The sequence below is a fragment of the Luteimonas sp. MJ250 genome, from assembly GCF_039548455.1.
In the GTDB taxonomy this organism is placed as follows: Bacteria; Pseudomonadota; Gammaproteobacteria; order Xanthomonadales; family Xanthomonadaceae; genus Luteimonas.
The window spans coordinates 227,544-285,214 of the sequence record NZ_JBCLVB010000012.1 but is presented as its reverse complement, the minus strand read 5'-3'; the positions used below and the strand labels follow the sequence as shown (position 1 = coordinate 285,214).

49 protein-coding genes (2 of these 49 cut by a window edge) are annotated in these 57,671 nt (G+C 64.2%); 16 read left to right on the top strand and 33 right to left on the bottom strand.

The features are described 5' to 3' along the window. From WCE37_RS10985 to hemN, 13 genes are all read right to left on the bottom strand, one after another. Positions 1-1,176, bottom strand: partial view of a heavy metal translocating P-type ATPase gene (locus WCE37_RS10985; protein WP_343279395.1) — the 5' portion only. 1,242 nt of this gene lie to the left of the window's left edge; 1,176 of the gene's 2,418 nt are visible here — the first part of the coding sequence; it begins with the start codon at positions 1,174-1,176; the stop codon falls past the left edge of the window. A 1-nt stretch (position 1,177) separates the two neighbouring features. Continuing rightward, positions 1,178-1,687: a FixH family protein gene (locus WCE37_RS10980; protein ID WP_343279394.1), complete on the bottom strand. Its 510-nt coding sequence runs from the start codon at positions 1,685-1,687 to the stop codon at positions 1,178-1,180. Continuing rightward, a complete protein-coding gene (locus WCE37_RS10975) occupies positions 1,684-3,240 on the bottom strand; it encodes a 4Fe-4S dicluster domain-containing protein (RefSeq protein ID WP_343279393.1) in 1,557 nt (518 codons plus the stop codon). The genes WCE37_RS10980 and WCE37_RS10975 overlap by 4 nt, the downstream gene beginning before the upstream one ends. Continuing rightward, positions 3,237-3,491 (bottom strand): hypothetical protein, encoded by a 255-nt coding sequence (locus tag WCE37_RS10970; RefSeq protein ID WP_343279440.1) that lies wholly within the window; start codon positions 3,489-3,491, stop codon positions 3,237-3,239. Before WCE37_RS10970 ends, WCE37_RS10975 begins: the two co-directional genes overlap by 4 nt. A gap of 41 nt (positions 3,492-3,532) precedes the next feature. Further along, positions 3,533-4,468 carry a cytochrome-c oxidase, cbb3-type subunit III gene (gene ccoP, locus WCE37_RS10965; protein WP_343253934.1) on the bottom strand — a complete coding sequence of 312 codons (936 nt, stop codon included), beginning with the start codon at positions 4,466-4,468 and terminating at the stop codon, positions 3,533-3,535. After that, complete coding sequence (locus tag WCE37_RS10960; RefSeq protein ID WP_343253935.1) at positions 4,465-4,608, bottom strand: cbb3-type cytochrome c oxidase subunit 3; 144 nt, start codon at positions 4,606-4,608, stop codon at positions 4,465-4,467. Before WCE37_RS10960 ends, ccoP begins: the two co-directional genes overlap by 4 nt. Further along, on the bottom strand, positions 4,605-5,285 hold the full coding sequence (gene ccoO, locus WCE37_RS10955) for a cytochrome-c oxidase, cbb3-type subunit II (protein ID WP_343253936.1): 681 nt from the start codon (positions 5,283-5,285) through the stop codon (positions 4,605-4,607). Before ccoO ends, WCE37_RS10960 begins: the two co-directional genes overlap by 4 nt. 1 nt (position 5,286) lies before the next feature. Continuing rightward, positions 5,287-6,792, bottom strand: coding sequence for a cytochrome-c oxidase, cbb3-type subunit I (gene ccoN / locus WCE37_RS10950; RefSeq protein WP_343279392.1), 1,506 nt, complete (start codon positions 6,790-6,792; stop codon positions 5,287-5,289). A gap of 243 nt (positions 6,793-7,035) precedes the next feature. Then, positions 7,036-7,443 carry a SirB2 family protein gene (locus WCE37_RS10945; protein ID WP_343253938.1) on the bottom strand — a complete coding sequence of 136 codons (408 nt, stop codon included), beginning with the start codon at positions 7,441-7,443 and terminating at the stop codon, positions 7,036-7,038. 4 nt (positions 7,444-7,447) lie between these two features. Then, complete coding sequence (locus WCE37_RS10940) at positions 7,448-8,674, bottom strand: NnrS family protein (protein WP_343279391.1); 1,227 nt, start codon at positions 8,672-8,674, stop codon at positions 7,448-7,450. 150 nt (positions 8,675-8,824) lie between these two features. Continuing rightward, on the bottom strand, positions 8,825-11,107 hold the full coding sequence (locus WCE37_RS10935) for a nitric-oxide reductase large subunit (protein ID WP_343279390.1): 2,283 nt from the start codon (positions 11,105-11,107) through the stop codon (positions 8,825-8,827). 134 nt (positions 11,108-11,241) lie between these two features. After that, positions 11,242-11,997: a helix-turn-helix domain-containing protein gene (locus tag WCE37_RS10930; protein ID WP_343253941.1), complete on the bottom strand. Its 756-nt coding sequence runs from the start codon at positions 11,995-11,997 to the stop codon at positions 11,242-11,244. Positions 11,998-12,019: 22 nt separating this feature from the next. Further along, positions 12,020-13,426, bottom strand: coding sequence for an oxygen-independent coproporphyrinogen III oxidase (hemN, locus tag WCE37_RS10925; protein ID WP_343279389.1), 1,407 nt, complete (start codon positions 13,424-13,426; stop codon positions 12,020-12,022). A gap of 173 nt (positions 13,427-13,599) precedes the next feature. On the opposite strand from hemN, the gene WCE37_RS10920 reads away from it, so the two are divergent. The 5 genes from WCE37_RS10920 (at position 13,600) to WCE37_RS10900 (ending at position 20,347) form a co-directional block, all read left to right on the top strand. Next, positions 13,600-14,199 carry a hypothetical protein gene (locus WCE37_RS10920; protein WP_343279388.1) on the top strand — a complete coding sequence of 200 codons (600 nt, stop codon included), beginning with the start codon at positions 13,600-13,602 and terminating at the stop codon, positions 14,197-14,199. Positions 14,200-14,261: 62 nt separating this feature from the next. After that, a complete protein-coding gene (locus WCE37_RS10915; RefSeq protein ID WP_343279387.1) occupies positions 14,262-14,717 on the top strand; it encodes a hypothetical protein in 456 nt (151 codons plus the stop codon). A 92-nt stretch (positions 14,718-14,809) separates the two neighbouring features. Beyond that, positions 14,810-17,230 (top strand): heavy metal translocating P-type ATPase, encoded by a 2,421-nt coding sequence (locus tag WCE37_RS10910; protein WP_343279386.1) that lies wholly within the window; start codon positions 14,810-14,812, stop codon positions 17,228-17,230. Further along, positions 17,220-17,666: a Cu(I)-responsive transcriptional regulator gene (cueR, locus tag WCE37_RS10905; RefSeq protein ID WP_343279385.1), complete on the top strand. Its 447-nt coding sequence runs from the start codon at positions 17,220-17,222 to the stop codon at positions 17,664-17,666. Before WCE37_RS10910 ends, cueR begins: the two co-directional genes overlap by 11 nt. Further along, entirely contained in the window at positions 17,666-20,347 is a 2,682-nt protein-coding gene (locus tag WCE37_RS10900) for an excinuclease ABC subunit UvrA (RefSeq protein ID WP_343279384.1), read from the top strand. The genes cueR and WCE37_RS10900 overlap by 1 nt, the downstream gene beginning before the upstream one ends. A 1,012-nt stretch (positions 20,348-21,359) precedes the next feature. On the opposite strand, the gene WCE37_RS10895 is transcribed toward WCE37_RS10900, so the two are convergent. Continuing rightward, on the bottom strand, positions 21,360-22,088 hold the full coding sequence (locus tag WCE37_RS10895; protein ID WP_343279383.1) for an enhanced serine sensitivity protein SseB C-terminal domain-containing protein: 729 nt from the start codon (positions 22,086-22,088) through the stop codon (positions 21,360-21,362). Between the two features lie 15 nt (positions 22,089-22,103). Continuing rightward, positions 22,104-23,063 (bottom strand): DNA-binding protein, encoded by a 960-nt coding sequence (locus WCE37_RS10890; protein ID WP_343279382.1) that lies wholly within the window; start codon positions 23,061-23,063, stop codon positions 22,104-22,106. A gap of 150 nt (positions 23,064-23,213) precedes the next feature. Between WCE37_RS10890 and WCE37_RS10885 the strand changes: the two genes are divergently transcribed. Then, positions 23,214-24,251 carry a tyrosine-type recombinase/integrase gene (locus WCE37_RS10885; RefSeq protein ID WP_343279381.1) on the top strand — a complete coding sequence of 346 codons (1,038 nt, stop codon included), beginning with the start codon at positions 23,214-23,216 and terminating at the stop codon, positions 24,249-24,251. Between the two features lie 118 nt (positions 24,252-24,369). Next, positions 24,370-25,605: a VRR-NUC domain-containing protein gene (locus WCE37_RS10880; RefSeq protein WP_343279380.1), complete on the top strand. Its 1,236-nt coding sequence runs from the start codon at positions 24,370-24,372 to the stop codon at positions 25,603-25,605. 46 nt (positions 25,606-25,651) lie between these two features. Here WCE37_RS10880 and WCE37_RS10875 read toward each other — a convergent pair whose 3' ends face one another. The 5 genes from WCE37_RS10875 to WCE37_RS10855 all read right to left on the bottom strand — a co-directional run bounded on the left by WCE37_RS10875 (position 25,652) and on the right by WCE37_RS10855 (position 31,085). Further along, positions 25,652-26,044, bottom strand: coding sequence for a hypothetical protein (locus tag WCE37_RS10875; RefSeq protein ID WP_343279379.1), 393 nt, complete (start codon positions 26,042-26,044; stop codon positions 25,652-25,654). A 348-nt stretch (positions 26,045-26,392) separates the two neighbouring features. Further along, positions 26,393-27,334 carry a TIR domain-containing protein gene (locus WCE37_RS10870; protein WP_343279378.1) on the bottom strand — a complete coding sequence of 314 codons (942 nt, stop codon included), beginning with the start codon at positions 27,332-27,334 and terminating at the stop codon, positions 26,393-26,395. 10 nt (positions 27,335-27,344) lie between these two features. Continuing rightward, complete coding sequence (locus WCE37_RS10865; protein WP_343279377.1) at positions 27,345-27,857, bottom strand: Mov34/MPN/PAD-1 family protein; 513 nt, start codon at positions 27,855-27,857, stop codon at positions 27,345-27,347. Continuing rightward, positions 27,832-29,532: a ThiF family adenylyltransferase gene (locus WCE37_RS10860; RefSeq protein WP_343279376.1), complete on the bottom strand. Its 1,701-nt coding sequence runs from the start codon at positions 29,530-29,532 to the stop codon at positions 27,832-27,834. Before WCE37_RS10860 ends, WCE37_RS10865 begins: the two co-directional genes overlap by 26 nt. Beyond that, on the bottom strand, positions 29,529-31,085 hold the full coding sequence (locus WCE37_RS10855; protein ID WP_343279375.1) for an adenylate/guanylate cyclase domain-containing protein: 1,557 nt from the start codon (positions 31,083-31,085) through the stop codon (positions 29,529-29,531). Before WCE37_RS10855 ends, WCE37_RS10860 begins: the two co-directional genes overlap by 4 nt. A gap of 204 nt (positions 31,086-31,289) precedes the next feature. On the opposite strand from WCE37_RS10855, the gene WCE37_RS10850 reads away from it, so the two are divergent. From WCE37_RS10850 to WCE37_RS10840, 3 genes are read left to right on the top strand one after another with little or no spacing between them, the layout of a single operon-like run. Next, positions 31,290-31,622 carry a helix-turn-helix transcriptional regulator gene (locus tag WCE37_RS10850; RefSeq protein WP_343279374.1) on the top strand — a complete coding sequence of 111 codons (333 nt, stop codon included), beginning with the start codon at positions 31,290-31,292 and terminating at the stop codon, positions 31,620-31,622. After that, positions 31,615-32,472, top strand: a complete 858-nt coding sequence (locus tag WCE37_RS10845) for an ImmA/IrrE family metallo-endopeptidase (RefSeq protein ID WP_343279373.1) — start codon at positions 31,615-31,617, stop codon at positions 32,470-32,472. Before WCE37_RS10850 ends, WCE37_RS10845 begins: the two co-directional genes overlap by 8 nt. Beyond that, entirely contained in the window at positions 32,441-33,841 is a 1,401-nt protein-coding gene (locus WCE37_RS10840; protein ID WP_343279372.1) for a hypothetical protein, read from the top strand. Before WCE37_RS10845 ends, WCE37_RS10840 begins: the two co-directional genes overlap by 32 nt. A 181-nt stretch (positions 33,842-34,022) precedes the next feature. Here WCE37_RS10840 and WCE37_RS10835 read toward each other — a convergent pair whose 3' ends face one another. The 9 genes from WCE37_RS10835 to WCE37_RS10795 form a co-directional block, all read right to left on the bottom strand. After that, entirely contained in the window at positions 34,023-35,468 is a 1,446-nt protein-coding gene (locus tag WCE37_RS10835; protein ID WP_343279371.1) for a protein kinase, read from the bottom strand. A gap of 277 nt (positions 35,469-35,745) precedes the next feature. Next, the gene (locus tag WCE37_RS10830) at positions 35,746-36,630 is read right to left on the bottom strand and encodes a restriction endonuclease (RefSeq protein WP_343279370.1); all 885 of its coding nucleotides are present in this window, start codon (positions 36,628-36,630) and stop codon (positions 35,746-35,748) included. Between the two features lie 6 nt (positions 36,631-36,636). After that, the gene (locus WCE37_RS10825; protein WP_343279369.1) at positions 36,637-37,350 is read right to left on the bottom strand and encodes a phospholipase D family protein; all 714 of its coding nucleotides are present in this window, start codon (positions 37,348-37,350) and stop codon (positions 36,637-36,639) included. A gap of 119 nt (positions 37,351-37,469) precedes the next feature. After that, on the bottom strand, positions 37,470-40,940 hold the full coding sequence (locus tag WCE37_RS10820) for a DEAD/DEAH box helicase family protein (protein WP_343279368.1): 3,471 nt from the start codon (positions 40,938-40,940) through the stop codon (positions 37,470-37,472). Between the two features lie 9 nt (positions 40,941-40,949). After that, a complete protein-coding gene (locus WCE37_RS10815; protein ID WP_343279367.1) occupies positions 40,950-41,219 on the bottom strand; it encodes a winged helix-turn-helix transcriptional regulator in 270 nt (89 codons plus the stop codon). Positions 41,220-41,311: 92 nt separating this feature from the next. Beyond that, the gene (locus WCE37_RS10810; RefSeq protein WP_343279366.1) at positions 41,312-43,222 is read right to left on the bottom strand and encodes an N-6 DNA methylase; all 1,911 of its coding nucleotides are present in this window, start codon (positions 43,220-43,222) and stop codon (positions 41,312-41,314) included. After that, a complete protein-coding gene (locus WCE37_RS10805; protein WP_343279365.1) occupies positions 43,219-45,918 on the bottom strand; it encodes a helicase-related protein in 2,700 nt (899 codons plus the stop codon). Before WCE37_RS10805 ends, WCE37_RS10810 begins: the two co-directional genes overlap by 4 nt. A gap of 149 nt (positions 45,919-46,067) precedes the next feature. After that, entirely contained in the window at positions 46,068-47,261 is a 1,194-nt protein-coding gene (locus WCE37_RS10800) for a hypothetical protein (RefSeq protein WP_343279364.1), read from the bottom strand. Next, positions 47,249-47,548, bottom strand: coding sequence for a hypothetical protein (locus WCE37_RS10795; protein WP_343279363.1), 300 nt, complete (start codon positions 47,546-47,548; stop codon positions 47,249-47,251). Before WCE37_RS10795 ends, WCE37_RS10800 begins: the two co-directional genes overlap by 13 nt. Before the next feature lie 622 nt (positions 47,549-48,170). Here WCE37_RS10795 and WCE37_RS10790 point away from each other — a divergent pair. After that, positions 48,171-48,422, top strand: a complete 252-nt coding sequence (locus WCE37_RS10790; RefSeq protein WP_343279362.1) for a hypothetical protein — start codon at positions 48,171-48,173, stop codon at positions 48,420-48,422. 622 nt (positions 48,423-49,044) lie between these two features. On the opposite strand, the gene WCE37_RS10785 is transcribed toward WCE37_RS10790, so the two are convergent. From WCE37_RS10785 to WCE37_RS10770, 4 genes are all read right to left on the bottom strand, one after another. Continuing rightward, positions 49,045-49,317: a hypothetical protein gene (locus WCE37_RS10785; protein WP_343279361.1), complete on the bottom strand. Its 273-nt coding sequence runs from the start codon at positions 49,315-49,317 to the stop codon at positions 49,045-49,047. Positions 49,318-49,334: 17 nt separating this feature from the next. After that, positions 49,335-50,672 (bottom strand): S8 family serine peptidase, encoded by a 1,338-nt coding sequence (locus tag WCE37_RS10780; RefSeq protein ID WP_343279360.1) that lies wholly within the window; start codon positions 50,670-50,672, stop codon positions 49,335-49,337. Positions 50,673-50,686: 14 nt separating this feature from the next. Next, positions 50,687-52,330 (bottom strand): S8/S53 family peptidase, encoded by a 1,644-nt coding sequence (locus WCE37_RS10775; protein ID WP_343279359.1) that lies wholly within the window; start codon positions 52,328-52,330, stop codon positions 50,687-50,689. 73 nt (positions 52,331-52,403) lie between these two features. After that, on the bottom strand, positions 52,404-52,817 hold the full coding sequence (locus tag WCE37_RS10770) for a hypothetical protein (RefSeq protein WP_343279358.1): 414 nt from the start codon (positions 52,815-52,817) through the stop codon (positions 52,404-52,406). Positions 52,818-53,214: 397 nt separating this feature from the next. Here WCE37_RS10770 and WCE37_RS10765 point away from each other — a divergent pair, with 397 nt between their 5' ends. From WCE37_RS10765 to WCE37_RS10745, 5 genes are all read left to right on the top strand, one after another. Further along, entirely contained in the window at positions 53,215-53,412 is a 198-nt protein-coding gene (locus tag WCE37_RS10765; protein ID WP_343279439.1) for a DUF4113 domain-containing protein, read from the top strand. Positions 53,413-54,076: 664 nt separating this feature from the next. After that, positions 54,077-54,400, top strand: a complete 324-nt coding sequence (locus WCE37_RS10760; protein WP_343279357.1) for a PepSY domain-containing protein — start codon at positions 54,077-54,079, stop codon at positions 54,398-54,400. A gap of 54 nt (positions 54,401-54,454) precedes the next feature. Continuing rightward, entirely contained in the window at positions 54,455-54,925 is a 471-nt protein-coding gene (locus WCE37_RS10755; protein WP_343279356.1) for a DUF2271 domain-containing protein, read from the top strand. Positions 54,926-54,956: 31 nt separating this feature from the next. Beyond that, positions 54,957-57,182, top strand: a complete 2,226-nt coding sequence (locus WCE37_RS10750; RefSeq protein ID WP_343279355.1) for a PepSY domain-containing protein — start codon at positions 54,957-54,959, stop codon at positions 57,180-57,182. Positions 57,183-57,237: 55 nt separating this feature from the next. After that, a protein-coding gene (locus tag WCE37_RS10745; RefSeq protein ID WP_343279354.1) for an FAD:protein FMN transferase crosses the window boundary here: on the top strand, positions 57,238-57,671 show its beginning. Its footprint extends 475 nt past the window's final position; the window shows 434 of its 909 coding nt (coding positions 1-434); its start codon is at positions 57,238-57,240; its stop codon lies off the right edge, out of view.

The following is a 57,671-nucleotide window of genomic DNA, read 5'->3' as shown; positions in this document are numbered from 1 at the left end:
GGCGAAAATGGTGTCGCCCGGCACGTGCAGCACGGGATGCGCTTCGCCGGTCAGCAGCGCTTCTTCAAAGCGCGCCGGGGCGTCAAGCAGGACGCCGTCGGCCGGCACGGTGTCCCCGGCGGCGATGCATGCAATGTCGCCGGCCGCCAGGGCCGCGGTGGGCACGACCTCGCGGCTGCCGTCGGCCAGCTCGCGCGTGGCCAGCTCCGGCCTTGCCCGCGCCAGGGTGTCCACCTGGGCCACGGCGGTGCGCCGGGCACGCTGCTCCAGCATCCGCGCGCCAAGCAGCAGGAAGACGAACATCACCGCTGCGTCGTACCAGACGTGGGTTCCGCCGCGCAGTGTTTCGAACACGCTGGCGAAGTAGGCCAGCAGCGTGGAGCTGGCGATCAGCGTGTCCATGCCCAGCTGGCGGTTGCGCAGCTCGCGCAGCATGCCGGCGATGAACGGCCAGCCGCACCAGAACACCACCGGCGTCGACAGCAGCAGCGTGACCCAGCGGAAGAAGTCGCGCGTGGCCAAGGGCATTTGCTGGTAGATGTCGAGGTACAGGGCCTCGGCGAACATCATCGCCTGGATCGACACCAGGCCTGCGATGCCGATGCGCACCAGGTCGCGGTTGCGCTGGGCGCGGCGTTCGCGTTCGAGCCTCGTGCCGGAGGCGAGGTAGGGCACGTAGCCCAGGCCTGCCAGGCGCCGCAGCGGGCCGGAAATCGCGGTGCGCGCCGGGTCCCAGGCAATGCGGATCCGACCGGTGACGGCGTTGGCCACGACCTCGGACACGCCGGGTTCGCGCCCGACCGCACGGTCGACCAGCCAGGCGCATGCCGCGCAGCGCATGCCGTCGGTGAGCACGGTGATCTCGCGGCCGCCTTCCACCTCGCGCACGTGGCCGGCCTGGACGTCATCGCGGTCGAAGGCGGCCAGCTGGGCCTCGAGATCGATGGCGGCGCGTCCGCCCGGTTCGGTGCGCAGGCGGTAGTAGTCGACCAGGTTGGCGTCGCGGATCCACTGCGCGGCAGCCGCGCAGCCATCGCAGCAGAACCGGCGCGACTCGCCGTCGATGTTGGCCCTGGCCGGGTCCACGGGAAGGTCCTGGCTGCAGTGGAAGCAGCCTTCGCCAGCACCCTGCGCGTCGCGCACGGCGCCCGCCGTGGCGAGCGCGTCCGCGTTCACCTCACTCCTGCTCGCCGGAGAGGGCCGGCTTCACGTGGGCCGCCCGCTGTCCCTTGGGCATCCGGCCCTGCAGGCGCCAGAGCCTGCCCTCGGGCATCAGTTCGAGCTTCCAGTCGTTGTCCAGGCCGACCGTGGCGTCCGCGCGCCAGCCGTTGTCGCTGGGCTCGGCGCGAAGCTCGATATCGGAGGCGGCCAGGGCCGGATGGCGCAGCACCACGCGCAGCGGCTCATCGCGCGCGAAGTCGCCGGTCACCGGCAGTACTTCGATATAGCCCTCGTCGATGCGGATGATCGCGCTAAGGCGCAGGTCGCGGGCGCGGGCGTCCGGGCCCAGGTCGGCGACCTGCATCCGCGCGGTCCGCTGGACCACGTCGCCCACGGCGTCGCTGGAGTCGCGCGCCGCGAGGCCCAGCAGGATGAAGCCGGCGATCACCGAAGCCAGCGGCAGGCCGATCACCAGCCACATCATCGGTTCGCGCCAGAAGGGGCGCTTGTTGTTTTCGTCTGTCATTGGATGGGCCCGAAGAAGCTGCTGTCGACCGTCTCGCTGGTCCCGCCATCGACGGTCTCGACCCGGAACTGCAGCGGCTGGCGGCCGGTAAGGGAGTCCGGGGCGGTCACCACCACCGGCACGCTGATCACCTGTTGCGCCGCGGCCGGCACGCTGTCCAGGCCGCCGCCGCGGAGCTCGATGCCGGGCGCGGCGCCGTCGATCGTGATGCGATAGGTCGCGGCATCGTCGCTCTTGTTGACGACCTTCAGGGTGTAGTCGTTCTCGACCTGGCCGCCGCCGACCACCCGATAGAGCGCATTGCGGTCGCGCAATACTTCCACGATCAGCGGGCTGCGGGTGTTCACGCCCACCACCCAGGCGATGACCAGCGCCACCAGCACGACGCCGTAGATCAGCACCCGTGCGCGCAGCACGCGCGTAGGCTTGCTGTCGATGGCGTTCTGCGTGCTGTAGCGGATGAGCCCGCGTTCGAAGCCCATCTTGTCCATCACCGAGTCGCAGGCATCGATGCAGGCGCCGCAGGCGATGCACTCGTACTGCAGGCCGTTGCGGATGTCGATGCCGGTCGGGCAGACCTGCACGCACATGGTGCAGTCGATGCAGTCGCCCAACTCGTCGGGCGCGAACTTCGGCAGCGGCTCGGCGACCTGGCCGGCTTCGCCCAGGGTGATCGTGCCGGCCGCCTGTACGCGGTTGTCGGCCGCTGTCGGGTGCAGCGCGGAACGGAACACGTAGTCGTAGGCGGTGATCTGGTCGAGCAGGGCGCGGCCGCGCGCGGCGATGCTGCCCAGGCCGCGCTTGCGCGGGCCGCGCGGCTCGCCGCGCATCGGGTCATAGGCGATGATCAGGGTGTTGCGGTCGAACATCGCGCTCTGGAAGCGCGCGTAGGGGCACATGTACTTGCAGACCTGCTCGCGCAGGAAGCCGGCGTTGCCCCAGGTGGCGAGCGCGTAGAACAGCACCCAGAAGGTTTCCCAGCCGCCCCATTCAAGCCGCGGCAGGCGTGCGGCAAGGTCGCCGATGGGCGTGAAGAAGCCCACGAAGGTGAAGCCCGTCCACAGCGCGAACACGAGCCACAGCGCGTGCTTGGCACCCTTGCGCAGCACCTTCTCGCTGTTCCACGGGCCGGCGTCGAGCTTCATGCGCTTGTTGCGGTCGCCCTCGGTCCACTGCTCCATCCACAGGAAGACCTCGGTCCACACCGTTTGTGGACAGGCATAGCCGCAGAACAGGCGCCCGGCCAGCGCGGTGAAGAAGAACAGCGCCAGCGCCGCGATGATCAGCAGCAGCGCCAGGAACAGGAAGTCCTGCGGCCAGAAGGTCAGGCTGAAGACGTGGAACTTGCGCGCGGGCAGGTCGAACAGCACCGCCTGGCGATCATCCCAACGCAGCCAGGGGAACACGTAGAACATGCCCAGCAGCCAGAACACGGCCGCCACGCGCAGGGTGTTCAGGCGTCCGGACACCTCGCGCGGATACACCTTGCGCTCGCTGACGTACATCGAGCCGCCGTTGTCCTCGGCAAGCTCCAGGGGAATGCGACGGCTCATTTATCTCGGGGTAGCGCTCTGTTGAACCGGCTTGCCGGCCGCAGCAGGATCCAGGTGAACAGGCTGGACGCCGCGGTGGCGACCCAGAACATGAAGAAGGCGATCGAATAGCCCAGGCTGCGGCTGATCTCGACGCCGGGGAAGGTGATGTCGCGCAGGACCAGCGGGTCGACGAAGGCGAAGAACACCATCGTCGCCACGCCGGCCGCGAAGAAGCTGGGCCACAGGATCGCGCCCACCCGCTGCGCCATGGGGCGCGGCGGGTGGTCGAAGGCGGGGGTGGGAGTGTGGCTCACTGGTTCTCCGCCTGCGGCTCCCCGGTCGCGGCATTGTTCGACAGCGACCAGACGTACGAACCCACCAGGCGGGCGCGGGTCTCGCCGAGCAGTTCGCGGTGCGCCGGCATGACGCCGTGGCGACCCTGGTTGATGGTTTCCATGATCGATTCCACCGAGCTGCCGTACATGGCGTAGTCGTCGGTCAGGTCCGGCGCGCCGAGGGCCTGGTTGCCGGTTCCGTCGATGCCGTGGCAGGCGACGCAGACGCCCTCGTACAGGCCCTTGCCCTGCGCGGCGAAGAAGTCGCTGGCGGGGACTTCGCCTGCAAGCGAGCGTGCATAGGTGGCGACCGACAGCACCGCGTTGTCACCGCCCATGCCGGTGAGCACCGTGCCCCACTCGGGCATCACGCCCTGGCGCCCGTCGAGGATGCTGGTGAGGATCTCGTCCTCCGAACCGCCCCAGTGCCAGATGTCGTCGGACAGGTTCGGATAGCCCACCGCGCCCTGCGCCGAGGATCCGTGGCAGGTCGCACAGGTGTTGGCGAAGATCGCCCGCCCGAGTTCAACCGCCCGCGGATCGGCGGCCAGCGTGGCGATCGACTTGCCGTCGTAGGGGCGGAAGGTGACGGCAAGGATCGCGTCCTGCTTGGCCTTGTCGGCGTCGTGTTCGCCCGCCGAAGTCCAGCCGCCAAAGCCCTTGAAGTTGCCGAAGCCCGGGTACCACAGCAGGTAGCCGACCGCGAATACCATGGTCAGGTAGAAGCCGATGATCCACCAGCGCGGCAGCGGCTTGTTGTATTCGGTGATGTCGCCGTCCCAGACGTGGCTGGTTTCCTCGGGCTTGGGGTCGCCCGGGCGGCGGCGGCTTGTCCAGGCCAGCAGGTACCAGAGGCCGCCGATGTTCAGCAGCACAAGTGCGATGACGTAAATGCTCCAACCTGTGCTCATTGCCGGGGCTCCAGGAAATCGTCCTCAAGGGGCAGCTGCGCGGCTGCGTCGAACTCGGCCTTGTGCGAAGGCCGCCAGACCCAGATCCAGCCGCCCACGAACAGCAGCAGCAGGGACAGCGTGACCAGCCCGCCGATCATTGCGCTCCCTCCACGTCCGCCGCGGTCGGCGTTGCAGCCGATGTGACCGCGGGTGCGTGCAGGCCGAGGCCCTGCAGGTAGGCCACCACGGCGTCGAGCTCGGTCTTGCCGGCGACCACCGCCGCGGCGCCGTCGATGTCCTCGTCGCTGTAGGGATCGCCGATGCGGCGCAGGTTGCGCATGTTGCGGGTGACTTTTTCGCCGCTGACCGGCGTGGTGGCCAGCCACGGGAAGGACGGCATGTTCGATTCCGGCACCACCGCGCGCGGATCGACCAGGTGCACGCGGTGCCAGTCGTCGGAATAACGGCCGCCGACGCGCGCAAGGTCGGGCCCGGTGCGCTTGGAGCCCCACTGGTGCGGGCGGTCGTAGACGGATTCGCCGGCCAGCGAATAGTGGCCGTAGCGTTCGGTCTCGAAGCGCAGGGTGCGGATCATCTGCGTATGGCAGTTGTAGCAGCCCTCGCGGACGTAGACGTCACGGCCGGCGAGCTCCAGCGCGGGGTAGGGCTCGACGCCCTCGAGCGGCTCGATGGCCTCGGCCTGGTACATCAGCGGCACGATTTCGGTCAGGCCGCCGAAGGACACGGCGACGGCGATCAGGCCGATCATGAGGCCGATGTTCTTCTCGATCTTCTGGTGGCCGTTGGACGGCGCCGGGGTCTTTTTATCCGTCATGTCAGGCTGCCTGGGTCGAAGCGCGGGCGTCGGAGGGGTCTGGCGGCAGCACCGGCTGCGGCACCGGGTCCTTGGCCGCCTGGAAGGTCTTCCATGTATTGACCGCCATCAGGCCCATGCCGGCAAGGATCAGCAGGCCGCCGCCGAAGCGCACGAGGTAGTAGGGATAGGTGGCGTTGAGCGACTCGACGAAGCTGTAGGTCAGCGTGCCGTCGGCGTTGGTGGCGCGCCACATCAGGCCCTGCATCACGCCGGCGATCCACATCGAGGCGATGTACAGCACCACGCCGACGGTGTGCAGCCAGAAGTGCGTGTCGATCCACTTGACCGAATGCATCTCCTTCAGGCCGAGCACGCGCGGCATCAGCGAGTAGATCGAGCCGATGGTGATCATCGCCACCCAGCCGAGGGCGCCGGCGTGCACGTGGCCCACCGTCCAGTCGGTGTAGTGCGACAGCGAGTTGACCGTCTTGATCGAGAGCATCGGGCCCTCGAAGGTGGCGATCATGTAGAACGACAGCGCCACGATCAGGAACTTCAGGATCGGGTCGGTGCGCAGTTTGTACCAGACTCCGGAGAGCGTCATGATCCCGTTGATAGCGCCGCCCCAGCTGGGGGCCAGCAGGATCAGCGAGAACACCATGCCCACCGACTGCACCCAGTCGGGCAGGGAGGTGTAGAGCAGGTGGTGCGGGCCGGCCCACATGTAGACCGCGATCAGCGCCCAGAAGTGGACGATCGAAAGGCGGTAGGAGTAGATCGGGCGCCCGGCCTGCTTTGGCACGAAGTAATACATCATGCCGAGGAAGGCGGTGGTGAGCAGGAAGCCGACCGCGTTGTGCCCGTACCACCACTGCACCATGGCATCGACCGTGCCGCTGTAGACCGGATACGACTTGTCCCAGCCGGACGGGATGGCGATGTTGTTGACGATGTGGAGCAGGGCGATGGTGATGATGTACGCGCCGAAGAACCAGTTGGCGACATAGATGTGCTGCACGCGGCGCTTCATGATGGTGCCGAAATACAGCACCGCGTACGACACCCAGACCACCGCGATGGCCCAGTCGATGGGCCACTCGAGCTCGGCGTATTCCTTGCTCTGGGTGATGCCCAGCGGCAGGGTGATGACCGCGGCCACCAGGATCGCCTGCCAGCCCCAGAACACGAAGGAGGCCAACTTGTCCGAGATCAGGCGGACGTGGCAGGTGCGCTGCACCACGTGCAGGCTGGTCGCGAACAGCGCGCTGACGCCGAAGGCGAAGATCACGCCGTTGGTGTGCAGCGGGCGCAGGCGGCCGTAGCTGAGCCACGGAATGCCTTCACCAAGGGTCGGCCAGTACAGCTGGGCGGCGATGAACACGCCGACCGCCATGCCGACGATGCCCCAGACCACGGTGGCGATGGTGAACTGGCGCACCACCTTGTCGTTGTAGAAGCCGGACCTGGCTGCGTCGGAACCGCTGATGTCGGCCAGGGCCGTCGCGGTGGCTGGGGTCGAGGACATGGGCACGTGACCTTGGTTTGCTGGTTGTCTATTTTCCGGTGTCCGCCCACGCCTGGACTTGATCACAGTCAATGCCGGGGGCTGTTTCGACTGACACCGCGAAGCGTTGCGCGCATGGGCCGGACGGAACCGCGCACCGGCGGATGCTGCATCCGCACATTATAGGCTCCCGCATCGAGAAAGGGGCGCGGCCTGCCGTGGATGCAGTATCCCGCGATGGTGCGCCCGGGCCGATGACACGGGTCAAGCGGCAAGCAGCATCCAGACGATTCCACCCGGGTGATGCGTGCGGGCGATCGAATAGATGAAGCCGAACACCGCCAGCGCGGCCAGGTAGCTGGCGATGCGTGCACGCGGCGTCCGTCCGCGCCGGAGGGCGAACACGCCCAGGACAACGTAGACCACCAGCAATACGAGCTTCATGGCCAGCCAGCCATTGCCGAACATCGCGCCGGGCAGGATGGTGAGCAGCATCAGCGCGGCGGTGAGCAGCGTGGTGTCGATGGCGTAGCTGGTGTAGCGCACGGGAGCCGCCAACGCCCAGCGCTGCATGCCCGCCTGCACCAGCAGGCCACGGAGCGCGAACAGCAGGCCGCTTGCGATCACCGTGGATACATGGACCATCTTGATCTGCGGATAGAACTCGATCATCGATTCACCCCGGGCGTCCGTCCCTGCGCGGCGAGAGGTAGATCCTGCCAAGCCTCAGCACCCACGGCCCCAGCGCCACCAGCCAGCCCGTCGCGGCAACGGCCCACCACGCACCGGGGTCGGCCGAGACGTCGGCCAGGATGCGCACGACAGTAACCGCCTGGATCGCCGCGAAGGCGAACCAGGCCACGGCCGGCATCTCGATCTTCCGGCCCGAATGGCCCTGCGTCACCCGGGTCACCATGGCCACCAGCACGCTGCCGAAAAAGCCCACGAACAAGGCGTGCGCCGGCGCACGACCGAGGATGAAGCCGTCGCCCGCGAAGTGGACCAGGCTCTGCACCGCATACAGCGCGAAGGTCACCGGCAGCCAGGCCAGGCCCAGGAACAGCACCGCCAGGATGCCGGGCTTGGGGCCGCGTGGCCACCAGCGCCAAAGCGCCAGCAGCGACAGCGCCAGCAGCGGCAGGTCGGCGAGCCACAGCCAGGCGTAGGCGTGCACCAGCTCCAGGCCGAGGTGCAGCAGGCAGAACGCCCAGAACGCGGCCAGCAGCCACAGCGGCCGCCATGGCGCATAGCCGGGCACCACGGTGGAGGCGAAGAACGGGAACATGCGGTGCGCCACCGTCAGGTAGACCGGCAGCAGCAGCCCGAAGGTGCCGAGCTTGATGCTCGCGAAAATCCACTGCGGCGAGCCGGACAGCATTCCGCCCCCGAATGCGGCCAGCCCGAGCCAGCCCAGCAGCAGCGCGGCGAAGCACGAGCGCGCATGCCAGGTGCGGTTGCGGTCGCGCAGCACGAGGTCGCCGAGGAAGCACAGGCCGGCCGTCCAGCCCGCAAGCGTCATCGCCACGCCGACCTCGATGCCGGCGGGCGCGCCGAACGCACCCAGCAGCACCGCGAGCTGGCCGCCGAACATGCCGGCTCCCACCGGCAGGTAGTGCCAGCGGGCGGCATCAGGCAGCCCCATCCATTTGGGGAACGTGGTCAGCAGGAAGCCGAAGATGAAGCTCGGCAGCATCTGGTACTGCATGACGATGGCGTGCAGCCAGCCGGCATACGGATCGGGCTGCGGCATCCGCAGCAGGTCCGGCCAGCGCGCCGCGAGCAGCCACGCCGCCCACCAGGCCATCGCCAGCAGGACGTTGCCGGCGCCGACGAAGAACATCAGGCGATGCGGAGCGACGGCCAGTAGCCGCGGCGACATGTGCTGGTCGGGTCGTGTATCCATGGCGGCCAGTGTGGACCGCGTGCCGGCGTCACGGCCTTGATCCAGGTCAGCGCGAACGCGCATCCGGCGCGCATGGCGGGACATGCCGCTGCCAGAACGAAAAAGGGGCGGACATGCGTCCGCCCCCGGGTGCTGCTTCCACGAAGCTGCTCAGGCCTCGTTGTGCGCCTCGCCGCCGATCATGGCGGGCGTGCGGGCCCGGCCCGGCGCCAGCCACAGCGAAGCGACGAACATGGCCATCAGGACCCCGCCGATCGCGAACACGATGTCGCCCGGCGTGCGCAGCCAGACCAGCACGTCGATGATCGGACGCCCCATGAACTCGGCCGAACGGGCGTACCAGTAGCCACGCTCGATGTTGGCTTCCAACTGCAGGAGCCCCATCGGCAGCAGGGTCAGCACCGCCATCAGCGCAAGGCCGATGTTGAACGACCAGAATGCCGAGCGAATCAGGCCCTCGCGCCAGACCAGGTCGGGCTTCAGGCCGCGCAGGCAGTACAGCATCAGGCCCATGCCCAGCATGCCGTACACGCCGAACAGCGCGGTGTGGCCGTGGGCCGCGGTCAGGTTGGTGCCCTGCATGAAGTACAGCGCGATCGGGGTGTTGATCAGGAAGCCCAGCAGGCCGGCACCGATCAGGTTCCAGAAGCTGACCGCCAGAAAGAACATGATCGGCCACTTGTAGCGCTGCATCCACGGCGTGGCGCGGCCGGTCTTCCAGGTGTCGTACGCCTCCAGGCCGATCAGCGCCAGCGGCACCACTTCAAGCGCCGAGATACTTGCTCCCACGGCGATGATCGCGGTTGTCGTGCCGGCGAAGTACAGGTGGTGGAACATGCCCAGCACGCCGCCGGCCATGAACACGATGGTTGCGAACAGCACCGCGATCGTGGCCGACCTGCCGCGCACCAGCCCCAGCTTGACGAAGATGAAGCTGATCACCGCGACCGCGAACACCTCGAAGAAGCCTTCCACCCACAGGTGCACGATCCAGAAGCGCCAGTAGGTAATGATCGAGATGTGCGAGTGCTCGCGCCACATCAGGCCGGCCGCGTACAGCAGGCCGATGGCGACCACCGACAGGAACAGCAGGCCTGCGATCGAGGACATCTCGTCCTTGCGCTTGAGCGCCGGCCACAGGGCGCGACCCATCAGCACCAGCCACAGCATCAGCCCGATGAACAGGTAGATCTGCCAGAAGCGGCCGATGTCGGTGTACTCCCAGCCCTGGTGGCCGAACCAGAAGTTGCGGGCCAGGCCGAGCTTGTTCATCACCGCCATCCACTGGCCGGCGAAGGAGCCCACCACGATCAGGATCAGGCTGACGAACAGGAAGTTCACCCCCAGGCGCTGGAACTTCGGCTCATGCCCTGAAATCGCAGGCGCGAGATACAGGCCGGTGGCCAGCCAGGCCGTCGCGATCCACAGGATCGCCAGCTGGGTGTGCCAGGTGCGGGTCAGCGTGTAGGGCAGGATCTCGGCCAAGGGCAGGCCATAGGCCGCCTGGCCCTCCACCTGGTAGTGGGCGGTGGTCGCACCCAGCAGGATCTGCACCAGGAACAGGCCCATCACCAGCCAGAAGTACTTGCCCACCGCGCGCATCGAAGGAGTGATCCTGATGGACAGCGAGGGATCGGTAGCCGGCGGCACCAGCGGTGTCTCTTTGCCGTGCCAGACGGCGTAATGCCAGACCAGCAGCGCGATGCCGGCGATCATCAGCAGGATGCTGAACATCGACCACATGAAGCTGCTGGAGGTGGGCGTGTTGCCGACCATGGGGTCGTGCGGGAAGTTGTGGGTGTAGCTGATCTCGCTGCCGGGTCGCTCGGTCACCGTGGCCCAGGCGGCCCAGAAGAAGAAGCCCGACATCAGCCGGCGATGCTCTGCATCCGGGATCGGGTTCTCGCGCAGCGCGTAGGCCTCGCGCAGTCCGGCGCCTGCGGGATCGCCGGAGAACACGCTGTCGTAGTGCGCGGCGACCACGTCGATCGCCCGCGCGCGCTCGTCGGAGATCACGAGCGTGTCGGTGGCTTCGTCATAGGTGTTGCCGCGCAGGTCGGGGCGAAGCTGTGCCTCGAGCCTGGCCTGGTCATCCGCGGCAAGTGCGTCGTAGGTCATGCCGTACTGCGCCTGCGCGCGCATGTCCAGCATCGCCAGGGCTTCCTTGTGCAACCACTCGGCCGACCAGTCGGGCGCCATCAGCGCGCCGTGGCCCCAGATCGAACCGATCTGCTGGCCGCCGAAGCTCTGCCAGACCACGCGGCCGGTTTCGAGCTCCTCTTTGGTGAACACCGTCTGGCCGCTTTCGGTCACGATGGCCGTGGGCAGGGGGGGCGCCTGTTGATGGATCTCGCGCCCCATCCACAGCATGATCGCGAACGTCACTGTGAGCAGGGCACCCAGCCCCCACCACAACCGCTTGGTTGTATCCATTGGCACGTTTCTCCGCATGTGAAGGCGGCGTCATCGTGGTGGTTGGTGTGGGAAAAGAAACTGACCTGGGTCAAGCAGTGGAGCAGGGCCGGTGCATGCTCGGCCGCGCGGCCATCGAGTCGTCCCGCGAAGCCTTACTGCTTCCAGAGCACGGGCGTCGCCAGGGCGCCAAGGCGGGCCTGGTCGATGATCTCGAGTTCGCGTCGATCCACCCGCAGCAGGCCGTCGGCCTGGAAGCGCTTGAGCACGCGGCTGACGGTTTCCGGCGCCAGGCGCAGGTAGTTGGCGATGTCGGTGCGCGCCATGGTCAGCTGGAACCGGTCGGGCGAGAACCCGCGTGCCGCCAGCCGGCGCGACATCATCACCAGGAACGCGGCCAGGCGCTCGTCGGCCGTCCAGTCGCCGGCAAGCAGGGCGGCGCGGCCGATGTCGCGGCTGAGCAGCCGGAACAGGTGCTGCTGCAGGCCCGGCAGGCGGCCGGCCAGCACCGAGATCTTCGGGAACGAGAACCGGCACAGCATCACCGTGTCGAGCGCCACGGCGTTGCACGGATAGGTGTCGCCGTCGATGCCGTCGAGGCCGATCACCTCGCCCGGGAAATGGAAGCCGAGCACGTGCTCGCGGCCGCTGGGATCGATGACGTAGGTCTTGACCGTGCCCGCGCGAACCGCCGCGATGGCTTCGAAGGGATCGCCGACGCGGAACACGTGCTCGCCGGCGTGCAGCGGGCCGACGTGCTCGACCAGCATGTGCAGTTCGCCCAGCGATGCCTTGTCCATGCCCTGGGCCATGCAGGCCTGGGAGAACGCGCAGGTCGAGCAGAAATGGAATGCGTCGCCGTCGTCGGCCAGCACGCTGGGATCGACGCGCGGGAACGCGATCTTGTTCACCACGGACAGGCCTCCCGTGGCGTCAGATGGCGCGGGAGAAGCGGGGCCGGGTGTCGGATTCGGCGGCGGCGGCGGGGGCGAAATAGCGGTCGAAGCACATGGCAATGTTACGCAAGAGCAGCCGTCCGCGCGCGGTCACCTTGATCCTGCCCGGCTCCACGCGCACCAGTCCATCGGCTTCCAGCGGCGCGAGTTTCACCAGGCCATCGGAGAAATACTCCCTGAAATCAATGGCGTGTCGACGCTCGAGCGCCTCCATCGGCACCTCGGCCTGGCACATCAGCTGCTGGATCAGGTCGGCGCGGATCACGTCGTCCTCGTCCAGCTGCATGCCGCGAAAGACCGGCAGCCGGCCTTCGTCGACCGCGAACTGCCAGGAGGGCAGGTCGCGCGGGTTCTGGCTGAAGGTGTCGCCGATGTGGCTGATCGCGCTCACGCCCAGGCCGATCAGGTCACTGTCGGCGTGCGTGGTGTAGCCCATGAAGTTGCGGTGCAGGCTGCCGCGGGCCTGGGCCATGGACAGGTCGTCGTCGGGCAGCGCGAAGTGGTCCATGCCGATGTACTGGTAGCCGGCGGCGGACAGCCTGGTGATCGCCAGCTCCAGCAGGCCGAGCTTTTCCTCGGCGCCGGGCAGGTCCCCGGACCTGATCTGGTTCTGCGGGCGGAAGACTTCAGGCAAGTGCGCATAGCCGTAGACCGCAAGCCGGTCGGGGCGCATCTCGACCACCGTATCGAGCGTGCGCGCGAAACCCTCCGGGTTCTGCTTCGGCAGGCCGTAAATGAGGTCGACGTTGACCGAGCGGAAGCCGCTTGAGCGGCAGGCCTCGACCACCGCGCGGGTTTCCTCGACCGACTGGATGCGGTTGACCGCCTCCTGCACCGCCGGATCGAAGTCCTGCACGCCGAAGCTGGCGCGGTTGAAGCCGATCCGGCCGAGCTCGGCGACGTCGGCGGGCGACACGAAGCGCGGGTCGAGCTCGATCGAAATATCGCTTTCTTCCGGGCGCGCGAAGTGGAACTGCCGGCGCAGCGCATCGACCAGCTCGCCGATCTGGTCGGGGCCCATGAAGTTGGGCGTGCCGCCACCAAGATGCAGCTGGATCACTTCACGATCGCGATCGAACAGCGCGGCGGTCATGTCGATCTCGCGATACAGCCGCGTGAGGTAGGTCCCGGCGCGAGATTTGTCGCGGGTGATGATCCGGTTGCAGCCGCAGTAGAAGCAGGGGCTGACGCAGAACGGAACGTGCACGTACAGCGAAAGCCTGCGCGGGATGGGATCGCCATTGCTGGCGGCCGCGGCATCGCGCAGCTGCTCTTCGCCAAATGCGTTGCTGAACTGCGGCGCGGTGGGGTAGGAGGTATAGCGCGGGCCGGGCCGGTCGTAGCGGCGCAGGAGTTCGGCGCTGAAGGGAAGGGATGCGTCCATGGGATGGGATCGTGCAGCAGCCACGGAGTGCGCGCCTTGATTCGGATCAAGGGTTTGCGTGGCCCGCGATCGCGGGGAAGTCCGAACCTTCGCTTGACCGCGCTCAAGCACCGCGACGCTGGCAGCGGCTAGGATGCGCAACTCATCCGTTCATCCGCATCCTGGAGCCAAGCATGAACACCAAGCGCCTTGCCCACCTGATTCCCCTCGCCGCGGCGCTCGCGCTGGCTTCCGCCGCGATCGCCGGCGAACCGTCCGCGGAGGCCGGGCAGGCCTCCTCGCCCGAGGTCGAGACCATGGTGCAGGCCGAGGTCGCCGTACGCGGCAGCGTCACCGCCATCGACGTCGAGAAGCGTCTGGTGACCCTGGACACCGGCACCGGGACGCGCGTGCTGCCGGTCGATCCGCGCGTCACGGGAATCGATGAGCTTCGTGTCGGCGACGTGGTCGACGTGCGCTACCACCGGTCGGTGCTGTTCGACATCCAGCCCGGCGGCAGCGCCGAGCCGGGTGCCTACATCAACGAAGGCCTGCATCCGTCGAATGGTGGACAGGTGGGCGAACAGGAAGTGACCGTGCTGGCGGCGGTGGTCGAGGTCGATGCGGCATCGGGGGCGTTCACCGTGCAGGGCCCGACCGGCAACGTCCGCACGCTGCACGCCGAGACGCCCGAGCATCGCGAAGCCGTGGGCCGGATCAAAGTCGGCGACCTGCTGAGGGTGCGCTTCCGCGAAGGCCTGGCGGTGTCGGTGGCGCAGGCCGAACTGCATTAGCAAGGCCGGGCGCGTCCACGTGGCGCGCCCGAAGCGACGGGACCCGACCGGCAGGAGGCCACATGGGGCGTCATCGATCCACGGATGGATCCGGGCTGGCGGCAGTGCTGGCCATCGCGACAGCGCTGGCCGCAGCCGGGCCCACGCCGGCGCATGCGCAGACCGTTCAGAAATGCATCGACGCTGCCGGCCACGTCACCCTCACCAGCGCTGAATGCGGCGTCGGGCAGCGGCTTGCTGGGCGCTATGACGCCGTTCCCGAGCCCGCCACCGCGGCGCGACAGGTGGATGCTGCCCGGCAAGCCGGCCCGAATGTTGGCGCGGGCGTGCGTGCGGGCGCGCGCAAAGCGCGTCCCGCCCGGCCGCGGACACGCGGCAAACCGGCACCCGACCGCTGCCGGGCCGCACGCGAGCGCCGTGAGCAGACGCTGCGCCGCGTCGGCTTGAAGCGAACGTTCGACCTGTTGCGCCGACTTGATGACGAAGTCTGGGCCGCGTGCGCCCGGACTGGCGGCTGAGCGCTGCCTGCAACGCCTGGTCCCTGCGGCCGCTTGACCTTGCCATCTTGGGAAGGATTAGGCTGTGCGTATGAACCAGGAGCGACATGTCCATGACCACCGCCACAGTCAGCACCGGGCTGCGCCTCGCCGTTGAAGGAATGACCTGCGCGTCCTGCGCGGGCCGCGTCGAGCGGGCCGTGAAGCAGCTCCCGGGGGTGGAAGACGCCAGCGTGAACCTCGCCACCGAGGTCGTCGAAGTCCGCGGGCCGGCGCTGCCCGCCGCAGCGGACATCGCCGCTGCGATCGGGGCGGCGGGCTACAGCGTCGCCACGGACGACGTGGACCTGGCCATCGAAGGCATGACCTGCGCGTCCTGCGCGGGTCGGGTCGAGCGGGCGCTGACGAAGGTGCCTGCTGTGATCGAGGCATCGGTCAACCTCGCCACCGAGCGCGCCAGGGTGCGCACGGCCGGTGCAGTCGACGTGGCGAAGCTCGTGGCCGCCGTGGAGGCCGCGGGCTACGTCGCGCGGCCTCCGCAGGCAACGCCGGCTGCAGCCGAACATCCGGTCTCCGCAGCCGGCCGCCGGCCGCTTTCGAAGGAAGCCCGCCACCTGCTCATCGCCGCCATCCTGACCGCGCCGCTGGTGCTGCCGATGGCCGGGATGCTCTTCGGCCAGCACTGGATGCTGCCCGGCTGGCTGCAGTTCGCGCTGGCCACGCCGGTGCAGTTCTGGCTGGGCGCGCGCTTCTACCGCGCCGGCTGGCACGCCCTGCGCGCCGGCACCGGCAACATGGACCTGCTGGTGGCACTCGGTACTTCCGCCGGTTACGGCCTGAGCGTGCACAACCTGCTGCAGGGCTCCGCCGAGCTCTACTTCGAAGCCTCCGCCGCGATCATCACCCTGATCCTGCTCGGCAAGTTCCTCGAGGCGCGCGCCAAGCGCCAGACCACCGAAGCCATTCGCGCGCTGCAGGCGCTGAAGCCATCGACCGCACGCGTGCGCACCGCCGCCGGCGACGTGGACGTCGCAGTCGAGCAGGTGAGGGTAGGGGACCTGGTCGTCGTGCGCCCGGGCGAGCGCTTTCCCGTCGATGGCCAAGTGCGCGAAGGCCGCACCCACGCCGACGAGTCGCTGATCACCGGCGAGTCGCTTCCCGTCGCCAAGGACGCCGGCGACCGTGTCACCGGCGGCGCCGTCAACGGCGAAGGCGTCGTGGTGGTCGAAACCCTGGCCATCGGCAGCGAGACCGCGCTGGCCCGCATCATCCGCCTGGTGGAGGACGCACAGGCGAAGAAGGCCCCGATCCAGAAGGCGGTCGATCGCGTCAGCGCGATCTTCGTGCCGGTGGTGGTGGCCATCGCCGTGGTGACCCTGCTGGCCTGGGGCCTTGTGACGCAGGACTGGAACGCCGCGATCCTCAACGCCGTGGCGGTGCTGGTGATCGCCTGTCCCTGCGCGCTTGGCCTGGCCACGCCCACCGCGATCATGGCCGGGACCGGCGTTGCTGCACGCTCAGGGATCCTGATCAAGGACGCCGAAGCGCTCGAGCTTGCGCACAAGGTCGGGGTCGTGGCCTTCGACAAGACCGGCACCCTGACTGCAGGCGAGCCGCGCCTGGTCGAAGCGATCCCCGCCATCGGCGACCGCGAAGCGCTGCTTGCACTGGCCGCCGCGCTGCAGAGCGGCAGCGAACATCCACTGGCCCGGGCCGTGCTGCGCGAAGCGACGCCGGTGGCCGCCGCCTCCGATACCCGGGCCCTGCCGGGACGTGGCCTGAAGGGACGCGTCGACGGCCGCGAAACGTGGCTTGGCAACCTGGCGCTGATGCAAGAAATCAAGGCCGATGTCGGCGACCTCGGCACCCGCGCAAATGAGCTGGAGCGCAGCGGCCACACCTTGTCCTGGCTGGCCGCGGGAGAGGGCGATGCGGTGCGGGTGATCGGTCTGCTGGCCTTCCGCGACGAGCCCCGTGACGGCGCGCGCGCCGCCGTTTCGCGCCTGCACCGGCTCGGCATCCACACGGTCATGATCTCGGGCGACAACGAAGGTGCGGCGCGCAGCATTGCCGGCAGCCTCGGCATCGACGAGGTGCACGCCAACGTCCGTCCGGAACAGAAGGTTGAAGTGGTCCGCAAGCTCAAGGCACGCGGCGTGGTCGCCATGGTCGGCGACGGCATCAACGACGCCCCGGCGCTGGCGGCCAGCGACGTCGGCATCGCCATGGGCTCGGGCACCGACGTGGCCATGCACGCCGCCGCGGTCACCCTGATGCGCCCCTCGATCACCCTCGTGGCCGATGCCATCGATGTCTCCCGGCGCACCACGGCCAAGATCCACCAGAACCTGTTCTGGGCCTTCGCCTACAACGTGGTCGGCATCCCCTTGGCCGCGATCGGCCTGCTTGATCCGATCTTCGCCGGCGCGGCCATGGCGTTCTCTTCGCTGAGCGTGCTGGGCAATACGCTGCTGTTGAAGCGCTGGCGGCCGGCGCCGCCCGAGGCCGGCAAGGAGACAGGCCATGTCGCGTAAACCACCGCCGCCGGAGCTTGGCGAAGCACGCGAGCAGGGCTTCCACAACATCGGCGAGGCCGCCGGCCTGTCCGGAGTCACCGCCAAGATGATCCGCCACTACGAGAGCATCGGACTGATCCCCGAAGCAGCGCGCACCGCGGCCGGCTACCGCCTCTACAGCAGCCAGGATGTGCATCGGCTGCGCTTCGTCAAACGTGCGCGCGCACTGGGTTTTTCGATGAAGCAGATCAAAGTCCTGCTGGCATTGTGGTCGGACCGGTCCCGCGCCAGCGCCGAGGTCAAGTCGCTGGCGCTGGACCATGCCCGGGATCTGGGCGAGCGCATCGCCGAAATGCAGGCCATGCAGCGGACGCTTGAGGAACTCGCGCGGCGATGCCGCGGCAACCAGCGCCCGGACTGTCCGATCCTGGATGACCTGGGCGGGAGCGCCTGATGGCCACGTCGCGCGCTGCCGAATCCCGTGCCGCCGGCAGGTCGTCCGCCAGGGCTGCCGCTCCCGCCATCGCCCGTGACGACGGCTGCGTGCGCGTCCGCGGTGCCCGCGAACACAACCTGCGGGACGTCGACCTCGACGTACCGCGAGATCAACTGGTGGTGTTCTCCGGCGTGTCGGGATCGGGCAAGTCGTCGCTGGCGTTCGGCACCATCTATGCCGAGGCGCAGCGCCGGTACTTCGAATCGGTGGCGCCGTACGCGCGGCGCCTGATCGACCAGGCCGGGGTGCCGGACGTCGACTCCATCGAAGGCCTGCCGCCCGCGATCGCTCTGCAGCAGCAGCGCGGCGCCGGCAATGCGCGCTCCAGCGTCGGCAGCGTGACCACGCTGTCGAGCCTGGTGCGGATGATGTATTCCCGCGCCGGTGCGTACCCGGCCCGGCAGCCGATGCTGTACGCCGAGGACTTCTCGCCCAACACGCCACAGGGTGCGTGCCCGCGCTGCCACGGTCTCGGCCACGTGTACGAGGTGACCGAAGCGCTGATGGTGCCGGATCCGTCGCTGAGCATCCGCGAGAAAGCGATCGCTTCGTGGCCGCCGGCGTGGCACGGGCAGAACCTGCGCGACATCCTGGTGACGCTCGGCTACGACATCGACAGGCCCTGGAAAGAGCTGCCGAAGAAGGACCGCGACTGGATCCTGTTCACCGAGGAGACCCCGGCCGCGCCGGTGTATGCCGGGTTCACCCCGGCCGAGACCCGCGCCGCGCTCAAGCGCAAGGCCGAGCCCAGTTACATGGGCACCTACACCGGCGCGCGTCGCTACGTGCTGCACACGTTTGCCACCACCCAGAGCGCGCTGATGAAGAAGCGCGTGTCGCGCTTCCTGGAGGGCCGGTTGTGCCCGGAGTGCGACGGCAAGCGCCTCAAGCGCGAGGCGCTGTCGGTGACGTTTGCCGGGGTCGACATAGGCGAGTTTTCGCGCCTGTCGCTGGATCGGTTGGTGGAGTTGCTGCAGCCGATCGCGGAGGGCGACTTTCCCGTCGACGCCGGCGAGGGCAGCAGCAGAGCCAGCGCGACCGGGCGCGACCGGGCCAGGCGCGCCGCCGCGAAGCAGGCCACCCATGCCGCCGCGCCCGACGTGCGCCGCACCCCGGCGATGTCCGAGGAGAAACGGCTGGCCGCGCAGCGTCTTGCGCAAGGCGTCATCGGCCGCCTGCATACCCTGCAGGCGCTGGGGCTGGGCTACCTGTCGCTGGATCGCAGCACGCCGACGCTGTCGCCGGGCGAACTGCAGCGCCTGCGGCTGGCCACCCAGCTGCGCTCGCACCTGTTCGGCGTGGTTTACGTGCTTGACGAGCCGTCCGCCGGCCTGCACCCGGCCGACAGCCAGGCGCTGTACGGCGCGCTGGAGCAGCTGCGCGACGCCGGCAATTCGGTGTTCGTGGTGGAGCACGACCTCGAACTGATGCGCCGCGCGCAATGGCTGGTCGATGTCGGCCCCGATGCCGGCGAACGCGGCGGGGAAGTGCTGTACAGCGGACCGCCGGAAGGGCTGGCGGCGATCGAAGCGTCGCGCACGGCGCAGTACCTGTTCGGTACCACCCCGGCGCCGGACAGCCATGAGCGCGCCCCGTCCGGGTGGCTGGAGCTGCAGGGCCTGTACCGACACAACCTTCGCCGGCTGGACGCGCGCATACCGCTGGGCGTGCTGACTGCCGTCACCGGCATTTCCGGCTCTGGCAAGTCCAGCCTGATCGCACAGGCCCTGGCGGAACTGGTCCGCCTGCACCTGGGCCACGAGCCCGAGGACAGCGATGACGAGGCCCCCGATGCGCCGTCGGCGTTCGAGCGCACCCGCGGGCATCTGGCTGGCGACATCGATGCGGTGCAGCGCCTGGTGCAGGTCGACCAGAAGCCGATCGGCCGCACGCCGCGCTCCAACCTGGCGACCTACACGGGACTCTTCGACCACGTGCGCAAGCTGTTTGCCGCCACGCCCGAAGCCCGCCGACGCCGCTTTGACGCCGGGCGGTTTTCATTCAACGTCGCCAAGGGCCGCTGCGAGACCTGCGAAGGGGAGGGCGTGGTCAGCGTCGAGCTGCTGTTCATGCCCAGCGTCCACGCGCCGTGCCCCACCTGCCATGGTGCGCGGTACAACGAGGCCACGCTGCAGGTGCAATGGAATGGCCGCAACATCGCCGACGTGCTGGGCATGACGGTGGAGCAGGCCGGAGAGTTTTTCAGCGAACAGGGTGCCATCGCCCGCCCGCTGCACCTGCTGCGCGAGATCGGCCTGGGCTACCTGCGCCTCGGCCAGCCGGCCACCGAGCTGTCCGGAGGCGAGGCCCAGCGCATCAAGCTGGCCACCGAACTGCAGCGCAGCCAGCGTGGCCGCAGCCTGTACGTACTCGACGAGCCGACCACCGGCCTGCATGCCGCCGACGTCGACCGTCTGATGGTGCAGCTGCACCGGCTTGTGGAGGCGGGAAATACAGTGGTGGTGATCGAACACGAGATGCGCGTGGTGGCGCAGGCGGACTGGGTGATCGACATGGGCCCGGATGCGGGTGAACGCGGAGGTCTGATCGTCGCCGAGGGGCGGCCGCGGGATGTGGCCAAGGTGCGGGGCAGCCGGACGGCGGAGTACCTGGCGTCTGCGTTGGAGGGCTCCGCCTAGGGGCATGCCGCTGGCGTCCGCCCTAGTTTTTACATAATGTGCATTATGCGAAGTGCTGGGCGGAGGTGGAACAGAGCGATCCCGGCCGCACTCTGCCAACTGCTTGATTGCCGCGGAGGAAGTTGATTGACGCCGAGGAATTGCCCTGACGCTGACCAACAACCGCCCAGTTGTCGCCTAACAATCGCCCGCGTTTTGAATTGCCGCCAACAAGTCGCCCAACAGGATCAGAAAGTGCCGTCAACTAGCCCGGTTGTTGCTGGAGAGTCACAAGCAATCACGTGCTGTTGTACGCGTCGATGTCTCCCCAGTAGCCGCGCTAACCCTACCCATCGACGTCCCCCCGGTGGGCACCGCACTCTTTTAGGCTTCGCCACGGCACTCTTGGGGCACCTTACGAGCATGGTTGAGTGCACCTCGGTGACGGGCCGCATACACGGATGCACCGTAGGGCGGATCCCGCATCGTTAGAGGCACCGTTGTCCGGCTGTTTTGGGTGTCTGCCGCTGACAACTTTGAGCCTCCTGCACGGAAAGTCTGCACCATGTAGGCAGACCACTTTGGGCCGAAGCCGATATGCGAGGGACAACCCTGCATCAGTTTGTCGTCGGCGCGGAGAGCCCTGAGCGGGTTCGCGCCCGCGAAGTGCTCATACATGCACACGTCGCGACCTTCGGCGCGCCAACTGCCGCTCGATTAGCCCACATTGATGTCTCGCCCTAGACCAGTGCCGCGCCGATGGCATTTATGGCGTCCTTATCGCCCGGACCATAATTGGCTGCTACCCCAATGAGAGATGCGTCGCTAACTGATTGAATCCATGGAATTAGCTGAGTCCAGCTAAGATTAGCGAGCAATGGAGATCCTTGCTAATCCACTTGCACCGCGGGGTTGGTGTCGCTGTCCCCTATCCGTGTCATTTGCGAGGCTGGCCCGATGCAACCCTCAAGCGCCGTGACCGTGACGCGTTCCGATACCGGTGGGAGTTGTCTGGATGACTGGCAGCGAACGGCTATGACTTCCGTCGAAAGAACGGCTCTACGCCGCAACCCGCAACGAAGTCAGGAACACCTTGGGCCGGGTCGAACACCGTCAGATCAATCGCCAGCTCCGGCGGTGATCGTTGGATCTCCGGTTGCATGGACGTCAGGCACGCTCGCGCTGCGCCTTCTGCCTGGCCAGGCTCTACGCCAAGCACAATCAATAGCGAGACAACCTCCGGACTCTCTTCTGGCGCCGTTTGGATCAGATAAGCCGACGTCACGGAGCTTTGCTGGGCCAACGTACGCGTCAGCACCGGGACTAGCCAAGACGGCTGCCGTTCTGCGGAGCCAAACCAGGAGGGGCCACCCGACCAAGGGTCCTTCCTGACCTGAACGATCGTTCCTGTAGCCAGCAAGGATTCGATCTCTTCCGGGTACAGCACTGCGCCGCCATCATTCGGATTGAGCATCAAGATCGCTCCGCGCGTGATTTCGAGCAGCTCGCGACCTGTGAAGGTCACGATCCGCGCAGATTTGCCCGCGGCGACGGCCGCCTTGGACTCAGATGTGAAGAAGGGCAGCGTGTCGAAGCCATCAGGGTGCTTGAACTGAATCAGGCGGAACTTTGCACAGTCGTCCGAGATCGGAACATGGGCATACACCGTGGCCTCAAGCAGGTACTGGAAGAACTCCTGCTCTGCTTCGGGGTTTCCACGAGCCCGCTCTAGGCGCTCTTCGAGTTCGCTCTCACTGATCATTTGCTGGGTTGTTAGCTACTCGGCACCAGGCTCGGAGACTTTAACGCGATTTCTGGGACTACGACCGCCCTTCTTCGTCGCCGGCTTTCGCCGAGGAGACGAAGGACTATTTCTGCGTACTGCGGCCTCAAGAGCCGCGGGTAGATCCTGCAGCTTGGCCAGTTGTTTCTCCACCGCATCGGCCCGCGCCCGCTGGACCTCAGCCTGCCGCTGGGCGTCAATGGCCTTGGTGTTGCTTTGCTCCACAGCCCGGAGGTGGGACTTCTCTGCCGCTGCGTGCTCCTTTTGAAGGGCCGAAAGAAGGCTTTTGAGCTCCCTGCTCTCCTGACGCGCACGATCAACTTCTGCGTGGGCGCGATCCTCAGTCGCCCGCACATGGTTGGTCAGCGCCTCACGCTCAGATTGGCCGGCGTCCTGAAGGTCCTGCAGCCGCCTCTCGGCCGCTTGCCACGCGGATTCGGCGTCCGCAGCTCGCGACATCGCGGCGTCGCGCTGATGGGCGAGCTCGGTGAGCTGGCCCTCGAGCTGGTTGACCAGTCGCTTCAGTTCGGCCGCTTGGGCGGAAGCGAGGTGTTCGGAGTGGGTTGCGGCATCGACCTGGCTGCGTAGAGCCGAGGCCTCGAGAACGAAAGCCTCATGTTCAGCCTGGAGCGCGGCCTGTGCCTCCTGGAGGGCTGTGCGGTCCGCCGCCACCGCCTTTTGGGTGGTGTCACTGGCGCTCTTCAGCGCCAGCCGCCACAGATCCCCCGCCAGCGCGGCCACGGCGTCTGGTGCGGCCGGTACCGAGAGACGGACCTGCTGCGCCTGCAACCGTTGGCCGAGCCGCTGCCACCAGGTCTCGAGCCAACGCGTCACGGTGTTTGGGGATCCGGTGCCGAGGTGGGCACGGATGCGCTCCACGGTGGGTCGTTCGCCGGCGGCGACGATCTCGTCGGCCGCAGTGTGGACGTCGGATTCGGTGATACCACGTGCCATGTGTGCCTCCTACGCGCGCGCCCTGCCCCGCACTTGACGTACTGGTGATAAGTGATGATTATCGTGGCTATAAGGTTTTAAGCGTAGTAAATACTACATACTATGAAACATATTTCCACAAATCCGACCCTCGCTGCGACGGCGTCTGGCATGACGCTGCCCGTGCAATTGGCGCAGCAAGCAGCGGACGCCGTGCGCGAATTGCTCGCGGAAGCCGCGGCCGAGAACACGACACGCAGCTATTCCAGCGCCCTGCGCTACTGGGCGGGCTGGCACCAAGCGCGCTACGGCATCGAACTCACGCTGCCGGTCCCGGAGGCCGCCGTGCTGCAATTCGTGGTCGACCACGTGGTCCGCCGCAATGCCGATGGTGAGCTGGTTTGGGAGCTACCGCCGTCCGTCGACCAGGCGTTGGTCACCGCAGGCCTGAAAGCCAAGCTCGGTCCCTGGACGCTGTCGACTGTGCGACACCGGGTCGCGGTGCTGTCCACGGCGCATCGGCTCAAGCAGCTCCCAAATCCATGCGAACAACCGGCGATTCGCACGGTGCTGAGCCGCGCCGCTCGTGCGGCGGTCAAACGTGGCGAGCGGCCGCGCAAGAAAACCGCCATCACCCTGGCCGAGCTCGAAGCCATGCTGGCCACCTGTGACGACAGCCTCGAAGGCGTACGCGACCGTGCCCTGCTCTGCTTCGGCTTTGCCAGTGGCGGTCGTCGTCGCAGCGAGATCGCCGCCGCGGACATGAGGGATCTGCGCCGGATCAGCGACAAGGGCTACATCTACCGACTCGAGCACAGCAAGACCCAGCAGGCCGGCGTGACGGCGAACTCGACACCGGACAAGCCCGTCCTCGATCGGGCGGCGCGCGCACTGGAAGATTGGTTGGAGGCGTCCGGGATTGCCGAGGGGGCAATCTTTCGGCGGCTGTGGAAACGTCGCGTTGGCCCTGCCCTCTCCCCTGCCGCGGTGGGGGAGATCGTGCAACGGCGTGCACAGCAGGCAGGCTTAGAGGGGGATTTTGGCGGTCACAGCCTTCGCTCCGGGTTCGTGACCGAGGCGAGCCGCCAAGGCGTATCGCTGCCGGCGATCATGCAATTGACTGAGCATCGGGCAGTGTCGAGCGTAGTCGGATATTTCCAAGCCGGCGGAGCAACAGCCAACCCGGCTGCCCGTCTCCTCGAAGACTGATTAACGCATAAGCCCGAGGCGAGGTGATCACCATGCCATGTGGCCAGCTGCCCTTGCCCGCAAGCGGCAACTAAGCGTCTTTGAGACTCTTGCCTGCCCGACCAGAGAAGGATCACCTATGTCAGAGTGTCCCCATGCGCGCGTGTCTTGCCTCAATCAATACGAACTGATCCGAAAATATCGTTGTGATACATGCCAGCGAGTGATGATGTGCACCTGCGACGAGGATTTCGGTAGGCGCTTCCTCTCTCACCAGTTACAAATGGGGCGAGAGCTGGAACTCCAGATCGATGTTCCCGTTGATCTCGGATTTGTACCAGAGGCATGTCCTGAGTGCCGTGGGCTACCTCCGGTTCCAGCGCCGGCTGCGGAAAGCTTTGGACGGACATCCAAGATCAAGCGCTACTACTGGCGGGAACTGTACTTCCAGACAACACTACGTCGGGCAAAGTGGTCTGAGACACATCCCGATGCTTCACCAGATGATCTCAAGGCCGCTAGTGCGGCTATAGAAGCAGAGGTTCTGAACGAAATAAAAGCCAAGCATGCCGCCTCGCCGAAATATAACTTTTCAGAACCTTCGCAAGAAGACGTACTTAAACGTTACGATGTCGATGTCCATGCCGTTGACGCTGCCTATAGCGACCAGCCGACGAAGGGAAAATTGATCCGCCTTGGCGATGAGACCGTATCGCCAGAAGCCTACGTCACACATCTGTACCGAAGTCAGGGATGGTCTGTATTGCCGTTAGAGAGCATGCCGTTGCACGCACTCTTCGGAGTCATGATGTGGCTATTGATCCAGGATGGTAGCGACCCACGTGTCCGCATGGTGGGTTTCGGCGACCGCCACACCTATGAAGCGAGCGGCGAGAAAGAGCCTATCTGGACATTGCTGCCCGACGATTTCGGCGGCAGGGGCTACCCGAAACGGCGCAAGAAGCAGATTGCCAAACATTTCGAGCTCTTCCCCGAAGACCGTGAAGGCATGCTGTGGCTATTCGACTACTGGCGACCGATGAGCTCGGATCTCCGCCAATATCTTTGGGCCCATCGAGAGACGGATGTGGATCGGGCCCGCCGGATTGTCACGATGCTCGAACCCACCCACATTGTTTCGATTTTGCGCTATCTCGTCTCTGACTATTGGGGGCACTATCTTGGCTGGCCGGACCTCCTCCTTCAGCGTGACGATGAGGTCCTGTTCATTGAGGTCAAATCATCGAGTGATCGATTGAGCGGCGACCAGAAACGTTGGATCGCTGACAACCATGAGCACCTCAAGCTCCCCTTCCGACTGGTCAAACTGCACCGAAAACCACCCGGATCCCAAGTTGGTTCGGCAGGCAAATAATCGTCGTCCAGCAAGAAGCCGAATGGGGTTGGGTATCTGCACGAGTTCAATTTCCGATGTGGTGCCAGCCAAGTTCCTCTTGAAAGCGCTTGCGATACGCCGTAGCGATCTGCACCGGGGCTCGACGAACATACTCTTCGGCAAGCGCCCGTGTTTCTCCAGAGAGACCGGCTAGATAGGCTAACGCCTCTTCCAATGAAGCGACGGGAGCTTCTCTATCGAAAAACTTGGGCGGTAGGGCAGTCCATACAACTGCGGTAACACCATGCTCCCTCGCCCACGCTTCCAATCCCAGAATACACTCTGGCTCGGAAGTGCCCGGAATCCAGCTGCCGATATGGATTTCGCGATTCTTTCTAGGAATCTTCTCACGCAGCCCCAGATGCTCCCGCGCCGCTGCGAGATCCTCACCACTGAAGCGGGCCCATAACGAAGGCAATGGATCTGCCTCCGGAGTGAGGACCAACGTGAGACGTCGGTTACTGGATTGACGGACGAACTCCACTCTTACCCCTGGCCCATCGTCGCGCCAATCGTGCGTAAGCGGTAGGTCGCCCGGCTCCCATACCAATGAGCCCCAAGCCAGATACACAATCATTGCATAAGCCCTCTTTCGACGTCTAACCCTGGTCGGCGAACGGCTGATGCTGCGTCAACGGCCAAACAATACTTTCCTGTTCCAGCTTTCCGGGAATCCGCGTTATGCGATCACCCAGGGCATCCCAGCCTACTTTGATACACCACTCTTTCATAGTGGACGCCTGCGTAGGCGTCGCCTCATACAGCACTAGGTGGCCTCCACCAGCGATCGCCGCAGCCTTTTCTCCTGGATGACATGGGAAATCCGAGTCACCGTCGGGGCAAGCGATTTAGTGAGCTGGCTGGCCACTCCTTCGGCGACATAGGAGATGGGCGTCAGCCCCTTGAAGTCGGAGGGCATTTCCACGTCTTTGTTGCGCGGGAGGAGAAGCAAGGTGCGTCCGCGCCCCAGCCGAGACATGAAGAAGCCAAGTTCGAAGATAACGTTATCGCGCGGAACATGATGCTCTTTGTTACGCGAAAGCCGCAGATCATCCGGCTCGGCTAGCACGACCCCGAAGTCTGCCTTGGCCACCTCTGCTTCCAGCGATTCCAACGGGTACTGACCCGGCGCAAAGATCTCTTCGTCGCTCCAGAGAAGCACATCGCAATTGTCGTACTCCAGCCCCAGCTCCAGGCACTTAGCAATCGGCAAGGCCTCCTTCGAGCAGATGATGAAGACGCGCGGCTTGAGGTTAAGGCGATTGATCAACGCGTTGCGTTGCTCCAGGCGCCCACTGAGCACCACAGCCAACCGCTTCCAGATGTCCGTAAAACGAACTCCGATGTCAGCCAAGTGGCGGTGAGAGACTTTCCACGCCACCGTCGGTTCGGTGGCCTCCACGGTCGCCGAGCGCAGAATCGCGCCATTCATCGCGGACATCTCGCCCACGGTTTCGCCCGCGTTGCGGCCGTACCCCAGTCGGTAGCCATTGATGATCAACGTCGTCTTGCCGGCGAGCAGGAAGTACATGTCGCGATCTGCGGCGCCTTGTTCGATCAGCACCTGGCCATCGGTGTAGGAAACGAGTTCGCCGCCCTGGGCAAACGCCCGTGCCAGTTCGTCCGAGCCTTCCAGCAGGCGTTGCGCCTTGAGCGCATCGATCAGATCTTCACTGTTTTGAAAGCGGGACTTGATATCGGCTGACATGAGATTCTCGTCATTTGATGAAAGGTAGGCGCTGATACAGGCGAACAGCCCATGAGGCGCGAGGCGGGATGTGTAGCTCAATCAGCTGAGCAGGCTGCTGCGGTTGAAACAGATACGCCTGTCCGACGACTTGCCGTTGTCGGAGCTTGGCGATGATTAGGACCGCGAATTGCCGGTCTGCTCCTGGTTCTTCGACAATATCCTGCATGGAGCAAAGATCCGTGCTGCTGGGCGCGGTACTGAAAGAAGGATGGGAGTGCCATTCCCCCAGATAGTTGAACCTGGCGTAGTCGTAGCCGGTGCGCTCAAAGAATGAGCGAACAAAATCCGTGTGTTCATCAACGCCGCGGACAAAACACCCGGTATCACCGCCACTGGTTTGCACCGACAGATCGACGATTTGGAAATGGTTGTCCTGACAGTGCTCGCCCATCAGCAAGCCGCCGATCTCGCGATGGCCTGCTTCTCGCAAAGCGCCATAAAGGCGAGCGACCAACTCAGGTGCCAGACTCAGCTTGAGCATCTTCGGACTGCTGCAGTAGGGCGAGGAGGCGAGAGACGCCGGCTTCCACCAACTCCGTGGAATCACGTGCGGCCTCTTCCGGCGCGCCAAGGTCGATCGGCGTCGTGTCGAACGGTTGACTGAACACCCAGCCCGCCTTGAGGCCCACGGCATATGCCGAGTACGGAAACTGGCTGACCTCAGGAGCGACCATGTGATCGATGGCCATACGCGCCAGATGTGCGGCGATGACGCTGACATCGGCATCGTCTGCGATTTCCGGTCGTTCCCCATCTAGGCAGTACGGCGTTTTACTTCGTTCCGGTGGCTCCGCGTCCTGCAGCTCACACCAATGAAGCACGCGAGCGCGCGCCAGGTCCGGCGCCGGATCAAGCCCCGGACGAGAACGACATATCAGCCCACCCAAGCCACCGGCAAAGACTTCCGCCCAGAACACAGGACGGCCTTCTCCACGAGCCGCCGCGGCGACATAGCGAAATGCCGTCGCACTTGCGGTCGCATCGATGAGGAGGTCGCACTGGGAAAGCAAACGCACGACTGCTGCCGCACCCGAGGAGGACTCCTGTCCGCCCAGACGATGCGCCCGCGCCTGCGTCTTGGTGCCGGGTCGAATCAGACTCAAGCGCTGCGCCAGCGCGTGTGCCTTGCCCTCACCTACCCCGGTCCAATCCAGATCGTGTCGAACCAGATTCTCGGGTTGCAGGGTATCGTCATCCACCAATACGAAGTCTCGCGCACCCGCACGTGCGAGCATCGCGGCGACCTTGGAGCCCAACGACCCGCACCCCACCACACCAACCCGCTTGCTGGCCAGGACGCCGTAGCTTTCCGGAAGACGCTGCGCCGGATCCGGATCGATCAGCGCACCGCACTCCAACACCTTGTCCTGGTACAGGTAGAACATGCGTGCTTCATGCCCGCCTCCCAGCAGGATGACCGTCGTATCTTCGGCCACATCCGGATCAGGCCAGACATCGGGAAAGGCACGTCGAAACGCCGACGGCAAGCTCGTATCGATGACCTCGCCTCGATGGCGAATAAAGAAGCCCGACCTGGTATAGGTGTGCTCCTCTCCAGCCGTCGGAACATCCGGGTTGAGATGCATGTGCCCGTCCTGTTCCCAGGCCAACGCATACCAGACCCACGATTGCCCATGCAGGCGCATCGCAAACTGCCCCGGCGTGAAAACACCAAAAGCGTCCCAGTGCGCCATCAGCGCAGGCGTCCTGATGAACCGCATCATCTGGAATCGCAGCGCCTGCCCGCGCGTCAACTCATGTCGACTGGGCACCGGTATGGCAGGGGTATCGGGGGCGGCTGCCTCGCTCTCCAAGAGCCGATGGGCGCTGCGCAGCATATCGGCGCCCGTCAGCGTGCTGATCCAATTGTCCGGACCATGTTCCAGGCACAACTCGCCACCGGTGCCGTACTGATGCGCGGACCAGCGTTCCTTGACGCGTGGAATGACGGAAGGCGGCACATCCGGATAGCCTTCGTTGTAGCGCAGCGCTACCGGATAGGTACGAGCCGGGGTCGTGATCTCCGCCTCGCACTGCAAGTGCCCCTGATGGATCGACCAACCTTCGATCTCGAGCCAGGAGACCTCCTGTTGGAGTGCCTCCACAGCCCGGAATTCGGCCTCGTATCGCTCTGGTTCGCGGATGAACCAGATCACGCAAAGCCCTGCGGTTTGGTGGGTACGCCCGAATGTGCGGGGAACGCCAAGGACGCACTCGCGGCGGCGGCCGCACTTGCGGCAACCGGCCGTAGCAGGCTTGGCGCTGTTGCCGACTTGGCCAAGCCTTTTTCGGCCTGCGTGCGCCGCGCCACCACTTCCTCGTAGGTCACGCCGGCCTGACGCCGCGTCGTACCAAACCACGTCCGCGCCCATTCCGGCGCGTGCCCGTAGGCCACGGGCCCCAATGCCGTTTGGCGACCCGAACAGCGCAGTTGCTGCTTCTCGGATGCCAACACGCCCCTGCCGACGGCACAGCGAATGAGATCACCCTTGATGCCCAAGCGGGTGATCACCAGCGGGCCGTATTCGATGCCAATAGCCAGGCCCAAATCGCAAGCGATCCCCTGCTCGGCCAAGACGGACTTGGCCAACTCGAAGCTGCTGCGGAGCGCACCGGCACAGGCAATCGCATTGGAGGTGGTCAGCGGCGCATCGGTAGTTTGCGCTGTGCCCTCGACCAACGCGCCATGGATGCAGTCGCCGATGAAGCGAATCTTTGCGCCCTGGAAATCCGACGTCAGGACCGCGTCGAGTTCACTGCGCAGCACATGCAGGACACGCACGACATCTTCGGCGTCAGCATCGCTGTCGATATGGTCGGCTACGTACTGGGTGAAGCCGTCGATGTCGGCATAGAGGGACAACGCATCCTGCCGTCGTGCATGACTGGGCCCCAACGCGTCCAGGTCCAATGTGGCATAAGGCGGAGTGTGTGCGCTGAACTCAAAGCGGCCGATGGGATTCTTTTCCAGATCATCGACCCAGGCGTCCCAAATGTCGTCTGCAGTGACATCCAGGTCGGCTTCGACCTGGGATGCCTCGATCTGCACTGCGGTCAGCGCGGTGGCGTCCTCGTCTTCGACGGCATCCCAACCGAGCATCGCGCGGACATTGTCCGTGACATAGATTCCGGCTGCATTGCCGGCAGCACGCTTGGCGGCGAGATTGGCGGCTGGTCCAAGGAAGAGAGGTTCGCGAGCCCCCGGCCGACCGTTGTTTACCGCCAGCGCCTCGCCCGAATCGATACCTACCCGAATCTTCGCGGCAGGCAACGCGTCATCGCCCTGCTCCGCCTGGCGACCCAACACGTCGATGATCAACTGCGCCATGGCCACGGCGCGATGCAGACGTTCGACCTCATCGTCGTAGGGTTTAGCTACGACGGCATGCAGCCGCTGGTTATGAAAATCCACGTGGATGGCATCGACCTGCGCGAGGATGCGTGCCACTGCGCGGTACAACAGGTTGAGGAAGCGCAACGTGCGCTGGTGGGTCCGCGTGCCCTCCACGTCCGTGCTGGCCACGATGGACTCCATGTTCAGGATGTCCACATAGACGTGGACGCCGTCCACGCGATACGCCGTGTTCCTTGGGATCCGCTCCAGATCGGTCACCCGGACGTAGTCCTTGACGGTGAGATCTTTGACTTCCGCCAGCCGGGCCTCGATGCGGGCCTTCGCCGTCTGGGCATTCCACTTACGCTGGGTCATATGCACATTCCTGAATGGACGAATGAAAACTGAGCCCTGACACACAGTTTTCAAGCCCCCCGGCGCGTCCCAAGGCTATAGCCGCTATCCGGAGCCAGCCGGATGCTACGATTCCGACTAGTTTCACTTGACGGAATCGACAATAACGCCACTTGTCGACTCCGTCAAGTACGCTTACGCCCCGAACACTTTGGACGCCCCGCCATGAGCTCCGACTTTCCCTCCCGTCTCAAAGAATCCCGAGAACGGCGTGGTCTCACCCAAGCCGAGCTGGGCAAGGAAGCCGGCCTCCCCTCGACCACCCTTTCCCATTTCGAGAGCGGATCGAGAAAGCCTTCCTTCGACAACTTGCGTCGCCTGACCCGGGTTCTAGGCGTCAGCACGGACTATCTGATGGGGATCGTCGACACCCCTGAGGCCACAGGCGCTGCAAGCCGCATCGCCCGCCATTTGCAAAACGCCACCGAAGATGAGATCCAGATGCTCGAGGACGTGGCGAAATCCCTAGCCAATAGGAGACAGGGGGGCGATGGATAGCTATCGCAGACAGCAAATCCAGGCGCAGGCCTGGGCATTGCTGCAGGACGCCGGAGTGAGCGCATTGCCGGTGCGGCCATTGGAGATTGCCCAGCACCTGCAGATCCACGTCGAAGCCAAACCTGCCTCAATCGCGGGCGCTTCCGGATGGCTGATTCGCAATGGCGACGACTACGCGATCGTCTATGCCACACACATCGATAGCCTTGGCTTCCAGAACTTCAGCATTGCCCACGAACTTGGGCACTACAGCCTCGCCGGGCATCCCGAACATATCTTCCTGAGCGGAGACCAGCACGCTTCGCGCGCAGGCTTCAGCTCCCCCGATGCATTCGAACAGGAAGCGGATTACTTCGCCGCGTGCCTGCTGATGCCGAAGCCTCTATGCCTACCGTTGATACATCGCAACGTCGACGGCATGAGCGCCGTACGCGACTTGGCTGATTCCTGTCAGACCTCGCTGGTCGCATCCGCATTGCGCTACGCCGAAATCGGCCCCGTGCCTGCAGGGGTCATTCAGTGCCAACGAGGGCGCGTGGAGTTTTGCGCCACCTATCCGTTGCTTTCCCGCGTCGGCTGGGCCAAGGCACTGGCCCGCAACGCGAAAGTGCCCGATCACAGCGCAACCTGGCGGCTGGCAGAAGACCACGCGGCCGTCGTGGCCGGCGGAGAGGACAGCGACACGGCGCCTGCAAACGAATGGTTCTCCGGTGCCAGCGGGCGCTACGAACTCGTAGAGGAAGTCATCGGCTTGGGCACGTTCGGGCGAACACTGACGCTATTGACGGTCACGGAAGCCGACGAAGACAACGACGACGATGAAGAATGGAGCCCACCCAGGTTCCGGTAAATTATCCCGTATGGAGACGTTCCGAGTACAACCCATCAGCGAAAACGCCGTGGATGAAATCATGACGAGAGCGGGAGGCTCGCGTGCGCACCCAGACGCCGATCGCCGCGATAAACCGGGAGCCGACTACGTACTGGGCGATGCGCTGATCGAACTCAAGGCGCTAGACGACGAGGGAATGTCCAAACCGGAGCGACAGCGGAAGCTGGCCGATCTGTTTCGCAAATATGGAGACACACGCCCTGTTGTGGTCGTCGATCGGAACAGACTGCCCGAAGAAGGACAGCGCGAGTTCGACAGGATTCTGGACCGACCCATCAATGGGATCGTCAAGAAGGCGAGAAGCCAACTACTGCAGTCGCGTAGCGAGATCGAGCACACCGCATGCTCGATCCTGATGGTATTGAACAATGGTTACACGGCGCTTGATCACGATGCGCTTGTCGAACTTGTGGCTCATCGCGCCCGGCAAGACACCCGGGAGATCGATGGCGTCGTCGTGGGCGGGTGTTACCACCACGGCGACGGATTCGACAGCGTTTTCCTATGGCCGCTGGACTACATCCCGATCAACGCGAACTCACCATTCTGCTCGTTTGAAGCGTTGAAGCAAGCTTGGCATGGCCATGCCGAAAGGACCATGACCGCTCTCATCCGCGGGGAGACACCCGTGACCGCCGGGAAAGGACCTGTGGTTGATAGCCAGTTCGATGTCGATGGAATCACCTACGTGAAGCCAGCGCCGCCGATGGGCGCCAAATCCGAGTTTTACGTTCGAGGACGACCTCGCAAGGGTGGTTACGATGGCACGAACCTTCCTCCCGTTGCCCTCACCTTTCCCGATATGTCGGGAAGCGAATGGAGGAAATTCCACGAAGAATCTCCTTCAGACCCTGTGCTCTGCGGTAGCTATCGGGAGTGGAGGAAACATCGACAACATGGGATAGAGGCAGGCTCGCCGCTCAAGCCTTTTATCCCCATGCAGGTCACCAGGAACGGCTGGGCGCAATGGTGCGAAGACCATCAACTTCCGAGGAACGGCAGGACCGTCAGGCAGTATGCGAATGAACTGTTTTCCCAGCGCCTAAGAGCGCTGCTGCACGCCGCCAGGGAGCGCAAGTCGGATTCGGTAGTCCCGTCGCGCTACGTACTCCTGATCACCGAAGAGATTGGGCAAGACCAGACTAATGACCTAATACGAATCGGCCTGCTGCAGGCTGGGGTGCCAGATGACCTCGTTGTCAGAGAGCTCCTACTTTCCACCAGAACTTTTCACGAGCATGGAGTGGCGCTTGCAGGCGCCTATGCGCTGTCAGAAGGTATTGACTGCGTAATGTGGCAGAAAGACAAGCGTTATGCGTGGGCCTGATAGCGCGAATCTGGCCAGTCACTTCGGAAGGTTTATGCAGGCCGAATTAGGTCAATCACGCCTTTGTAGACATGAGGAACGGTTAAGGGACTTCCCTACCCTACCCCCGATAAATCGATCTAATCTCTGACAAGCACTGCGCGTGGTAGGGTCGCCACGCATCTCCATGGCGGAGTAGCGACTAGGTTATCGCCGCGAACTTCCTGGCCAACTCTTCGATGTATTCGCGAAACGATTCCTCATTCATTCTATTGTGTCTCGCGTCATAAGTGCCTGGATCCGCGTTGTAGAATGATCTGGTGCTAAAGAAAACAAAGGCTCCCTTCAGGAAGCGCGTAACGGGCCTTGCCATCGCCGGCAGCGGGGCATCCCGGTACTCCCCTGCATCCCAGTGCTCGTAAGGAACGTATTCACCGGGGGCAATCTCTGTCAGCGCCTCAGCTGCCCCATCGGAGTCAATTGCACGCGGGATCCCTGTTGGTTTTACTGGCGCAGCCTCAAGCCGAAAGTAGCTCCAGCGAGAGTCGGTGCCGAAGGACTCATAAGATAACTTCGCGGGCTTGAGAATCTCGGCGTTTTTATCCCCGATGTGCAGTTCGATCATGCCTTTTTCAGCAGCCCTCGATACGCCGGTGATGGTGTTGCCCCCTCCGGTTGGATAAAACATATGGTTAAGCGAGGGCACCTTCGCGACTTCACCGAGCACAAGGCAGATATCATCGATATCGGACCACGCGGCTCGAGTTGGCACGACCAGCGGAAACAGCTTGCGAGTGAGCTCGTTCCACTCCTTGAGATTACGGATGTGGAAATCGGCGATAGTTTCCAGCCACTCTTCCAATCGCTTGATAACCACGGCCATTGGCGGCCTGCGCATTGGATCACTATCAGTACACTCAACCAGGAGCTGGTCCAGAGTCGTTGTGTATGTCTCCGGCAGATGATTGTGCAACGAGAGGACGGAGGATGTGTTGTATTGGCCATCGAAACCGAGCTCTTGGCCCGACAGGACGATCCATAATGACTTGGCGAAGGAGTACACATCTGCAGGCAGGCCATCGGCGGCTGATGCATGACGTCGCATCTCCGGTGCCATGGTGAACTTGGCTCCCACATCCCTTTTTTCTGGCGTGAGATCTTGGCGCCCCGGATACTTGACAAGTCCGAAATCTGAAAGGCAAATCCGACTGTTGAGATATAGGAGGTTCGCGGGCTTGATGTCCCGATGAGAGATTCCCTGTCGATGCAGCCGATCAATCGTCTGCGCTAGCACTAGCAAATCGCGCACTCGGTCGACAGGATCCCTGGGAGCGTGGTCGCCGAAGGGAACAGCAAGAGGCATAACGAACCATGGCTTGTCCTTCTTCGGATCGTCAGGAAGGTGCTTCTCGATTATGGGGACAATGCCCTCCATGTCACCGAGCTTCTCCAAGGCCGCGATCTCAAACTTAAAACGGGTGTACGCTTCCGTCTCAATCTTCCTAAGAAGCTTGATGGCATAACATTCGCCATCGCTACCAGACGCCTTCCAAACATCGCCATTGCCGCCTCCTCCGATGCACTCCACGAGCGTCCACTCGCCAACTACTGCGCCCGGCACGAGGCTTGTCTTTCGGACCTCACTCACTCAAGCCCCCAATCGTCTGTAGGTGTTATATGGAAGAGTGGCATAGGAACTGCAGGTCTTCTTGCAGCACTTGGGTGAGTGTCACGGCCTGGCGCCCGCCGACGGGTGCAGCGCACCGTGGTCTAACACCGAACTTGAATCAAGCATCTGGGGTGCTCGATCTAAGTCAGCCTGAACGTTCTCGTCGGATTCGGCCTCGGATGGACAAGTTCCGTACCTTCGATAAACATCCCTGATCGCCACCTCTCAGAGAAGATCTCCGATTACATAGGCGGGTCTAATCCCGATACACCGCATGGGGGTCAGGGGGCAGATCCAGCTCAGGCGTCGTGGCCTCAAGTATCCGGATCGCCTCATCTGCCCGACGTCGCGACTCGGCTACCTCTTGGCGCGTTGGCTCCGTACGTCGCACTGGTGCCGCTTCCCGTGTCAAGTGTCGTGGAGCCCTCGCCATCGCGACTTCCCCAGAGTCGCTTCCTGTCGGCGCAGGAGGTGTCGAGACTGGAGGCGCATGGCTCACGGCCGGCTGCGTCGATTTGGAACGATAGCTGCATTGCCAAAGCACCAGGACGACAAGGAACGCAAGCGCGATAAGGCCCTTGGTGCCGTCCTGACTCCCACGGCGGGCGCTATCGGTACGCACGCTGGATGGCGCCGGGCGCGAAGGAGGTCCTGATAGTGGCCAGTCGGGCACCTGTCGGGCCAGCGAAGCGCCGCCGATCGCAGCTTCTGGTACCGCATATTCTGGAAGCATATCGCGCAGCTGGTCGCCATCGACAAGCTGCAGTCGCTCCTCTTTTCTCGCAGCTGCAATGGCATGGGGCGTGAACTCCCCGGAATTGACGACGATCGCTCGATCCGCCTTCTCGGTCAGCAGCAGACCAAGGAGCTCGTGGCACACGTTGTGCGTGACCTGCAGTGCGTTCTCGCGCTTGCACTGCACGATGGTGTATTCGCCATCGCGGTGCAGCTTCAGATCAATGCCGCCATCGAACCGGCTTCGTCCGCCGCCAGTACCGCAATGTTCGACAGCGAAGCCTTGGCCCCGGTAATAGTCGGCAACCACTCGTTCGAACTCCCGCCAATCCAGGTTCGCCAGGCGGTCGTTACGTCGATTGCGGACTGCGGGCCGACCCCAGCCGCGACCTCCAGGCTTGCTCATGACGCGTCAGGCCTCCAGCGAGTGCGGCCAGAGAAAGTACGGACCAAATCGCTGGCTCATCCTGAACTCGCCGCCGGTGGCCTTGCCGGCCTCCGTAAGGTAGTGCTTGTCGTCCTTGATCTCGAGGAGCCCCTTGGCGACCAGCTTGTCGAGCAGTTCGGCCGTTTTCATGCCGTACTTCTTGGCAAGCTTTGACGAAGTCAGCTTGCCCGCATCGCCTGCGTCCTCCTGCCCACCGTCTTGGTCCGCATCGCCCTGCTCTTCTGGCACGGTGACCCGCTCCATCGAGATCCGGACCTCATCGCTGATGCGGATGATGCGCTGCGCCTCCTCGTAGGCGTCGCGATAGAGCTCGGCGTCGTCCTGGCGGCGGATCAGGATGCCCATCTCGTTGTTGTTGACCTGGCTGAACTCGTAGAGGTTGAGGCTGGTGACGATGCACAGCTCCTCGTTGAGATAGCACTTGGCATGCAGGCTCTTGCAGAAGCTGGTGCGGATGTAGGTCTGCTCGCGAAGCCAGCTGATCTCCGCCGGCTGGAGCTCGCTCTTTCCGTAGACGATACGGACGTCGATCTTCAGACGATTCTTGTCCGCCAGGAGCTCCTTCACCCGGTCATTGAGCTTCAGGTATGGACTGATCAGGATCAGTCGGTCCTTGGCATCCTTGATCAGCTCTTCAAGGAAGTAGTTGGTCGCGCTGGTGTTGAGAAACTTGGCCAACGAAGTGGACTCCTTCTGTTTCAATAACGGATCGAATGGCTGGCACTATTCATTGAAGCAGTACCCTGCCCTTTGGTGATCGACACTCCAGCTCGGGCGTATCCGTAAAGCCCGAACGCCTATGCCGCCGCCCGGCGATTGATTTCCTCGACCACCCCCACGATCGCATCCGCATCTGCGTCACCGAATGCGCCATCCAGTCCCTGGTAGTGCAGTCCCGTAAACGGCGGCTCATACAGCTGCCCCGGTTCCATCACCCCGCCCTGCGTCAGCCGGTCGATGATCATCTCGACGAAGCGGATCTGCTGGCTTGTGTAGCGGTTCTCGTCCAGGAACTGGCCGAAGGCTTCCTTGGCCGCGTTGCGGTCCAGGCCGACCAGCGAGCGGATGAAGACGGTCAACGGCCTGTCGATGCCGAAGCTGTCCTCGAAGCGCTTGCGGCTTTCCACCACTTCGGATCCATAGACGAAGCGCTCCAGCTCCTGAAGATCCGTCGGGGTCAACGGCTTGTTGTGCTTCAGCTTGGCAATCGCGACGTGGCTCTCGCTGGCGCGGATGAAGGCCTCGACCTTGCGCTTGTACTGGGCCAGGTTGATGCCGGTGCTGAAGTCCTTCAGCCCGACGTCCTTCGACTCGCCCTTCTCGTCGGTGAGCACCGTGTAGACCGGCTTGACCGCCTTGCGCTCGATGAACTTCACCAGGTCGCGCAGGCCACGGCGCACCGATTCGATCATCGGCAGGGTGATGTCCTTCCAGAAGGCCTCGGTCTGCACATCCTGGATCAGCGCCAGGTTCGCCTTGACCGCGGGGATCGCATCCATGGCTTCCAGCGCGGTTGCCAGCTCGATGATCCTGTCACGATGGCCGATGAAGTCCTGGGTCATGTTGACCAGCGCCAGCTGCAGGTTGAGGCAGATCAGGTCGAACAGCTTCGCGGTGATGTGCTCGGCTTCGCGCTCGCTGGGCAGGCCGGCGACATGTTCACGCAGGTCGATCAATGCGGCCTCGTCGATGTCGTCCCAGGCTTCACGCCGGCTGAATCGGCCGACATGCTCGCCCTGCGGACGCACAATGAAGTTGTCCGGGTTCATCGCCGCGACCTCGCCGTGCAGCTCGTCGATGACCTCGGCGCGCAGCTCGGCCAGCGCGTCGTACGCGCCCCGCCCTTCGCTGGTGTTGCCCGCGGCGGGAGCCGCGGCCGGAAGCGCGCCCAGCAGCTCCAGTCGCCGTTTGAACAGGCGCTTGCCCAGAGGCTCGCTCAAGCTGCCGGCGGCGCCCGCCGGATGCTCCTCGAAATACTCGAAGTTGGCGCAGAAATCGAAGATGAAGAACTCGGTCTTGTCCTGCCCCGGGCCGAACAGGTCCGGGCACAGGCGCGTCCCGCGCCCGATCATCTGCAGGAACTTCACCTTCGAACGCACCGCCTTGAAGAACACCAGGTTGACGATCTCCGGCACGTCGATGCCCGTGTCCAGCATGTCCACCGAGATCGCGATCTGCGGCAGGTTGGCGGCGATGCTGAAGTCGTCGATCAGGGACTGGGCGTAATTCACCGCATGGGTGACCACGCGGGCGAAGCCGCCCTTGTAGTGCGGGTAGTGGTGGTCGAAGCGCCGGGCGATGAACTGCGCGTGCTGCTGGTTGACGGCGAAGATGATGGTCTTGCCCAGCTTGTCGCCGCCGTCCACCTTCAGTCCGTGCTCCATCAGGTGCTGCAGCATCAGGTCGACGGTGTGCTCGTTGAACAGCCGCTTGTTGACCTCGGAGGCGTGGATCTCGTCGGGCGGATCGCCCTCCCCGTCACGGTCGCCCCAGTCCAGCGATTCCCAGTGCTCGCGTTCCTCTGGCGGCAGCTCGTCGTAGCGGATGCCCTCGCGCACGAACTTCACCGGCACCGACTGCGCCCGCGGCGGCACCAGGTAGCCGTCGGCCACCGCCTCCTCCAGCCCGTAGGCATCGGTGGGCACGCCGGTTTCCAGCCCGAACAGGTGGTAGGTGTCGCGGTCCACCTCGTCGCGCGGGGTGGCGGTCAGGCCGACCAGGTAGCTGTCGAAATAGCGGAAGATCGCGCCGTACTTCTGGTACACGCTGCGGTGCGCCTCGTCGATGATGACCAGGTCGAAGTGGCCCACGCCGTACCTGCGGCGGTCCCCCTCCATGTCCTCGATCAGGCCCATCATCGTCGGGTAGGTGGACAGGAACACCCTCCCCTGCCCGTCCTTGTCGGTGACCAGGTTCACCGGGCTGGAATCGGGAAGATGTGACTTGAAGGCGTTGGTCGCCTGCCGGACCAGCGCCACCCGGTCGGCGAGGAACAGCACCCGCTTCACCCAGTTGGCGCGCATCAGCAGGTCCACCAGCGCGATCGCGGTGCGGGTCTTGCCGGTGCCGGTGGCCATGGTCAGCAGGCCGGCGCGGCGGCCGGACGCCAGCGCTTCGGCCATCGCCCGGATGGCACGGATCTGGTACGGGCGCCCGGCAATCGCGTGGTCGATCGTCAGGGTGCGCGGGTCCGTCTCCAACTCCCGGCGCTGGATCGCCAGCGCCAGTTCGTCACGGGTGTAGAAGCCCTGCACCTCGCGCGGCGGCGCGCGCCGGTCGTCCCAAAGCCAGGTGTGGTGGCCGTTGCTGTAGAAGATCAGCGGCCGCTGGCCCTTCATCTGCTCCAGGCAGTCGGCATACAGCTTGGCCTGCTGGCGGCCGACGTCCGGGTCCTTCAGGGTGCGCTTGGCCTCCACCACGGCCAGCGGCTGGCCGTCGGCGCCCCACAGCACGTAATCGACAAAGCCCTCGCCCTTCCCGTTGGGCATGCCGGTCACCGGCACCTCCACCGCGGCGTTGCCACCGACCTCCCAGCCGGCCTCGCGCAGCAGCACGTCGATCAGGAAGCGGCGGGTGTCGGCCTCGTGGTAGTCGTGGTTGTCCGGTACTGCGATGTTGGCGGCCTTGGCTTCAGCCAGCTCCGCACGTAGCGCGGCCAGTTCGGCATTGACCTGCGCCAGCACGGCCTCGCGCTCGGCCAGGCTCGCAGCGGTCTCGGCGATGCTGGCCTCGCGCGCCTCGATCTGCGCGTGCTGGGCGTCGATCTTCTGCCGGAACTTGTCTTCCTGCTTCTTCAGCTCGTCCCGGGTGAAGGTCACCGCCTCGTCGGCCCGCACCAGGTGCGGCACGCGCTTGTCGTCCCACTCGGCGACGATGCTTTTCGGATCGCTGGCACGGGTGTAGGTGCGCGCCAGCCAGAACAGCAGGTGGAACAGCTCGCGCACCAGGCGCAGCGCATCGCCGCTGCCGATACGCTGGTTGCCGTGTACGGCTTGGTTGCCCAGCTTCTGGATCAGCCGCGCCTTCTGGTGGATGTGCGGCGGCAGCAGTTGCTCGAATTCCGGCTGGGTCAGCAGCACGCCCAGGCCGTTGTCGTACGGCATCCGCAGGTCGCGGTCGTTGGCGTACAGCCAGTGCACCGCCTGCTCCAGCGCATGGCGGGTGCGCATGCAGCAGGCGCGCGGATCGGAGTGGACCAGCTGCTCCGCGCCCCTGGCCGGCTCGTAGAGCGGCCTGAACTCGGCCCGCAGAAACTCGAAGTTGCCCATCCCTGCCCCCTACAGGACGTCCCAGCGCCCGCCCTTCTTCGGGCCAATGTAGCGGAGTCTGTCCTCCGCCTTCAGCTTCGCGGCCGCCCGCTCCACTGTGCGCAGCGAACGGCCGATGGCCTGGGCGACTTCGTCCAACGTCAGTTCCGGCTGGCTGCGGAGCGTCGACAGGATCGCCTCAGGGGTCCGCTCCCGCTTTTCTACCGTCGTTTTTACCGGCATCTGTACCGGCGCGATCATGCGGTGGGTGAGCTGGAAGGGCAGCTGGTAGGCGGGCATGGGTTAGAGGCGCAGGTGAAAGAGGGATGCCATGAACACGACGACAGAGCACCCCGTCGAACCGAGTGAACAAAACCTTTTGCTGCTCACGCTCATACGGCAATACTCCGAAGCTTTTCTACGCTTTCGCTGTGCTGGGCCTTAATGAGCTTGAGGTCCATTTCCAACTTTTGAATTCTTTGCTTCTGATCCATGAGCTGCTTAATGGCCTTGCCTTCCAGGGACCTAGCATCCAGCAACGGTACTTCGAGCTCTTTGAGACGCTCGGTGTTCAATGACTTGTTTGTCGCACCGCGCATCAAGGGAACAAGAAGCTCATCCTTATGCGCCAAGAGATAATAATAAATCTCATTCACGGGAATCGTGCTGTTCTTGGGCGTCAGAACAGCAGTGATGGTTGCGGCATCAAATTTGCCTTCGGCCAGATGAATCCCCTTAATTGACGCATGTCCATGTCCAGTAGATGAAACAATAGGAATGCAAATGGCCGGGCCGGTATAGGGCGCCAAGCCTGATCGTTTGGGTACTACGGATGAAGTAAACAGAGGAAAGGGACCTTCATCGAGGGCAGCGGCAGCGGCCGAATTCCCCTTTGTGATGTCGAAGATGTCCCCAAGCCGAGCTGTGCTGACATTGACTGGGTATCTGTGGCCACTTAAATACAGCGGCGGACAAAGGTCGTAGCCGTTCTTTCGAATTTCATCAACAGAAACCATGCGATGTTTGCGCTGATCGACCGATTTCTCACGCTCTTTCGGCTTCTGCCATAGACGGAGAACTTCGGGGAGCTCGGATCCGCTGACGGACGTCTTTTGCGCATCATCCGCGAATCCATCATTCTCAACCCGATAGAACCAAACCTTGTCTGTTTTACCGCCTTTGGAGAACACAATTATCGATGTGTCCACGCTTGCGTATGGCTTGAAAACCCAATGCGGCAATTTCACAACGGCTTCTAGCTTAAGCTTTTCGACAAGCATTTCTCGGATCGTTGTCAATGACTTTTCATCGGATTCAAGCACGCCTGCCGGCACCACGACCGCCGCCCTCCCACCTTGCTTTAACAGGCGATAGAACAACGCCAAGAACAAAACCTCGGTCTTCTTCGTCTTGACAACACTCAGCAAATCCTTCGCACAGCTTTCGTAGTCAAGAGACCCAGAAAACGGCGGATTGGCAAGGATCAAAGTGAATTTGTCTTCGATGAGTGCGTGGTTTTCGGCCAAGGAATCACGATTCTCAATGGCCGGGTTTTCCACCCCGTGCAGCAGCATGTTCATCGACCCGACGCGCAGCATGGTGCTGTCGAAGTCGAAGCCGTGGAAGGTGTCGCGGTTGAAACGCCGGGCCGCCTTCTTGTCGGCGTAGATCTCCTGCTGGTGGTGCTGCTGCAGGTACTCGGCGGCGGCGACCAGGAAGCCGGCGGTGCCGCAGGCCGGGTCGCAGATGGTGTCGGATGGCTTGGGCGCCATCATCTCCACCATCAGCCTGATGATGTGCCGCGGGGTGCGGAACTGCCCGTTCTGCCCGGCCGAGGCGATCTTGCCGAGCATGTACTCGTACAGGTCACCCTTCGTGTCGCGGTCGTCCATGGGGATCGCGTCGAGCATGTCCACCACCTTGGCCAGCAGCGCCGGCGTGGGGATGGTGAAGCGCGCGTCCTTCATGTGGGTGGCGTAGGTGGAGTCGCCCTTGGCGCCGCCGAGGGTCTTGATGAAGGGAAAGACCTCGTCGGCCACCAGCGCATACATCGCCGCCGGGTCGCCCAGCGACTTGAACTTCGACCAGCGCAGCTTCTGCTGGCGGCTGTTGAAGATGAGATTTTCGACCGGCTTCTTCGTGCGGTTGGCCTTCTTCTCCTCGACCGTCTGCAGCTCGTCCAGCCGCTTGATGAACAGGAGGTAGGTCATCTGCTCGATGACCTCCATGGGGTTGGAGATGCCGCCGCTCCAGAACGCGTTCCAGATGTTGTCGACCTGGGTTTTGATGCTGCCTGTGATCATGGTGCTCCGGTACCCTTGCCCACCGCGGGCTCCCGGCACCATGCGGCGCCGAGCCACTCCCGGTTCTCCGGGTGCAGGTTCGCGTTGGATCTGCGGGCAAGCTGGTTGTCGATGGATCGCTCGATATTGTCGTGGACTTCTCGCGTCGCGTCACGGTCGACCTTCCAGTGGTCGGTCTCCATCGGCTCAAGGAAGCAGGACACCAGCCCCGGCGGGTTGGCGTGCAGCTGGCCCTCGCCATCCACGGCCACCGCCAAGAACTCCTGCCGCAGCCGCTGGCCACGCTCGTCCTGCCAGCACAGCATGGCGGTCACCACATGGCCGAACCCCGACAGCGTGGTTCCTGCGCTCAGCCCCTGGAAATCATAGCTCCGCGCACGGGCCAGCAGGTCCTGGACGAAGGGATGGTCCAGATCGAGCACCTCCGTCTCGGCTGCCTGGTGCCGCAGCTCCCGGGTGAAGGTGACCCGGCCCTCGCGGCCGAGCCTTGGGAGCCGGGCATCCGCCGGCACCTCGATCCGCCAGGCCACACCGGGGAAGCGTCGGCTCTCGTGGATCGCGCCCTTCAGCACGGCGACCATACCGAACACGAAGGCCTTGAGGTGCGGTGCGCCGACCCGGAAGCCCGCCCGCAGCTCGTCCGCGTCATAGCTGACCGCATGCTGGAACAGGTCGCGCTGCAGCTCCGCGGTTTCCCGGGCCCGCCGCATCGCTTCCTCGATGCTTTCCTCGGTGCGGCGCACGCCAGCGGTTGCCGCCTGCTCCAGGATATCCTCCACGTCCAGCAGGCTGGCCAGCTCACCGACGATGTCGCTGACCAGGTTCTCGGAAGACCGCTGGTCGACGCCGGCCATGTCCGCGGCCACCTGTTGCAGCCGGTCATACATCTTGCTGACGACCTGGTCGTCGGCGGATTCCACGCCCTGCAGGTTGATCGCCACCACGTGGTGCTGCTGCCCGTAGCGATATAGGCGGCCGATCCGCTGCGCCAGCCGCATGGGATTCCACGGCAGGTCGTAGTTGACGAGGATGTGGCAGCGCCGGTGCAGGTTCAGGCCCTCGCCACCGGCTTCAGTGGAGACCAGGAACTGCCCGGCGGCCTCGAACCTGGCGATAGCCGCGCGGCGTTCCTCGACATCCATGCTGCCGTTGATGACGTCCACCTTGTCCGCCCCATACCGGACGGACAGCTGCTCGACGATATAGTGCTGCGTGCCGCGGTACTCGGTGAAGACCAGGACGCGCTCGCCGCTGTTGTCGCGGGTGATGGGTGCGATCACGCGGTCGAGGAAGGCGCTCATCTTGTCGTCCTCCTCGCAGGCCACGCGACATTCCTCGATCAGGGTCTTGAGCTTTTCCGTCTCGCCGGAGAAAAATTCCTCCCGCGCCTCGTCGATCCCGACCCGGGCTTCTTCGTATTCACCCTCGAACCGCTCATCCCCGAGGTCTTCGAGGAAGCGGACCGATGCCGCTTCTGACGTCAGCCTGGACAGGCGGCGCGTCAGGGCCAGCTGCAGGGTGCGGATGGAGGAGGCGGCAAGCTTGCGGTAGACCGTCATAACGAAGCCGATGGCGCTTCCGCGCCGCCGCCCCACCCGCTCGGCGGCCTGGTATCCGAGCTTGAGGTAAGCCTGCAGCTGCGCCTCCAGCTCCCGCAGTTCGGGGCTGGAATCCACCTGCACCATCCTGGAAGTCTGGCCATGGAAGACGAAGTTGCCGTCGATGTCGGTGACGTCGGACTTCCGGTTGCGGAACACCATCTTCGCCAGCACGCTGGAGTCCACGTCCAGCGCCGCGAACCGGTCCCTCAGCTCCGGGCGCAGCAGTTCCAGCAGGGCCTGGAACTGGCTCTGGTTGCCCTGGTGCGGCGTGGCGGTGAGCATCACGACGTTGCGGGTCTTTTCGCGCAGCGCCTCGGCCAGACGGAAGCGATCGCTTTTTTCGAACTTCATTCCGTACTGCCGACGGCTCAGGCGATGGGCCTCGTCGAAAATGACCAGGTCCCAGTCCTCGGCTTCCATCAGCCTGGGCAAGTGGGCCTCGCCCTTGGCTTTGTCGAGGGAGGTGATGACGCGGTCGTACAGCTTCCAGTGGGCGGGATCGCTGATGGTGAAGTCGGAACCGTAGATCAGGAAGTCGTCGAGGCCGAACTTGTACTTGAGGTCCTCCTGCCACTGGCGGGTCAGGCCGGCTGGAACGACAAGGAGGATGCGGCGCGCGATGCCGCGCTGGCGCAGCGCAGCGATCAGGAGGCCGGCTTCGATGGTCTTGCCGAGGCCGACGTCGTCGGCGATCAGCCAGTTGAGGTTTCCGGAGCCGAGGATGTGATGGACCAAGTGGATCTGGTGCGGCAGCGGATCGATGTCGAAATGCGACAGGGCGCCGGTGTTCTCGTTCCAGAGCGCGAGGGCATGTGCCAGGCTGCGCAGGCGGAAGCGCTCAGCCGCGTCCGGGCCACCCTGGTCTCCCGTGCGAAAGCGGAAGCGCGCATCCTTGATGAACCGCAAGCGCTGCCACGGGATCCAGATGCGCTGCCCCTCGGCCACGAAATCGACCAGGGCCTGGGTCCGCTTCCCGAGCGTGCGGATGGATTCCACCACGCCGTAGCCCAGCGACTTCTCGAAGGTGGATGCGGGAACATGCAGGACCGCGTAGCCGGGGCGCAACCCGCATTCCACGGTGTGTAGCGGGATCACTTCACTGGCTCCGCTGCCGGCCCACGTCACCGTGAGCGATATCCCTTTCGGAGATCTGTGGGATGCCTGCACCACGCCAGGAAGCCGAGGATCAGATGAGCCGGAAGACAGCACCCAGGCGCCGTTGGTCGGAATCAGCGTGTCCTCCGTCAAAACAACTCCTCCGTGTCCGGAGACAGCCAGTCCGCGATCCGGGCCGGATCGCAGATGGCACCAAACATCTGTCTGACATCGCGCGCGCCGCCGTCGAGGGGTTCATCCCACCAGGACGACAAGTACAGCGGGTTCCTTGTTCCATCGAAGGATCGCGTATCGTCCGGATCCAGGTTGCTCTGCCAGATCCCGTCGCTCACCTGGGTCCGCGGCGACAGGCGGTACTCGAACAGATAGTTCTTGAACGTGGCGAGCTGGCCCGAATCCCGGCGCAGTCCATGCCAGACTTCCTGTTCCGAAGACAGGAAGTCCGCGATCAGATCGAACTCAATATCGTGACCGAGGAAGTCCAACAGCTGCGCAGCCTCAAGCCAGGTCAGGCGCTTGCCGCCGTGCCAGCGCTCGGGCGCGAGCGTGTCGCTCTCGACGCAATGCAACCAGGCGTCGGTGAGCTGGAACATGCGATGGATCTGGGCAACGCCATACCCGGCCCGAATGAGTCCGCGGACCTGGGTCTGCACGCTGCTCCAGCCGCGCTGCCGGATGATGTCGGCCAGCAGATCGAGGTGAAGTTCAGAGTACAGACCCTCATCCCGAAGGAATCCCAGCGCGAACTGCATCGCCCGCTCGTCGGATGAAACGCCTGTCCGTGAAACCTCTCGAGCGACCTCCTCGTCGTCCGCTTCTGGTACTTCCATGTACCAGAGCTGGTCCAACGGATCATCTGGAGCGGGCTGGGTGTCCTCTTCGTCGAAATCGAGGACTTCCAACGAGAAGACGTCACCAGCATCTGGAAGCGACCCGGTTACTATTTCGTGCGCAGCCACCGGTGTTCCGGCATCTGCGACCGTCGATACGACGACCTCTCCGGCATTCTGGACGGCGCACGCGGGCACGCTGGGAGCCGCAGTCAGAGGCGCAGCATCCTCCACGGTGTCACCTGCCGACCCGGTAGCTGCGGATACGCTATCCAAGCCTGACGGCAGGAGCAGCCCGTCCCCGGATGTTTCCGGCGCAGCCCCGGCAAAGGGCGATCCGGCATCACCGGGGCAGACGGCTGCGGCTGAAATGCCCAGCTCCATCAGGTCATGGATGGAGATCCGGTCGTGATCGTACTCATCCGGCGCCGTTCGCGCCGCGGACTCCGGAAATCGGTCGGAGCGCCCTTCTCCCGATATCAGATCGGCCATGGATCCCCCCCAGGATCAGCTGACAACCGGGAGTATCCACCTTGCGGTCTCACCAGTTGAGACGCCTTGTAAGGCACGTCAAAGGTGCTCATGTATATGGTTACAGCGCCGTCAATGCCCAGCACCTTGGTCTTGGCCTGCATTCCGGCGTCGACCGACAAGGACGCCGTCAGGAACTGACGCACTTTGGCTTTGTGGGTGCGTGAGGCGTGCAGGACGATATTGCCTCCAGCCAGGCCGACAATGCCAAGTGTGCCCAGTACTGGTGCTACCAGGACGAACTCCATGTTTTCCCCAGTTGACGTCCTTCGACATCTTGTCGCATGCAATTTTCGTGCCAGCAGGTGTGTTTGCAGGTAGGCGCGCGGACGCTAAGGTCCGAATCCTGGCTGCGAACAGACTTGTCCATCCATCGAGTGAAGCACGTCAGCCACGTCCGCAATGCTGAGTTCAACCCGACGCAGGGCTCACAGTGGTTCGCCAATTGATTTCCTTAAGCGTGCGCGTTGTCGCGAAGCGCGGCGAGCAACGCGTTCGGCACGTCGCCAAGGATCCTTGGCCCGGCCGATGATGAAATCGGGGACTACCGCGTGGCAGCCCCAGCCGAATCCGTTGCCTACCTATCGCTCACTACCCCCGATAACCCGCCCTTACCACCGCGTCCCGCGCCCCACGTCAAGCTTGAGCTAGCGCTCATCCAACCCGCCCGTTCCTCAACTCGATCTGGCCAGACCGTCGGACTCAATTTTTCACCCGAGAAGAATGACCACTTCACATTCCGGCTGTCCTACGAAGACGTGATGGACGAGGAGACGCTCACCGAGTTCGAGGGGTGGAAGCTGTCGTTCGGTGTGCGCTACTAGCGACAGGCGCGGATCCTGCAGGCCCGGAAATTTCAGGAGACGTGACATGAACTGGGTGTTTGTCCTGGCCCTGGTGATCGGGGGAATGGTGTTGCCCCGGCTGCACCCTGTGCCGCAGTCCCGCGAGCAGATCGAGGCCACGTACGGCAGCACGGACGTTGTGGGATTGGAGGAGAAAGGCGTGCAGCGGCCGTTTCCTTGGCTTCCGGTCCTGGCGGCACTCGCCGTGGTCACGGCGATGTTCGTGGCAATGTTGCCTGGCAGGATTACGGCAGCCGGTCACAGGCAACGGCCATGATCGCGGAACTGTCCTCAGCAAGGCTGTCCATCGAGGAGGCACTCGCGCAGACCGAAAGCGAACCGGTCCAGATCGCGCTCACGCAAGCCAGGCAGGACCTGGAAAAGGCCACTCAGGCGCTCAGGGCCGACCCGCGCGAGCAGCCCACGTCTGCCGCGTTCCGGCAGTTCACCTCCACCTTGGCGAGGCCCCCAAGCGGGTGGGCGCTACCACCGACGAGGACGATCGGACACGGGTCCGACATGCGGCGATCAACTGGCGGAGCTGCAGCTGAAGTCCGAAGCCACCCGCGATCAGAACGACTCTTTTCCGCTGACAGCGGACGAACCCGACGCCCCGCAGCGTTTCAACATTGCTGATCGTGGTGGGCGAAATATTCCTGGCCGTGTCGTTGGGAGTCTATGGTCTTGTGGTCTGGCGACACAGTTCGGAGACGCCGCTCCAGTTCCGCAAGCGCCTGCACGCCATGCTCAGCCGGTGGCGGCCCTGAACGCGATTGCGCTGGGCATCTGCCTGGTCGTGAGCCCAGGCATGGCGGAGGAAATGGCCACCTGGAGCGCGGGCATCGCCGGCTCCGGCATTGGTTACTATCGGCTCGGCGGTGAAATAAGCGTACCGCCGCTCAGAGCTTGTCGCGTCGGATCGGCCTGACAAGCTTTCGGGTAACCTCGGGCTCGATGAACTCGATGGCCTGCTCGCGCATCAACCGCCGCAGCAGCGCCTTGTCATCCACGGAGTCCGGGGCCTCGAAACTGTAGAGGTTGCGCATCTCCTCGACGGGATGGTCCGGTGCCAGCTGATGGAAGCGCTTGATCCGAGGCGTGCACGCCTCGGCCAGGATTTCCCGCAGGTCGACGTCGCTGACGCCATCACGCACCTTGAGCTGGAACTTCATGGCTGGCTGCCTCGCATCTAGCGCAGCAGCCGCTTGAGGTTAAGCAGGCCCGCGCCGTATGCATGACTATACCCCGCTCCCTTCTGGGCCGGCAATTTGACCGCGGTGGACTGCAGCTTCTTGAACGCCTGGGCCGCGGTCAGCTTCGGGTTCTTCGCCAGCAGTAGGTTGGCGGCGGCCGCGACGATGGGGCTGGCCATGGAGGTGCCGTCGTAGCTGGTGAACTCGACGTCCTCGCAATACTTCGACTTCTTCATCGGGACGGTGGACAGAATGCAAACTCCAGGGGCAACCAGGCCGATGTGACGGCCGGTGTTGGAGAACTTGGCGCGCTTTCCTACGCCGTCCACGGCGCCAACCGCCAGAACGCCCGGGTAGGCACCTGGGTATTCGATCGGGTTACCGCTTTCGTACTCGTTGCCCATGGCGGCAACGACGACGATCCCGCGTTCGTGCAGCAGATTGAACACGAAGGCTTCCTGCGCCGACTTCTGGGTGCCGCCGATGCTCAGGTTCACCACCCGCGCGTCCGACATTAACACCTGGGACAATGACGAGAGGTAGGCTTCGAAATCCACGTAGAACTCGCCGGTGGTCGGCTCGGGCTTGTCGTCAAAGATCTTCCACACGAGCAGCTTGGCGTTGCCTACGCCCCTGAAGCCACTGGCTGGGTGGTACTTGCCGGAAATGATGCCGGCCACGTGCGTGCCGTGCCCCAGCAGATCCTTCTGGCTGAACCCGTTCGTCTCGTAAGCCGCTATCCGGTCCGCCAGGCTCGGATGGGTGCTGTCGATCCCGGTGTCCAGCACCGCGATCTTCCTGCCGGGCGTGCTCGGCATCTTCGCCACATGCCAGTCGATGGCCGCCAGGGAGGGCCGCAGTTTTGCGAACGAGCTGGCCAGCAGCCATCGTGCCGGCATCAGCTCGACCGATTGAACGGCCGATGACTTCTTGAGCGTCCGTATGGCCTCCTGGCGCTGGCCGGAATCCACGTCTAGCACGGTGATTCCGGACATCCGACGCGCCGGGTCCTCGGTGCGCCTTGCGGCATTCGCGCTCTTGCCCAGGTGCCGCCACACCGCCGGGCCAGCGCTACCCTGCACGTCATGGGCGAACATCACTGACCGGGCCTGGGTCAGGCCTGCGTTCGCCCGGAGCGCCCTCATCGGCTGGGAGATTTCATCCGGCACGCCATCGAGCATCTCGATGGGCACGCTCTCGCTCGGGAGCGCCGCCAGGCTGATGCTTTCCATGGCGTCGGTCCTGAAACGCACGATGACCTTGCCCGGGATGAAATCAAGGCGCTTGCGATCCGCCTTGTAGGGTGAACCTTCGCGTAGCTTTGATCCGGTCATGACAAATCTCCCCGTCAAGCCTTGATCAGCTGCCGAAGCGGCTCAGACGCAAGCGCTTCGAGTGCCTTGGCGGGTTGGGAGGTCGCGCTCTTCAAGCCGGCCCGCGTCTTGCCCTTTCCACCGGCGGCAAGGAAGGCCGCACGCACACCGGCATCGGTGGCGACGTAAAACTCAACCTCGTCCATGAGGGTTGGGCGGCTCGGGGCCTGATTCTTCACCTTCGCCTGGCCACGCCCTTTCGCCCGGTCGCCAAGGATGGCCGTCGTGGCCTTCGCAAGTTGCTGCAACGTCAGCTCAGGGAAGTACTTCTGGAGTCGATCGATAGCCTGAATTCCCTGCGCGTTGGCCGGGGTCGCCATGCCGGTTTTTCTGGACGCCGCACCCAGCGCGGGCAGCGACGTCTCCAGCAGCTTCGTGGCATTGAGCACGCCCGGGCCGTAAGCCGAGGCGTCCCAGCCGGGAACCTCGGTAACGCTGGCCTTAAGCAGCGACAGGAAAACCGCCGCCAGACGTCCACCATACCTGGCCTGCAGCTCCGCCACGCCGTGGTGCTCGAGCCACAAAGCGCAGACGCCCGCCGTGGTGGCGACCGCGTAGGAAGTTCCCGAGCTGCGCTTTACCGGGTACTTTTCCGCGCCTTTTTTGTTCGTCATCGCTCTCCATACCGAATCACCAGGCGCGGTGATGTCCACCGCAGGCCCGGCGGCCGAGCTGCGCCACGGCTTGAAGCCAGGTCCGCAGGCGGCCACCGCGACAACGTTGTCGAACAGAGCCGGGTACACCACCCAGGGCCACTTGTTGCCCGCGGCGGCCAACAGGATCAGACCATCCGCGATGACGGTGTCAACGGCGCGCCCCAGCGACCTCCCCGCCCAAGGTCCCCCCAGGCTCATCGATACCAAGTGGCACTTCCGGTCGCGCGCCCGATAGAGCGCCTGAGCGACGTTGGAGAAGTTGAAATGCACCACCGAGTCCGAAACGCGCAACGGCACCAGCTTCACCGCCGGCGCGACTCCGAAGACGCGCGGCGAGTTCGTCGAGTTGGCCATGATGACGCTCGCGGTGGCCGCGCCGTGCCCGGTTCCCGAACCCTTGAGCGGGTCGAGCGGGTCTGCGGAGTCCTCCTCGAAGTTGTAGCCCTCCGCGACCAGCAGGCGGGAATCGAGTATCTCGGGGTGCCTGGTGTATCCGGTGTCCGGATGCCCAACCTTCACGCCTTTTCCGGAAACGCTGAACTGGCTCCATGCGGAGCGGGCATGCACCAGGTCGACGCTCCATTCCTGCTTCTCCGAACCCGGCGCGTCATGGTTGCTCCCGCCGCTCTTGAGGGTCGCGGGCAGGGGGGGCTCCTGCTCCGACGGCACCTGCACCGCGGGCTCGCAGTCGGTGACGAGCTCGTGCGCCATCAACGCGTGCACCGCACCCCAAGCTTCCGCGATGGACTTGCTCTTGCGGGGATTGATGGGCACGAGGATGTCATCGGCGCCCTTCCCCAACAGGCTGGCCCGGACGTCCTTCGACACCAAGGCCGCGAACTCCGGAACATCTTTCCTCAGCTGGGTGACGATGCTCGAAATTTGCCTGAGGCTGGGCGAATAGCCCACGTTGATGATCAGCCCGGTGACTTGGTACTTGGACGCTGCCTTTCTGCTCGCCATGACCGGCCCCCTTGGCCGAAGTTGAGTGCTCTGTCAGTTCTCTGAACCTGCCGATACGGTCCGCCAGGTTGATTCACGTTAGCGCAGTCACCGAGAGCGAGATGCTGCCCTTGTTGTTCCAGTAGGCGTTCGCCACATCATTCGCGAACACATGCAGGGTTCCGCTCTCCGGGCAGGTCCAGGGCTGCAGGCCGTCCACGTGGGCGCTCAGGTCAAGTAGCCCTTGCCCAGCGTGATTGAGCGCGGCACGGTCCGGCAATGGGTCCAGCGCGATGAACCCAACGAGGGCGAACCAGTTCGCGGAGGGAAGCCGGCGGCGGCGTTCGAATGGCTTGAGGTAGATCGGGGATCGGAATCCCCTGGCGTCCGTCCTGATGAACCAGTCGACCCACTCGCCGTTGGCGAGGAGTCGGTAAACGCGCCCTGCTTGGAGCATCGAGATGCAGGTGTTTCGGTCGCGAGCATGGACCAGTGTCGCGCTTGGCATTGTGGGCATTCCTATCCGGGCGTTTGATTTGCACTGGCTGTACAAATGCAACGACGGCAGCAGTGCGGACCGGACAGCCGCAGAACCATTCGTTTGGTCCGCATCGGTGGCTGGTGACACCACCGCCCGCGTTGGCCATGACGGAGGGAAGCAACGTCCACGTCAACATCCAGGCGCCCCACACCGAACCGGAGAGGAAAGAAGCAGTCTGCCCCCCGATAACGCTCCATAATCCTCTGCACTGCCGATGTCCGCTAGCGGCCCAGAAGATCAGTATTAGTGGGGGTTGAGAACGCCTAGATGCGGGCCGGGTCAAGCCCTCAGTTTGGATCTGACCCACGAAGACACGCACCAAGCAGACCTGGTTGCCAGCGTGGATCCCCGCTCTGCCAAGCTCATGGCCGTGCTCGACAAAGCCAGCGCGAAGTTCGGCCGGGGAACGATGGGCTTCGCTTCCGCCCACCGTGCCCGTCCGGCCCAATCGCGCTTGCGTCAGGAGCATCTGTCGCCGTCCTACACCACCCGGTGGGACCCGTTTGCTCAAGGTGCGCTAGTCGGAGTGTCCACCGGCTATGGCGTCGGAGGCTCAAATTAGGTCTCCCCGGTCTAGCCACGATAATGCCCCCTAATCCCCTCAACGGCAGTGGCACTTCCCTCGCATGCCCAGTTCACCGTTACTGATGGTTGCAAGCGGTGTGGGGCCAACACAAAGACATCCAAGCTCAGTACGGTGAGCAGGCTCTCTCTCCAGGACGTCGGGACCACCATGTGAAGTTTCAGGACGCGCATGCCTGAGTCGGGAGGGTCGATGGAATAGAGAGGTGTTTCAACAGCAGTCAGGGCTCGTTGACAACCCCCCTGGAGGGCGTAAGGTAAATGGCCAGTTAGCAGCGAAGACGTAGATCAGCGGTTGCAGCAAGCCAGCAAACAAAGCGCCTCGCGACGTATTGCCGCCAACACTGCGCACCCGGGCGAGCGCTTCTACGCAACGGACGGACAAGCCAGCCTTGCTTCCGAGTCAGACCCGCAGTCCGCCGCCACGCCTAGGTCCTACTGTTCATCGGCTGCATTGAGGTCTGGTTATGCGAACACTTCCGTTGGACAACAGCAGATGCGCAACAGCGCGCTGATTGGCTTTGCGATTCACCGCCGCGGCATCATCGACGCTCATTGAATAAAGGCGGAATCACGCAACCTCCATGCGCCACCCGCCGTCCGGGAATGGAATTGGATACACACAGATGAAATGGAGCTGAGTCATGCACCCTCGAGTCCTCGCTGCAAGCCTGGTGATCGGCCTCCTGGTCAGCGGCGCCGCATGGGCCGACAACGATTGTGTTGCGCCCGCGGGAGAGTGGCAGTCGCGTGAGGCTTTGCGGCAGCAGATCGAGCAACGGGGCTGGAGGGTGCAGCGCATCAAGGTGGATGACGGCTGCTACGAGGTCCGAGGCACGGACCGACTCGGAAACAGGTTCAAGGCCAAGTACCAGCCTGACTCGTTGCGTATCCGGGAACTGGAGATCAAGTTCAGCGAAGGCGGTGAAGCGTCCGACTATCTCGATCGCGGCGGAAAACGCGAATAACGGTCCAAACCAGGCGCAGGCCAGGCAATCATGGAATCAATCCGGAGATCCATCATGAACAAGGCAGCGGCTTCACTTCTTCTGGCCGGCGTTCTTGCAATGCCAGCCATGGTCGATGCGCGTCCAGTGACCTTGACCACCCAAATGAAAAGTTACGGTGGTGACGGCGCGTACCTGGCGTTCTATGTGACCGACGCCAAGGGGCAATACAAGAAGACGCTCTGGGTTTCAGGCAAGAAGGCCAAGTACTACAAGAGTCTGCGTGACTGGGCTCGCGGCAGCGGCTTGAAGGCTGCCGAATTCGACGGAGTAAGCGGCGCCAGCGTTGGCAGCGGAAGCACGCTGAAAGTGACGGTGGAACTGGCCGATACGCTGATCGATGCAGGGTATGAAATCCGCGTGGACAGTGCCGTCGAAGACCAGCGTGACAATCCCGCCGACGTGCGTGCGCCGCTGACCACCCAGGGCGCAGGCAAGCCGGTGGCGGGTCGCGGCTACATCAAGTCCTTCACATACGACCTGTGATTTCGGACCGACGGGCAGGCATTCCGCTTCGATGATACGTCAGCTGCATTCGCTGCTTGGCGTGCTTTCCGCCGTATTGATCGTGGTGCTGGCGATCAGCGGCGCCATCCTGTCACTCGATCCGGCACTGGAAAGACTCGGTGCAACAGCCCCCGCGGCCGGCCAGGTCAGCGTTGCGACGCTGGCTGGCCGGGTAGCCGCCCATTACCCCGAAGCCGAGCAGATACGGCGCACCCCTTCGGGCTCGGTCATCGTCTATTACAGCCGTGACGGCGAGGTCGGAATCGATCGTATCGACCCGCTTACCGGGCAGGGCACTGTCCCCTATTCGCCCTCGGCATTCTCGCGCTGGCTGAAGAACCTCCATCGGTCCTTCCTCCTGGATACGCCCGGCCGTGCAGCGGCGGGCATCCTGGCCGTGATCATGCTGGTGCTGGCGTTCTCCGGTGCCGTGTTGCTGGTGAAAAGGGTCGGTGGCTGGCGGCAGGTCACCGGTCCATTGCGAGGCACCCCGGTCCAGCGCTGGCACGCGCAGGTGGGCCGGATCGTGATGTGCGGGCTGCTGCTGTCCGCACTGACGGGCATCTACATGTCCGCGGTCACCTTCGAGTTCCTGTCCGATGGCGGGCAGGTCGATCCGGACTTTCCCGCCAACGTGGCAACCGGTGCCGCGGCCCCGGTCACGGCGCTGCCAGCGTTGCAGGCCGTCGACCTGAATGACTTCCGCGAACTGGTCTACCCCTATCCGGACGACCCTGCAGCCGTATATTCGCTGTCAACCGCGCAGGGCGATGGGTACGTCGACCAGGTGAGTGGCGCCCTTCTGTCCTACCAGACACATGGCGGCATGCGCCGCGCCTATGAGTTGGTCTATCAACTGCACACCGGCGAGGGCCTGTGGTGGCTCGGCGTGTTGCTGGGCATATGTGCACTGAGCGTGCCCCTGATGAGCGTCACCGGGATCCTGACATGGTGGCAGCGGCGTCGGTCGATGCCTCGAATCGCCGGCAACAGCGGGGCACAGGCCGCCGACGCCATCATCCTGGTTGGCAGCGAGAACAACAGCACCTGGGGCTTTGCCAATGCCCTGCATGAAGCGCTGACACAGCTTGGGCTGCGCGTGCATACCGGGCCGATGAGCCAGGTGGCCAGGGAGTACCGCCAGGCAAGACATCTGTTCATTCTCACCGCAACCTATGGTGACGGCGACGCGCCCAGTTCCGCGCAGCAGTTCCTGGCGCGCCTGTCCTCGCTCAAGGTCAACCCGGCGACCGGCTTTGCCGTCCTGGGGTTTGGTGACCGGCAGTTCCCGCAGTTCTGCAAGTTCGCCCATGACGCGGACGCCGCGCTGGCCGCCCAGGGGTGGCGCCGGTCGATGCCGCTGGACACGATCGACCGGCAGTCGGCGCAGTCGTTCACACGTTGGGGCAACGCTGTCGGCCAGTTGATCGGCCACGAACTGGATCTGGTGCATACGCCGAAGCGTCCGCGAACGCAGGCCTTCGAGTTGATGGAGCGCGTTGACTACGGCGAAGCGGTGAACGCGCCCACCAGCATCCTGCGCTTCACCTCGGTGCCTCGTGACAGCATCGCAGGCAGGTTGATGCGCGCGGTCGGAGGCAAGGGCCTGCCCAAGTTCGAAGTCGGCGACCTGGCCGGGATCCTGCCGCCCGGCAGTCCGATCCCGCGGTTCTATTCGCTGGCCAGCAAGTCGGCTGACGGATTTCTCGAGATCTGCGTGCGCAAGCTGCCCGAAGGCCTGTGCTCCGAGTATCTGCATGGCTTGAAGCCGGGCGATCGCATCGATGCCTTCATCCAGCTGCATCCCGACTTCCGCCCCACGTCCAGCAAGGCGGCCGTCATCCTCATCGGCTCGGGCACCGGAATCGGGCCATTGGCCGGATTCATCCGCAACAACACCGCCAAGCACCCGATGTACCTGTACTGGGGAGGGCGCGATCCGGCGTCCGATTTTCTCTATGAACCGGAACTCGGCGCGTACCTGGCCGATGGCCGGCTGACCGGACTGCACGCGGCGTTTTCCCGGGTCAAGGACGGCGCGTATGTCCAGGACAAAGTGCTGGGCGACGCGACGCAGCTGCGCCAGTTGATCGAGAGCGGCGGCCAGGTGCTGGTCTGTGGCAGTCGCGGCATGGCAAAAAGCATCAGCCAGGCACTGGATGAAATCCTTGCCCCGCTCAAGCTCGACGTACAGACACTCAGGGCGCAGGGTCGGTATCGTGAAGATGTCTTCTGAACCACCGGGATCGCCTGCCCTGCCCCTTCAGCGCCACACCCTCAGCGGCGAAACGATGGGCACCCGCTACAGCGCCATATTTTTCGCCCCCGACGGAATCGATGAATCGGCCATAGGCGCCGCGCTGCTTGCCGCAGCAGACAAGGTGGACCGGCAGATGTCCACCTGGAAATCCGATTCGGACCTGAGCCGTCTCAACGCCACGCCCGCGCAGCAATGGGTTGAAGTGCCGGCGGAACTCATGACGGTACTCGACACCGCTTTGCGGACAGGTGTCGAGTCCGGAGGCGCGTTTGATATCGGGGTCGGGGACCTGGTCAATGCGTGGGGCTTTGGCCCTGCCGGACCAACCCCGGATGAGAAGCAGACAAGCGCGCTGAAAAGGCATGTGCACAAGCCAGCCTTCGAAGTACTCGAGATCGATCACGTTGGAAAGCGGGTCCGCAAGAGAGCAGCCATTGCGCTGGATCTGTCGGGCATTGCCAAAGG

What these genes read in the sequence shown, in the direction of transcription:
- WCE37_RS10895 (WP_343279383.1), bottom strand. Translation starts at nt 22,088, where the DNA reads ATGATCAGTGAGAGCGAACTCGAAGAGCGCCTAGAGCGGGCTCGTGGA.
- WCE37_RS10800 (WP_343279364.1), bottom strand. Translation starts at nt 47,261, where the DNA reads ATGGCCGATCTGATATCGGGAGAAGGGCGCTCCGACCGATTTCCGGAG.
- WCE37_RS10790 (WP_343279362.1), top strand. Translation starts at nt 48,171, where the DNA reads ATGAACTGGGTGTTTGTCCTGGCCCTGGTGATCGGGGGAATGGTGTTG.
- WCE37_RS10855 (WP_343279375.1), bottom strand. Translation starts at nt 31,085, where the DNA reads ATGACCCAGCGTAAGTGGAATGCCCAGACGGCGAAGGCCCGCATCGAG.
- ccoO (WP_343253936.1), bottom strand. Translation starts at nt 5,285, where the DNA reads ATGACGGATAAAAAGACCCCGGCGCCGTCCAACGGCCACCAGAAGATC.
- WCE37_RS10885 (WP_343279381.1), top strand. Translation starts at nt 23,214, where the DNA reads ATGACGCTGCCCGTGCAATTGGCGCAGCAAGCAGCGGACGCCGTGCGC.
- WCE37_RS10775 (WP_343279359.1), bottom strand. Translation starts at nt 52,330, where the DNA reads ATGGCGAGCAGAAAGGCAGCGTCCAAGTACCAAGTCACCGGGCTGATC.
- WCE37_RS10770 (WP_343279358.1), bottom strand. Translation starts at nt 52,817, where the DNA reads ATGCCAAGCGCGACACTGGTCCATGCTCGCGACCGAAACACCTGCATC.
- WCE37_RS10880 (WP_343279380.1), top strand. Translation starts at nt 24,370, where the DNA reads ATGTCAGAGTGTCCCCATGCGCGCGTGTCTTGCCTCAATCAATACGAA.
- WCE37_RS10765 (WP_343279439.1), top strand. Translation starts at nt 53,215, where the DNA reads ATGGCCGTGCTCGACAAAGCCAGCGCGAAGTTCGGCCGGGGAACGATG.
- WCE37_RS10890 (WP_343279382.1), bottom strand. Translation starts at nt 23,063, where the DNA reads ATGGCACGTGGTATCACCGAATCCGACGTCCACACTGCGGCCGACGAG.
- WCE37_RS10975 (WP_343279393.1), bottom strand. Translation starts at nt 3,240, where the DNA reads ATGAGCCGTCGCATTCCCCTGGAGCTTGCCGAGGACAACGGCGGCTCG.
- WCE37_RS10830 (WP_343279370.1), bottom strand. Translation starts at nt 36,630, where the DNA reads ATGAGCAAGCCTGGAGGTCGCGGCTGGGGTCGGCCCGCAGTCCGCAAT.
- WCE37_RS10940 (WP_343279391.1), bottom strand. Translation starts at nt 8,674, where the DNA reads ATGGATACACGACCCGACCAGCACATGTCGCCGCGGCTACTGGCCGTC.
- WCE37_RS10815 (WP_343279367.1), bottom strand. Translation starts at nt 41,219, where the DNA reads ATGCCCGCCTACCAGCTGCCCTTCCAGCTCACCCACCGCATGATCGCG.
- WCE37_RS10970 (WP_343279440.1), bottom strand. Translation starts at nt 3,491, where the DNA reads ATGGCGCAGCGGGTGGGCGCGATCCTGTGGCCCAGCTTCTTCGCGGCC.
- WCE37_RS10820 (WP_343279368.1), bottom strand. Translation starts at nt 40,940, where the DNA reads ATGGGCAACTTCGAGTTTCTGCGGGCCGAGTTCAGGCCGCTCTACGAG.
- WCE37_RS10865 (WP_343279377.1), bottom strand. Translation starts at nt 27,857, where the DNA reads ATGCTCAAGCTGAGTCTGGCACCTGAGTTGGTCGCTCGCCTTTATGGC.
- WCE37_RS10910 (WP_343279386.1), top strand. Translation starts at nt 14,810, where the DNA reads ATGACCACCGCCACAGTCAGCACCGGGCTGCGCCTCGCCGTTGAAGGA.
- WCE37_RS10920 (WP_343279388.1), top strand. Translation starts at nt 13,600, where the DNA reads ATGAACACCAAGCGCCTTGCCCACCTGATTCCCCTCGCCGCGGCGCTC.
- cueR (WP_343279385.1), top strand. Translation starts at nt 17,220, where the DNA reads ATGTCGCGTAAACCACCGCCGCCGGAGCTTGGCGAAGCACGCGAGCAG.
- WCE37_RS10935 (WP_343279390.1), bottom strand. Translation starts at nt 11,107, where the DNA reads ATGGATACAACCAAGCGGTTGTGGTGGGGGCTGGGTGCCCTGCTCACA.
- WCE37_RS10980 (WP_343279394.1), bottom strand. Translation starts at nt 1,687, where the DNA reads ATGACAGACGAAAACAACAAGCGCCCCTTCTGGCGCGAACCGATGATG.
- WCE37_RS10750 (WP_343279355.1), top strand. Translation starts at nt 54,957, where the DNA reads ATGATACGTCAGCTGCATTCGCTGCTTGGCGTGCTTTCCGCCGTATTG.
- WCE37_RS10810 (WP_343279366.1), bottom strand. Translation starts at nt 43,222, where the DNA reads ATGATCACAGGCAGCATCAAAACCCAGGTCGACAACATCTGGAACGCG.
- WCE37_RS10840 (WP_343279372.1), top strand. Translation starts at nt 32,441, where the DNA reads ATGAAGAATGGAGCCCACCCAGGTTCCGGTAAATTATCCCGTATGGAG.
- WCE37_RS10755 (WP_343279356.1), top strand. Translation starts at nt 54,455, where the DNA reads ATGAACAAGGCAGCGGCTTCACTTCTTCTGGCCGGCGTTCTTGCAATG.
- hemN (WP_343279389.1), bottom strand. Translation starts at nt 13,426, where the DNA reads ATGGACGCATCCCTTCCCTTCAGCGCCGAACTCCTGCGCCGCTACGAC.
- WCE37_RS10780 (WP_343279360.1), bottom strand. Translation starts at nt 50,672, where the DNA reads ATGACCGGATCAAAGCTACGCGAAGGTTCACCCTACAAGGCGGATCGC.
- WCE37_RS10915 (WP_343279387.1), top strand. Translation starts at nt 14,262, where the DNA reads ATGGGGCGTCATCGATCCACGGATGGATCCGGGCTGGCGGCAGTGCTG.
- WCE37_RS10900 (WP_343279384.1), top strand. Translation starts at nt 17,666, where the DNA reads ATGGCCACGTCGCGCGCTGCCGAATCCCGTGCCGCCGGCAGGTCGTCC.
- WCE37_RS10795 (WP_343279363.1), bottom strand. Translation starts at nt 47,548, where the DNA reads ATGGAGTTCGTCCTGGTAGCACCAGTACTGGGCACACTTGGCATTGTC.
- WCE37_RS10870 (WP_343279378.1), bottom strand. Translation starts at nt 27,334, where the DNA reads ATGTCAGCCGATATCAAGTCCCGCTTTCAAAACAGTGAAGATCTGATC.
- WCE37_RS10850 (WP_343279374.1), top strand. Translation starts at nt 31,290, where the DNA reads ATGAGCTCCGACTTTCCCTCCCGTCTCAAAGAATCCCGAGAACGGCGT.
- WCE37_RS10960 (WP_343253935.1), bottom strand. Translation starts at nt 4,608, where the DNA reads ATGATCGGCGGGCTGGTCACGCTGTCCCTGCTGCTGCTGTTCGTGGGC.
- ccoP (WP_343253934.1), bottom strand. Translation starts at nt 4,468, where the DNA reads ATGAGCACAGGTTGGAGCATTTACGTCATCGCACTTGTGCTGCTGAAC.
- WCE37_RS10845 (WP_343279373.1), top strand. Translation starts at nt 31,615, where the DNA reads ATGGATAGCTATCGCAGACAGCAAATCCAGGCGCAGGCCTGGGCATTG.
- WCE37_RS10785 (WP_343279361.1), bottom strand. Translation starts at nt 49,317, where the DNA reads ATGAAGTTCCAGCTCAAGGTGCGTGATGGCGTCAGCGACGTCGACCTG.
- WCE37_RS10760 (WP_343279357.1), top strand. Translation starts at nt 54,077, where the DNA reads ATGCACCCTCGAGTCCTCGCTGCAAGCCTGGTGATCGGCCTCCTGGTC.
- WCE37_RS10945 (WP_343253938.1), bottom strand. Translation starts at nt 7,443, where the DNA reads ATGATCGAGTTCTATCCGCAGATCAAGATGGTCCATGTATCCACGGTG.
- ccoN (WP_343279392.1), bottom strand. Translation starts at nt 6,792, where the DNA reads ATGTCCTCGACCCCAGCCACCGCGACGGCCCTGGCCGACATCAGCGGT.